Source organism: Pseudomonas sp. FP2254, assembly GCF_030687695.1.
Lineage (GTDB): Bacteria > Pseudomonadota > Gammaproteobacteria > Pseudomonadales > Pseudomonadaceae > Aquipseudomonas > Aquipseudomonas quebecensis.
In genome coordinates, this window is sequence record NZ_CP117444.1 from 1700798 (window position 1) to 1757656 (window position 56859).

Sequence of the window (56859 nt, forward strand, 5' to 3'; positions counted from 1 at the left end):
ATTGTTGGCGGTGATCAGCTCCCCTGCCACAGGATGGGGAACGTGTGGAATCGACCCTCCATAAAAAATGCCCGCATAGTCCAATGCGGGCACTTATCTTGGCGCTTCAGCGGGTGACTGCTTCAGCGTTCACTGATCATCAAAATACCGCTCATGCCAATCCACCAACGGCTGCGGCGAGTTGAGCTTCTGCCCGTATATCACCGAATAAGACAGCACGTTCTGCACGTATTGGCGGGTTTCGTCAAACGGGATGCTCTCCACCCATACGTCGAAACTCAGGTGATCGGCCCCGCGCAGCCACTGGCGTACTCGGCCGGGGCCGGCGTTGTAGGCGGCGGAGGCGAGCACGCGGTTGCCATTGAACTGGCTGTGCACTTGGCTCAAGTAAGCGGCGCCCAGTTGGATGTTTTTATCCGGGTCCAGCACTTGGGCCGGTGAGGCCAGCGGGATGCTGAACTTACGCGCGGTGTCCTTGGCGGTGCCGGGCATCAGCTGCATCAGGCCGCTGGCGCCGACGCCGGAGCGGGCGTCGTCCATGAAGGCGCTTTCCTGGCGGGTAATGGCGAACACCCAGCTTGAATGCAGCCCCCGTACCTTGGCCTCACGCACCAGGGTGTCGCGGTGAGCCATCGGGAAACGAATGTCCAGGTCGTCCCAGTACTGCGCCTGGCTGATGGTGCGGATGGCCGGGAAGTACCACTTCATGTCGTAGGCCAGCTTGGCCTGGGCGACCATTTCGTCGCGGTTGAAATGACGGCTGACGTGGTACCACTCGCGGCGCCCGTCGACCACCTGGCCTCGCGCATAGAATTCCAGGGCGCGGCGTACGCCGGGGGTGTTACGTACCTTGTTGACCAGCGCCTGGCTCATCAACAGTGGCTTGTTTTTCAACTGGTAGGGGGCCTTGGAGCGATCGGCGGCAAGGAAGCCGTAGAAATCCCGTTCCTGAGCCAGATTTTTATACAGCACCAGCGCTTGCGGGTTTTTCGGCTCGGCCAGCTCCAGGCTGCGGGCCTGCCAGTAGCGCCAGCGGTTGCTGGTGGCCAGGTCCTGCGGGAGTTTGCGGGTCAGCTGGTAGGCATCTTCCCAGCGAGCCAGGCGCAGCAGCAGGCGCAGGCGCCATTCGGAGACGGTGTTGTCGCGCAGCTCCGGGTCGTATTGGGTCATTACTTCAAGCGCGCGAGGGTCGAAGCGTTTGGCCAGGGTCAGCCCGATTTCGCGGGCGATCGCCACTTTTTCGTCACGTGAGAAGTGCATGCTGCTGGCATAGCCATCCAGCAGCGCCATGGCCTTGTCCGGGTCTTGACGGGCCAGGCGACGCAGGCCCAGGCCCACGGCGTCGGACATCGCCTCGGTGGCCGGCAGGAAGCGCGACGGGTCGCTGAGCATGTCCGGCTTTTGGGCCACGTCCACCATCAGACGCCCTTGGGCGCCGAGGGTCGGCAGGGTTTTCACCAGGCTGTTGGCCAGGGCGTAGTTGCGTGCTTCGGCGGCCAGCTTGGCGCGGTCCCAGATTTTCTGTTCGGTAAGTTGGCCGTCGGCGGCCCATTGACCAAAGGTGACATCGCAGGCGGCCGGCTGGGATTTGCCGGTCATCCACAGTTTTTCGGCGGTTTTGTAACCTTCCGCCTTCAAGTTGTGTGTGAGCTGGTACTGGCCGTGCAGGCAGTCCAGTTCAACGAAATTGAGTTTGGGGTCGTAGTACTTTTCAAACGTCTGCCAGTCGCCCCGATCGGCCAGCCAGCGCAACCAACGCAACTTCATCCAGTTGGCCTGGGGCAGGTCGCCGTTCTTGGCCAGGAACTGTTCGATTTCCTCGTTACTGGCGGTCTTCAGGCGTGCGGTCAGCTCGTCGTAGGCCAGATATGGCGTCAACGGGTAATCGGCCAGGGCCTGGCTGTATTGCATGTAGGGGCCGGTATCGCCTTTGGCCAGGGCGCGTTTGGCTTCATCGTAATATTGACGTTGGGTGGTGAGGTCCACGGCCTGGGCGGATTGAACGGCGGTGGTGGAAAGAAGCAGACAAGATAAAAAGTTGAAAAGGCGACTGCGCATGAGACGTCCGTGCAAAGAAATCACGACTAGCACCGGCACCGCCGACACTGATTGCCCCTAGCTTAGCCTTTTGCCAGCGGCCGGTGAAAGCTTTGCCGGGCGCTTCCTGCAAGTTCGCCGGAAATGTCCTACAGAACGTGTCGACAGCGAAAATGCCGGCCGCATCCCACCCTCAACTCAGGTAGAATGCGCGCCCAGTTTTTGGAGAAGCGTATGACCCTGCTCAAATTCAGCGATGTGTCCCTTGCTTTCGGCGCTATGCCGTTGTTGGACAAGGTGTCCTGGCAGATCGCCCGTGGTGAGCGGGTGTGCATCATCGGCCGCAACGGCACCGGCAAATCCAGCATGATGAAGCTGGTCAAGGGCGATCAGAAGCCCGATGACGGCTCCGTTTGGCGCGCGCCGGGCCTCAAGATCGGCGAATTGCCCCAGGAGCTGCCGGTGGCCGACGGACGGACTGTGTTCGACGTGGTTGCCGAAGGCCTGGACGGTGTCGGTGAGTTGCTTGCGCAATACCATCACCTGGCGCAGAACTGCGTCACCGAGGAAGACCTGGACAAGCTGATGCACGTCCAGCAGGACCTTGAAGCCCGTGACGGCTGGCGCCTGCAGCAGTTGGTGGACAGCACCTTGAGCCGCCTGCAACTGCCGGCCGACAAGACCCTCGCCGAATTGTCCGGCGGCTGGCGTCGCCGCGTGCTGCTGGCCCAGGCGCTGGTGTCCGAACCCGATCTGCTGCTGCTCGACGAACCGACCAACCACCTGGACATCGGCGCCATCGCCTGGCTGGAAGAAGCCCTCAAGGATTTCCAGGGTGCGGTGCTGTTCATCACCCACGACCGTTCCTTCCTGCAGAACCTGGCGACGCGCATCCTGGAACTGGATCGCGGCGGCCTGATCGATTGGAACGGCGACTACGCCAGCTTCCTGGTGCACAAGGAAGCCGCGCTGGCCGCTGAAGAAACTGCTAATGCGTTGTTCGACAAGAAGCTGGCCCAGGAAGAAGTCTGGATTCGCCAGGGCATCAAGGCGCGCCGCACCCGTAACGAAGGTCGCGTGCGTGCGCTCAAAGCCTTGCGCGTTGAGCGCAGCGAACGTCGCGAGCGTACCGGCAAGGCCAATATCCAGTTGGATACCGCCGACAAGTCCGGCAAGCAGGTGATGGTGCTGGAGAACGTCAGCTTCCATCACCCGGACGGCCCGTTCCTGATCAAAGACTTCTCCATGGTCCTGCAGCGCGGCGACCGTATTGGCCTGCTCGGCGCCAACGGTACCGGCAAGACCACCTTGCTCAAGCTGATGCTCAATGGTCTTAAACCGACCAGCGGCACGGTGGAAGAGGGCACGCGCATTGACGTGGCCTACTTCGACCAACTGCGCCATCAATTGGACCTGGAAAAAACCGTGATCGATAACGTGGCCGAAGGCCGTGACTTTATCGACATCGACGGTCAGAGCCGCCACGTGCTGAGCTACCTGGGCGACTTCCTGTTCAGCCCGCAGCGCGCACGTACCCCGGTAAAAGCGCTGTCCGGTGGTGAGCGTGCGCGTCTGCTGCTGGCCAAGCTGTTCAGCAAGCCGGCCAACCTGCTGGTGCTCGACGAACCGACCAACGACCTGGACGTGGAAACCCTTGAACTGCTGGAAGAGGTGCTGTTGACCTTCAACGGCACTGTGCTGATGGTCAGCCACGACCGGGCATTCCTCGACAACGTGGTGACCAGCACGCTGGTGTTCGAAGGCGAAGGTAAGGTGCGCGAGTACGTCGGGGGTTACCAGGACTGGCTGCGCCAGGGCGGCTCTGCGCGTCTGCTGGGCGTGACCGAAAGCAAATCCGGCAAAGCCGACCTGACCTCCGCTGTGGTGGCTCCCGTGGAAGCTGCTGCCCCGGTGCAGGAAGCCGCACCGGCCGCCAAGAAGAAACTCAGCTACAAGCTGCAGCGTGAGCTGGAAGCCTTGCCCGGTGATATCGATGCCAAGGAACAGCAGATCGCCGCAGTAGAAGCGCAAATGGCTGACGCGGGTTTTTATCTGCGGCCTGCGGCGGAAACCGCCAAGGTCATCGCTTCGCTGGAGACGTTGAATCAGGAGTTGGAGGCGTTGGTCGAGCGTTGGGCTGAATTGGATGCCTGATTGATCTACAGGCCATAAAAAGCCTGGTGTTCATCTGATGAGCACCGGGCTTTTTCATGTGAAATACGGTTTAAATGGGGGAGGGGGCACGTCGCACCGCCCCGCCCACATTTCGTCTTCAGCGTCCTTAAGTATTTTTAACCAGCTTCACCGCCAACACATCGCACGGCGCGCCGTGCAACACATCATTGGCAGTAGAGCCGAGCAGCAACGCCAGGCCGTGGCGGCCATGGCTGCCGACCACGATCAGGTCACAGCCGTGTTCCTTGGCCAGGTGGTGGATCTCCTGACGCGGTTGGCCGTAAGTGAGGTGGGAGTTTTCCTTGGTCACTTCGGGATATTTGACGATCAGGCGATCGAGACGCTCCTTGGCCTGGTCGAATTGTTGCTGCTGCAGTTGGGAAAGGTCCATGGGAACGTCGCCGCCGAAGGCCATGGCCATGGGTTCGACGATATGCACGAGGGACAGTTTGGCGCCGCTGGCGACTGCGAAAGCTCGTGCGCGCTTGATCACTGGATCGCACTCTTCGGTCAGATCTACAGCGACCAGAATATGTTCGTACGACATGAGGCGTTCCTCCAGGGGGACTGCAATAAATTAAGTATGGCTGGTTTCAAGCGGATGGGGTTGCGTCAGGTCAAATCCGCTCATCAGAAAAATCGGGAGTACAGATATGACGGTCTGGATAGTGGTGTCAATCCTTGTAGTGGTATTGAGCCCCCTGGCATGGCTGCGCCCGTCGCGTCATCAGAGTGGGCGCATGGCCTTGCGCATGGAGGCTCGCCGCATGGGGTTGGCCATGCAATTGGCGCCCCAGGAATGGCCGCACTGGCTCAAGCAGGAGCCGCCGAGCCCTTGCGCCCAGTACTGCCGGCCACGACGCGGCGCTACGCCGGCCATTTGGAGTTACTGGCAACTGGAGCCGGGCGTGTGGGTTAATCAATGGCGAGAAAACTGCGTGGATGAGAAGTTGTTGCCGCATTTTTCAACGCTGCCGGCCAATGTCTACAAAGTCCAAGCCGACAAGCAAATGATCGCCTTGTATTGGGGCGAGAAGGGCGACGCGAAGGTTTTGCAGGACATTGATGCGCTGCTTAAAGCGTTGGCCTGATGCTCAAGTTGGCATTTTAAGCGGGGAGCTTACTGCGCGCCCCTTCGCGCCCTTGCCGACTATTGATTTCGTGAATAATTGAATATTGACGAGGCGCAGGCCTAAGGTTGGGGTTCTGAAATGACTGGAAAGTCGCGTTTTTCCTAGCCTTTGGAGCGATTGACAATTGCCCGGAATTGGATGAAGGTGGCGTACCCAAATCAAACGGGCGTATGAATTGAGCGTTTGTCTGTCAGACCGCTCGTACAGAATCCCGACTATCGCATTGGCGGGTGTGCCTGGCGGATTGGCATGAGCATTGACCTCACCGTCAGTGTCCAACCAGAGGCCAGCGTCCGATGTGTACTGTTCAGCTTCCATATCGTGGAGATCAGTTGATGATTTACGAAGGTAAAGCCATCACGGTTAAGGCTCTTGAAAGTGGCATCGTCGAATTGAAATTCGACCTCAAGGGTGAGTCCGTCAACAAGTTCAACCGTCTAACCCTGAACGAACTGCGTCAGGCCGTAGACACCATCAAAGCAGATGCTTCGGTCAAGGGCGTGATCGTCTCCAGCGGCAAGGACGTGTTCATCGTCGGCGCTGACATCACCGAATTCGTCGACAACTTCAAGCTGCCCGATGCCGAGCTGGTGGCTGGCAACCTCGAAGCCAACAAGATTTTCAGCGATTTCGAAGACCTCAACGTCCCGACGGTTGCCGCGATCAATGGCATCGCGCTGGGCGGCGGCCTGGAAATGTGCCTGGCGGCGGACTTCCGCGTCATGTCGGCCACCGCCAAGATCGGTCTGCCTGAAGTTAAGCTGGGCATCTACCCAGGTTTCGGCGGCACCGTGCGTCTGCCGCGCCTGATCGGTGCGGACAATGCCATCGAGTGGATTGCCGCCGGCAAGGAAAACCGTGCCGAAGACGCACTGAAAGTCGGTGCCGTGGACGCTGTGGTTGCCCCGGACAAACTGGCCGAGGCCGCGCTGAACCTGATCAAAGGCGCCATCAGTGGCGAATTCGACTACAAGGCCAAGCGTCAGCCCAAGCTGGAAAAACTCAAGCTCAACGCCATCGAACAAATGATGTCGTTCGAAACCGCCAAAGGTTTCGTCGCTGGCCAGGCGGGCCCGAACTACCCGGCGCCGGTTGAAGCCATCAAGACCATCCAGAAAGCCGCGAACTTCGGTCGCGACAAAGCCCTGGAAGTGGAAGCGGCGGGCTTCGTCAAACTGGCGAAGACCTCGGCTGCCCAGAGCCTGATCGGCCTGTTCCTGAACGATCAGGAGCTGAAGAAAAAGGCCAAGGCCTACGACGAAATCGCCAGCGACGTGAAGCAGGCTGCCGTACTCGGCGCCGGTATCATGGGCGGCGGTATCGCCTATCAATCGGCGTCCAAAGGCACGCCGATCCTGATGAAAGACATCAACGAACACGGTATCGAGCAGGGCCTGGCGGAAGCCGCCAAACTGCTGGTGGGCCGTGTGGATAAAGGTCGTATGACCGCAGCGAAAATGGCTGAAGTGCTTAATGGCATTCGTCCTACGCTGTCCTACGGTGATTTCGGCCACGTCGACCTGGTGGTCGAGGCGGTCGTCGAAAACCCGAAAGTCAAACAGGCCGTATTGGCTGAAGTGGAAGCGCAGGTCAAGGAAAACACCATCCTGGCCTCCAACACCTCGACCATTTCCATCTCGCTGCTGGCCAAGGCCCTCAAGCGTCCGGAAAACTTCGTCGGCATGCACTTCTTCAACCCGGTACATATGATGCCGTTGGTGGAAGTGATCCGTGGCGAGAAGTCCAGCGAGCATGCGGTGGCCACCACCGTTGCCTACGCCAAGAAAATGGGCAAGAACCCGATCGTGGTCAACGATTGCCCGGGCTTCCTGGTCAACCGCGTGCTGTTCCCCTACTTCGGCGGTTTCGCCAAGCTGGTCAGCGCCGGCGTGGACTTCGTGCGCATCGATAAAGTCATGGAAAAATTCGGCTGGCCCATGGGCCCGGCGTACCTGATGGACGTGGTTGGCATTGACACCGGCCACCACGGTCGCGACGTGATGGCCGAAGGCTTCCCGGACCGTATGAAAGATGACCGCCGCTCGGCTGTTGACGCGCTGTACGACGCCAAGCGCCTGGGCCAGAAGAACGGCAAGGGCTTCTACGCCTACGAGGCGGACAAGAAGGGCAAGCAGAAGAAAGTCGCCGACCCTTCGGTGCACGAAGTACTCGCCCCGATCGTCTACGAGCAGCGTGAAGTGTCCGACGAGGACATCATCAACTGGATGATGATCGCCCTGTGCCTGGAAACCGTGCGTTGCCTGGAAGATGGCATCGTCGAGACTGCCGCCGAAGCCGATATGGGCCTGGTGTACGGTATTGGTTTCCCTCCATTCCGTGGTGGTGCGCTGCGTTACATCGACTCGATCGGTGTGGCCGAGTTCGTTGCCCTGGCTGATCAATACGCTGAGCTGGGCCCGCTGTACCACCCGACCGCGAAGCTGCGTGAAATGGCCAAGAACGGCCAGAGCTTCTTCGGTTAAGCGCCCAGACGACTAGAGCGAGAATATTTATGAGCTTGAATCCAAGAGACGTCGTGATTGTCGACTTCGGTCGCACGCCGATGGGCCGCTCCAAGGGCGGCATGCACCGCAATACCCGCGCCGAAGACATGTCGGCGCACCTGATCAGCAAAGTGCTGGAACGTAACACCAAGGTCGACCCGAACGAAGTCGAGGATGTGATCTGGGGCTGCGTCAACCAGACCCTGGAGCAGGGCTGGAACATCGCGCGCATGGCGTCCCTGATGACTCAGATCCCCCACACTGCGGCCGGCCAGACCGTCAGCCGCCTGTGCGGCTCGTCGATGAGCGCGCTGCACACCGCCGCCCAGGCGATCATGACCGGTAACGGCGATGTATTCGTGGTCGGTGGCGTGGAGCACATGGGCCACGTCAGCATGATGCACGGCGTCGATCCGAACCCGCATATGTCGCTGTACGCGGCCAAAGCCTCGGGCATGATGGGCCTGACGGCGGAGATGCTCGGCAAAATGCACGGCATTACCCGTGAAGCCCAGGATGCCTTCGGCCTGCGTTCCCATCAACTCGCTCACAAGGCGACCGTGGAAGGCAAGTTCAAGGATGAAATCATCCCGATGAACGGCTACGACGAGAACGGTTTCCTGAAACTGTTCGACTACGACGAGACCATTCGTCCGGATACCACCCTGGAAAGCCTGGCGGCCCTCAAGCCTGCCTTTAATCCGAAGGGCGGTACCGTCACGGCGGGCACGTCGTCGCAAATCACCGATGGTGCCTCGTGCATGATCGTGATGTCGGCGCAGCGTGCCCAGGACCTCGGGATCCAACCGCTGGCGGTGATTCGTTCGATGGCGGTGGCGGGTGTGGACCCGGCGATCATGGGCTATGGTCCAGTACCGGCGACGCAGAAAGCCTTGAAGCGCGCGGGTCTTTCCATCAGCGATATCGACTTCTTCGAGCTCAACGAAGCATTCGCCGCACAGGCTCTGCCGGTGCTGAAAGATTTGAAAGTGCTCGACAAGATGAATGAGAAGGTTAACCTGCACGGCGGTGCGATTGCCCTGGGCCACCCATTCGGTTGCTCCGGTGCGCGAATCTCTGGCACGTTGCTCAATGTAATGAAGCAAAATGGCGGCAATCTCGGGGTAGCCACCATGTGCATTGGTCTTGGCCAAGGCATTTCCACCGTCTTCGAACGCGTCTAAGCGTTGGGTTGACGGAAGCCGGGGCCCAGTGCCCCGGTTTTTGTTTTTTGGAATTTTTAAATTTTTTTTATAAATTTTGTAAGGGGGCCAGAGCATGAAAGTCGAACCAGGGCTCTACCAGCATTATAAAGGTCCGCAGTACCGGGTTTTCAGCGTGGCGCGCCACTCCGAGACCGAAGAGCAAGTCGTGTTTTACCAAGCACTGTATGGCGATTACGGCTTTTGGGTGCGCCCCTTGAGCATGTTCCTGGAAAGCGTCGAGGTTGACGGCGAGCAGGTCCCACGCTTTGCTTTGGTCCAGGCCGAACCCAGTCTTTTTAAAGGGCAATAACCGTAGGCCGCGCAGAATGCTGCGCTTGACCTCACCCGGTTGCCACTATATATAGCGTTGCCGCGTCAGGCGCCAACTGCCTTTCACTTCTCGAATTCAGGAATTTTCCGATCCATGGGCAAATCGCTGGTCATTGTGGAATCCCCGGCTAAGGCCAAGACCATCAACAAGTACTTGGGCAACGAGTACGTGGTGAAGTCGAGTATCGGCCATATCCGAGACCTGCCCACCAGCGGTTCGGCTAGCGCCAGCAAGGAGCCTGCCGCCAAGCGCGGCAAGGCCGCCGCAGGCGAAGGTCCGGTACTCAGCCCCAAGGAGAAAGCGCGCAAGCAGCTGGTCTCGCGCATGGGCGTCGATCCGGATCATGGCTGGAAGGCCAAGTACGAAATCCTTCCGGGCAAGGAAAAGGTGATCGAAGAGCTGCGTCGGCTCGCCAAGGATGCTGACACCATCTATCTCGCGACAGACTTGGACCGCGAAGGGGAAGCCATTGCCTGGCACCTGCGGGAAGCCATCGGCGGTGACGACAGCCGCTACAAGCGCGTGGTGTTCAACGAGATCACCAAGAAAGCCATCCAGGAAGCTTTCTCCAAGCCCGGCGAGCTGGATATCGACCGCGTCAATGCCCAGCAGGCTCGGCGTTTCCTTGACCGCGTAGTGGGTTACATGGTTTCGCCGCTGCTGTGGGCCAAGATCGCCCGAGGCCTGTCCGCCGGCCGTGTGCAGTCTGTAGCCGTGAAGCTGGTGGTGGAACGTGAGCGCGAGATCCGTGCATTCATCCCTGAAGAGTACTGGGAAGTCCACGCCGACCTGGGCACCGCCAAGGGCGCCAATGTGCGCTTCGAAGTGGCTCGTGAGAAAGGCGAAGCCTTCAAGCCGCTGAACGAAGCCCAGGCCATGGCCGCGCTGGAAAAGCTCAAGGCATCCAGCTACAGCATCGTCAAGCGTGAAGACAAACCTACCAGCAGCAAGCCGTCGGCACCGTTCATCACCTCCACCCTGCAACAGGCCGCGAGCAACCGCCTGGGCTTCGGTGTGAAGAAAACCATGATGATGGCCCAGCGTCTGTACGAAGCCGGTTACATCACTTATATGCGTACCGACTCCACCAACCTGTCGCAGGATGCGGTGGCGATGGCGCGTACCTATATCGAAAGCGAGTTCGGCAAGAAGTACCTGCCGGAAAAGCCTAACGTCTATAGCAGCAAGGAAGGCGCCCAGGAGGCTCACGAAGCGATTCGTCCTTCCGACGCCAACACCGAGCCAAGCAAGCTCAGTGGCATGGAACGCGACGCTGAGCGCCTCTACGAGCTGATCTGGCGCCAGTTCCTGGCTTGCCAGATGCTGCCGGCGCAATACCTGTCCACCACCGTCAGCGTGGGCGCCGGGGATTTCGAGTTGCGCGCCAAGGGCCGTATCCTCAAGTTCGACGGTTACACCCGCGTGATGCCGCAGATCGCCAAGCCTGGCGACGACGATGTGCTGCCGGACATGGCCCAGGGCGACACGTTGAAGCTGATCAAGCTTGACCCGTCCCAGCACTTCACCAAGCCGCCGGCGCGTTATTCGGAAGCCAGCCTGGTCAAAGAGATGGAAAAACGCGGCATCGGTCGTCCGTCGACCTACGCGGCGATCATTTCCACCATCCAGGACCGTGGCTACGTGGCGCTGCATAACCGTCGTTTCTATTCGGAAAAGATGGGTGACATCGTTACCGAGCGTCTCTCCGAGAGCTTCTCCAACCTGATGGACTACGGCTTCACCGCCGGCATGGAAGAGAACCTGGACGATGTGGCGCAGGGCGAGCGCGACTGGAAAAACGTGCTGGACGAGTTCTACGGCGACTTCAAGAAGAAACTCGAAGTGGCCGAGAGCCCTGAAAACGGCATGCGTGCCAACCAGCCGGTGATGACGGACATTCCATGCCAGACATGCGGTCGTCCGATGCAGATTCGCACGGCGTCCACGGGTGTGTTCCTCGGCTGCTCGGGCTATAGCCTGCCGCCGAAAGAACGCTGCAAGGCCACGGTCAACCTGGTGCCGGGCGATGAAATCGCCGCCGACGACGAAGGTGAATCCGAATCGCTGGTCCTGCGCGGCAAGCATCGCTGCCCAATCTGCAGCACGGCGATGGATGCTTACCTGTTGGATGAGAAGCACAAGCTGCATATCTGCGGTAACAACCCGGATTGCAACGGCTACGAGATCGAAGAGGGCACTTACCGCATCAAGGGCTACGAAGGTCCGAGCCTGGAATGCGACAAGTGCGGCAGTGAGATGCAGCTCAAGACCGGCCGTTTCGGCAAGTTCTTCGGCTGTACCAACCCGACGTGCAAAAACACCCGCAAACTGCTGAAAAGCGGCGACGCGGCGCCGCCGAAGATGGACCCGGTGAAAATGCCGGAGCTCAAGTGCGAGAAGGTCAACGACACTTACATCCTGCGTGATGGTGCCTCGGGCTTGTTCCTGGCGGCCAGTCAGTTCCCGAAAAACCGCGAGACCCGCGCGCCGTTGGTGATGGAGATCGTGCCGCACAAGGACGAGATCGATCCTAAGTACCACTTCCTGTGTGAAGCACCGAAGAAGGACCCGGACGGTCGCCCAGCGGTGATTCGCTACAGCCGCAAGACCAAGGAGCAGTACGTGCAATCCGAAGTGGATGGCAAGCCGACCGGCTGGAAAGCCTTCTACGAAGGTGGCAAGTGGAAGGTCGAGGACAAGCGCCAGGGCGCTTGATCTTTCGCATGCACTGAAGATCCAGTGTGGGAGGGGCAAGCCCCTGCCACATTTGGATTTTTTTGGTTTCTGAAAGTAGAGTTCCGACCTGCACAAGCAGCGGTTATTGCACTTGCGGTCGATTCGGCTGATCCGTGACACTGTTCAGCCAGCATCACGCCTAATTCGTTGTGGAGATTGCCGTTATGGCCCACGAACTCTATACCCGTACCAATCAGAAAATTTACTTCGCGGGTTTGTCCCTGGAAGCCCTCGGTCGTGCCGAGGAAGGGAAGGAGATGAACGCCATCGCGCTGGTCCAGGCGGGGCGAGAAGCGGCGTTGTTCCACTTGTACGGCGCCTTGCTGGGGCTGTGCCATGAAATCGCCGGGTTCTACCGCTTACCCCAGGCGGGTTCGCCGCGTGCCGAAATGATCATGAACAGTGAAGTGCTGGCGTCCATGGCCATTCCCGAATTAGCCGAGCTGGTAGAAATGGCTCAGAGTCCCGACAGCTGGGTGGCGCGTTTGCTCAAGGCCCATGCTGATATGTTCCAGCCGCCCCGCGTCCCCCATGTACCTAAAGGCGACGTCACTCAACCGCTGATCGTAGCGGTCGCGCTGGAAGAGGAGGAGCCCAAGCCCCTGAGTCGGGAAGAGCTGGAAGGCTGGCGGCAAGCGCTGAAAAAGATGGCACTGCGCTTTCGTGAAGGGCTCAACGAGTGTTAATAGCGGCTTTTACTTAAAAAGCACCGTTCATCAAGCCGTAAAGAAACCTGTTCAGATCCGCAGCGAGGCCGGGCGGATGACTGATATAATCCCGGCCTTTCGTGGAGAACAGATTTTATGCCGACGTCCTTTCTGGAAATTGTTGAACTGCCTGACGGCCGAATCGAACTGCGCCGGGCTGAGGACGAGGGCTCTCTGGTTATTCTGGATTTTTCCGAGGACGCCAAGGTGTTTCTGCAAGGTCAGCATGTGGAAGTGGCAAAAGCCATGTTGAGCGTCGGTGTGCAGATGGCGGGGCGACTGGCCGAAGGCGAGCCGGAGAAAGAAGACGGACCGCGAGTACTTCACTGATTGTTCAAGCCGTATGGTGTTGTGGTGGGGTATTAAGCAGGCTCACCACTCACGTCGTTTCACGCCTACCTTCACCCTCCACCACAACGAGCCTCCTCCTGAGGATGGCCCGCGTGGGGGAATCTTCATCCCAATCGAATATTCAGGCTCTGCGCATCGCCGACGCGCGCGGCGTTGACCAGTTGTTGCCTGGAAGCGGCACTCAATGGGTTCAGCCAGCTGACCACGGTGTGGCTGCGGCCCAGGCGCAGTGCCTCGCACGTCAGCTGTTGAGCGCTTTGTGTGCCGCGCGGTTGCAGCAACAGGATACGTTCGCGGTTGAGGCCGGCCTCCCGCAGCCAGGCCTGGGTAAGGCTGGCGGGCGGGGCGATCAGGGTCAGCCAGCGGGCGTCCTGCTCTTCGCTCAAGTTGCGCAGGATAGGCGCCAACAGGTTCAGGCAGCTCTCGGCAGCACCGCGCAACGACAGCTCACTGAACGCCTCGGGTTCGACGTTCCAGGGCGCCTCGACCGTTTCCTTGAGGATCGGCGCAAGGGGATGGGCCATGAAGGCCTCGAACAGCGACAGTTGGGTGTGTTGTGGGGTGTGTACGAGCTGCATGGTGCCTCCTCTAGCGGCGAATGACGCCGACGCTCAAGCCTTCGATCACCAGGTCCTGATCTTTCAGGTTCACTTCAATCGGGGCGAACTCAGGGTTCTCGGCCAGGAGCCAGACCTTGCTGCCTTCGCGCTTGAAGCGTTTGACGGTGACTTCATCGCCGATACGGGCCACGACGATCTGGCCATTGCGGGCCTCACGGGTGGTGTGCACGGCCAGTAGATCGCCGTCGAAGATGCCGACGTCCTTCATGCTCATGCCATGTACTCGCAACAAATAGTCGGCGCGAGGATGGAAGAAGGTCGGGTTGATATTGCAGGACTCTTCGACGTGTTGCTGCGCCAGGATCGGCGCACCGGCGGCGACGCGCCCGATGATCGGCAATGTCGACTCGTCGGCCTTGGCCTCGAAGCCTGGGATGCGAATGCCTCGCGAAGCACCTGGGGTCATCTCGATCGCGCCTTTGCGTGCGAGGGCCTTGAGGTGTTCTTCGGCGGCGTTGGGGGACTTGAACCCCAGTTCCAGCGCAATTTCCGCTCGCGTCGGCGGGTAGCCGTTGTCATCGAGGCAGCGCTTGATAAAAGCCAGAATCTCAGCTTGGCGTGGCGTCAGTTTTAGCATGTTGATCGCTCTGTCTTTTTATACAGTGACTGGGATTATATACAGTGAACTGCGCTTGGCAATCATCCTTTTTCAGCACTCCGCTGGACGGTCGTGATGCATCCTTCCTACAAGTGCTGGATAGCGCTACCTACAGACCCGTTCGGATGTGATTAAATGGCGCTTGGAGCGATGACTGCCCGGCCGGAAAACGGCCTGCCAGGCTTGACAAGACACAACCTGAAACGTATGTTTCAAACAAGTGTTTGTCAGGCGGAGTAGCCATGGCCCAGTCGGAAACCGTTGAACGCATTCTCGATGCCGCCGAGCAATTGTTCGCGGAAAAAGGATTTGCTGAAACTTCATTGCGGCTGATTACCAGCAAGGCCGGGGTCAACCTCGCGGCAGTGAATTACCATTTCGGCTCGAAAAAGGCCCTGATCCAGGCGGTGTTCTCGCGCTTCCTGGGGCCTTTCTGCGCCAGCCTCGACCGTGAGCTCGAGCGCCGCCAGGCCAAGGCCGATCACAAGCCTAGCCTGGAAGAACTGCTGGAAATTCTTGTCGAGCAAGCGCTCGTGGTGCAACCGCGCAGCGGCAATGACTTGTCGATCTTCATGCGCTTGCTCGGCCTGGCGTTCAGCCAGAGCCAGGGCCACCTGCGGCGGTACCTGGAAGATATGTACGGTAAGGTTTTTCGCCGCTATATGTTGCTGGTCAACGAAGCCGCGCCGCGTATTCCGCCGATCGAATTGTTCTGGCGCGTGCATTTCATGCTCGGGGCCGCGGCGTTCAGCATGTCCGGCATCAAGGCGTTGCGTGCAATTGCCGAGACTGATTTCGGCGTCAATACCTCCATCGAGCAAGTCATGCGCCTGATGGTGCCGTTCCTTGCCGCCGGCATGCGCGCTGAAACCGGCGTGACCGACCCGACCATGGCCGCCGCGCAACTGCGCCCACGCAGCAAAACCGTGCCCACCCCCGCCAAGGTTTGATCTCCCTGGGTGTGCGCGGCCACTGGCATCCGCTAAGCTAGCCGCCATGTTCATGTCTGCTGATTATTCGCAACCCGTTGTGCTCACCGCGTGCCTTGCACCGAGTGAGCGCAACGGGTTGTGTGCGTTATTTAAGGAAGGTTTATGACAGTTGCCCTGCAAGGTTCTTTGATGGTCGACGTGGCCGGTACTTGGCTCACGGCTGAGGATCGCCACCTGTTGCGCCAGCCGGAGGTGGGCGGCTTGATCATTTTTGCGCGCAATATCGAGCATCCACGCCAGGTCCGTGAGTTGAGCGCGGCCATTCGGGCGGTGCGCCCGGACCTGCTGCTGGCGGTCGACCAGGAAGGCGGGCGCGTGCAGCGCCTGCGCCAAGGCTTCGTGCGCCTGCCGGCCATGCGCGCGTTGGCGGACAACCCCAACGCCGAGTACCTGGCCGAGCAGTGCGGCTGGATCATGGCCACTGAAGTGCTGGCGGTCGGTCTCGACCTGAGCTTCGCCCCGGTACTGGACCTGGACTACCAGCGCAGCGCCGTGGTCGGCACCCGTTCCTTCGAGGGCAACCCCGAGCGCGCCGCCGTGCTCGCCGGTGCCTTTATCCGTGGCATGAACAGCGCCGGCATGGCCGCCACCGGTAAACACTTTCCCGGTCACGGCTGGGCTGAGGCTGATTCCCACGTCGCAATTCCCAATGACGAACGCAGCCTGGAGCAGATTCGCGCGAATGACCTGGTGCCTTTCGCACGCCTGAGCAAGCAGTTGGCGGCAGTGATGCCGGCGCATGTTATCTACCCGCAGGTGGACGCCCAGCCCGCCGGTTTCTCACGCCGCTGGTTGCAGGACATCCTGCGCGGCGAGTTGCAGTTCGATGGGGTGATTTTCAGCGATGACCTGTCGATGGCCGGTGCCCATGTGGTCGGCGATGCGGCCAGCCGGATCGAGGCGGCGCTGACCGCCGGTTGTGACATGGGGCTGGTGTGCAACGATCGTGCGGCGGCTGAGTTGGCGCTGAGTGCGGCGCAGCGGATGAAGGTCACGCCATCGGCCCGCATCGCGCGTATGCGTGGGCAGGCGATTGCTTCGACTGACTACAAACAGGATCCGCGCTGGCTCACCGCACTTGGCGCTTTGCGGGATGCACAGCTGATCTAGCGCTTTTCCTGCTTATTGGGCAACGGCGCAAACAACGCCTCGATATCCTCGTTGCCCAACTGCCAATCTCCCGTGGTCCGTCCATCCAGCACCCCCGCCGCCAGGTCGGATTTTTCCTTCTGCAGGTGCTGGATTTTCTCTTCCACGGTGCCGCGCGCGATCATTTTGTACACGAAGACCGGTTTTTCCTGGCCGATGCGATAAGCACGGTCGGTCGCCTGGTTTTCCGTGGCCGGGTTCCACCACGGGTCATAGTGAATCACTGTATCGGCCTCGGTCAGGTTCAGACCCACACCGCCGGCCTTCAGGCTGATCAGAAAAATCTGCAACTTGCCGCTCTGGAAATCCTTCACGGGTGTGCGTCGGTCGCGAGTCTGGCCCGTCAACAGCGCGTAAGCGACACCGCGTTTTTTCAGCTCCACTTCGATCAGGCTCAGCATCGAGGTGAACTGGGAAAACAACAGGATCCGGCGGCCTTCCTCAAACAGTTCTTCGAGCATTTCCATCAGGCTGTCGAGCTTGCCCGAGCTGCTGCCGCGAGTGGGCAGGGTCGCATCGTTGATCAGGCGCAGGTCACAGCACACCTGGCGTAGCTTCAACAGTGCTTCAAGGATGATGATCTGGCTGCGCGCCACGCCTTTGCGGGTGATTTCATCGCGGACTTTCTTATCCATGGCCAGGCGCATGGTTTCGTACACGTCGCGCTGGGCCTCGTTGAGGTCGACCCAGTGAATGATCTCGGTCTTGGGCGGCAGCTCAGTGGCCACCTGCTCCTTGGTGCGGCGCAGCAGGAAGGGTTTGATCCGACCGTTAAGGTGCTGCAGTCGTACCTCGCTGGCGCGTTTTTCGATGGGAACGCGGTAGTCGCGGTTGAAGCTTTTGACGTCGCCCAGCCAACCCGGCAGCAGAAAGTGGAACAGTGACCATAGTTCGCCCAGGTGGTTTTCCAGCGGTGTGCCGCTCAGGCACAGACGCTGCCGGGCATTCAGCTCCCGCGCGGCCTGGGCAGCCTTGCTGGAAGGGTTTTTGATGTACTGGGCTTCATCGAGGATCAGCACATGCAAGGGCAGGGCGGCCAGGTGCTCGATGTCCTTGGGCAGCAGCGCATAAGTGGTCAGCAGCAGATCGTAGTCCTGCAGGCTGGCGAAGTGTTTTTTACGCGTGGCGCCGTACAGCGCCAGCACCTTGAGTTGCGGGGTGAAGTGCGCCGCTTCGTCCAACCAGTTGGGGATCAGGCTGGTGGGCATGACCACCATGCAAGGCCGGTCCAGGCGTCCGGCGGCTTTTTCACTGAGGATATGCGCCAGGGTCTGCAGGGTTTTACCCAGGCCCATGTCGTCCGCAAGAATGCCGCCCACCTCCAACTGGCGCAGCGACTGCATCCAGCTCAAACCTTCCAGCTGATAAGGCCGCAAGGTCGCGTTCAGGCCTTCGGGCGCCACACAGGTGAAGTCCTTGATGTCCCGCAGGCGCTGGGCAAAGTTGCGAATCTTCTCGCCGCCTTCCCATTGCAAAGGCAGGTCTTCCAGCGGGTTGAGGCGAATCGCATCGGCCTTGGCCAGGCGCAGCGCGGTGGTGCCGGGCTCCTGCAGGTAAAACTCACCGAGGGTAGCCAGTACCGGTTTCAGGCGGCCGTAGGGCAGTGCCACTTGCAGCGGGCCATGCCCGCCATTGGGCAGGCCGGGGATATTCACCAGGACCAGCTCGTCATCACGGCGCCGAGCGATTTTCTCCGGGTTGAGGAGCTCGGTGTGGGAGCGCATCAGGTTCAGCAGGATCGGCAGCAGGCTCAGCCTCTCGCCATTGACGATAATCCCCAGCTCAAGGTCGAACCAATCCCGTTCGGGACCTTCATCGACGGTGGCATACCAGTCGTCCACCGCGCTGAGGTCGAAACCGAAGTCGTCGTCAATCTGCAGTTCCCAGCCGTCGGCGCGCAGGGTCGGCGCGGCGTTGAGGGTGAAGTTCAGCCAGGCGCTGTCATTGACCATCTCGAACAGTTCGCCGGCGCTTTCCGGCAAGGCTTTGCTCTGGCGTGTGGCGATCTTGAAACCCAGCAGGCGCAGCTGTTCGCGGTAGGCCTGTTCCACCTCGGGGTGGCGCTTGATCCGCAGGCTCTGGGTGTCCTGGCGCACAATGATGTCGGCGTTTTTCTGTCCGCTGACATAGTTGCCCAGGTAGTTGAAGGATAACGCCGCGCGGTGCTGGATATAACGCTGCATCTTGCCGTTGCGCGGTTCGAACGCGCTGAACTCGGCGCTGGCCAGCCACAGGCGCGGCACCGGTTGGACGTCGTCCATCGGCACTTGCGGCAGTACGACGCGGTTATCCAGTACGGCCTGGAGTTTTTCCAGCAGTTCGGCGTCCTGGGCGGCGGCGGGGTAGGCCAGGGTTTCCTGTACCTTGAGCAGTACCGCCGCGATGTGTTTGCAGTTGCTGTGCACCGGGCAGGTGCAGCGGCTGTCCACCAAAAGCAGCGCGCCTTTGGCCGACTCGCGCAGCGAAATGGTCTGACGGTACACGTTGCCGCCCGAGCCTTCGCAACTGGCAATAATGGTGCTGTCGCCGGCCTCGACGATGCGTACGCGGTTTTCCAGCGCGTAACGCCGGCCACGCTCCAGGCTTTGCTCTTTAAAGCGATTGGCCCACGAAGGGGCCAGGGGTTTGGTAAGCGACGACGTCGGGGGCATGGCGCTGGATCAGTCCTGCAGCTCGGGCGGCGGCGCGCTGGGTGGTTTGGCGGTCAGTGAAGTGATCTTGATCAGCAGTGCCAGATGGCCGCCGTCAAGGTAGTTGAGCTGGTTGTTCTTGGTGCGCACGTCCTTCTGCGACAAGTGCTCGCTGGCGACGACGCTGCCGTTGCTGTCGAACTGGTTGATCCAGAAATCCGCATCGATATCGGTGAAGCGCCCCAGTTGCAGGTTCAGCACGCCCTGGATGGGGAATTGACCGAACTGCTCCTGGCCATCGGTGACGGCGATTTTTACCGGCTGTTCGCCGAGGTTCTGCTCCCAGGCCTTGTGCGCCAGCACGGTGAAGCTGTTATCGGCGTTCAGTTTGTCGACAATGTTGTTCAGGCGCGGCGGGCTCATGGTGTCAGTGCCCAAGCGCGAGGCGCCGGCATCCCAGTTTTCCGGCGCGGCGCGGCTGTGGATTACCGGCTCCGCATTCTGGCGCACCAGGATCATTTCTACCTGGTACGGGCTGTCGGCGAACGCCGCGGGCGCGAATACCACTAACAACAGGCTCAGAATGCGGAACAGGCGCATTGGGGCGTCCTTCAAACAGGTGTCGGAATGAGGCGCTCAAACAGCGCCTCCAGGGTATTGAAGCGTTCTTCGGCGCGTTCCATCGGCACCATGAACTTGAACAGCGTAGCCCCTTCGAATTTATAGCGGTTGGGCTGGCCCTGGATCAGCTTGATCAGCACCAGTGGGTCTACCGGCGTCTGCGCTTCGAACTCGATCCGCCCGCCCTGCGGCCCGGCGTCGACCTTCTTGATGCCCAGCTGCTCGGCCTGCAGTTTGAGCAGGGTCAGGCGCACCAGGTTCTTGGTCGGTTCCGGCAGCAGGCCGAAGCGGTCGATCATCTCCACTTGCAGGTCCTTGAGGCCCTCTTCGTCGGTGGCCGAGGCGATGCGCTTGTACAGGATCAACCGCGCGTGCACGTCCGGCAGGTAGTCTTCGGGAATCAACGCCGGCAAGCGCAGGTTGATTTCCGGACCGCCGCCCAAAGGCTGGTCAAGGTTCGGCTGCTCGCCCTTGCGAATGGCTTTCACCGCGCGCTCAAGCATTTCCATATACAACGTGAAGCCTACAGCCTGGATTTGCCCGCTCTGGCCGTCGCCCAGCAGTTCGCCGGCACCGCGGATTTCCAGGTCGTTGGTGGCCAGCACAAAGCCGGCGCCCAGGTCCTGGGTGTTGGCGATGGCTTCCAGGCGTTTTTCCGCGTCGCCGGTAATCTGCTGGCGCGGCGGCGTGAGCAGGTAGGCGTAAGCCTGGTGATGGCTGCGTCCGACCCGGCCGCGCAACTGATGCAGTTGCGCCAGGCCGAATTTGTCGGCGCGCTCGATGATGATGGTGTTGGCGCTCGGCACGTCGATGCCGGTCTCGATGATGGTCGAGGCGATCAGCACATTGAAGCGCTTGTGATAGAAGTCGCTCATCACCTGTTCGAGCTCGCGCTCGCGCATCTGCCCGTGGCCGATGGCGATCCGCGCCTCGGGCACCAGTTCGGCGAGATCGGCGGCGCATTTCTCGATGGTCTTGACGTCGTTGTGCAGGTAATACACCTGCCCGCCGCGCAGCAATTCCCGCAGCAGCGCTTCCTTGACCGTGCTTTTATTCTGTTCCATCACGAAAGTGCGCACCGACAGGCGCCGCGCCGGTGGGGTGGCGATGATGGACAGGTCGCGCATGCCCGACACCGCCATGTTCAACGTGCGCGGAATCGGCGTGGCAGTCAGGGTGAGGATGTCGACTTCGCTGCGCAAAGCCTTGAGTTGTTCCTTTTGCCGAACACCAAAGCGGTGTTCTTCGTCGATGATCACCAGCCCCAGGTTCTTGATCTTCACATCGTCCGACAGCAGCTTGTGGGTGCCGATCACGATATCGATCTTGCCTTCGGCCAGGTCGGCAACGGCCGCGTTCACTTCCTTGGCGGACTTGAAACGGCTCATCACTTCCACGGTCACCGGCCAATCGGCAAAGCGGTCGCGGAAACTGTTGTAGTGCTGCTGAGCGAGCAGGGTGGTGGGCACCAGGATTGCCACCTGTTTGCCGCCGTGCACTGCGATGAAGGCGGCGCGCATGGCCACTTCGGTCTTGCCGAAGCCGACGTCGCCGCAGACCAGGCGATCCATCGGTTTGGGCGCGAGCATATCGGCGCGCACCGCTTCGATGGTGGTTTGCTGGTCCGGGGTTTCTTCAAAGGCGAAACCGGCGCTGAAGGTCGCGTAGTCGGCCTTCGGATCGGCGAAGGCATAACCTTCACGCGCGGCGCGGCGGGCGTAGATGTCCAGCAGCTCGGCCGCGACATCGCGCACTTGTTCGGCGGCCTTGCGCTTGGCTTTCTGCCAGGTCTCGGAGCCCAACCGGTGCAACGGCGCCAAGGCGTCGTCGCTGCCGGTATAGCGCGCGATCAGGTGCAGGTTGGCCACCGGCACGTAAAGCTTGGCACCTTCGGCATATTCCATCGTGAGGAATTCGGCGGCCTGGTTGTCGATCTCCAGGGTCTGCAGGCCCAGATAGCGGCCCACACCGTGGTCGATATGCACCACCGGCGCGCCTTCGCGCAGTTCGGTGAGGTTCTTGATCACCGCGTCATTGTTGGCGTCGGCGCGTTTTTCACGACGCCGACGCTGCATCACGCGCTGGCCGAACAGCGGGCTCTCGGCAATCAGTGCCAGGGCCGGGTCATTCAACAGCAGGCCTTCGTCGAGCGGTGCGATGGTGATCGCCAGGCGATCCTTGCCCGCGACAAAGTCTGGCCAACTGTCGACGGTTTTAGGTCGCAGTTTCAGGCGTTCGAGCAGCTCCAGCAGCACTTCGCGGCGCCCGGCGGATTCGGCGGTAAACAGCACGCGGCCCGGGAAGTCGCCAAGGAATGTGGACAGCGCTTCCAGCGGCTGAGTGGCCTTGGCCTGGATCGCGAGGTCGGGCAGTGCTTGCGCGGGGAAGCGTTCGCGACCGCCACCGGCGTCCACATCCTGCTGACTGGCCACCACACGCGGCCAGTTTTTCAGGCGCGCGAAGCAGTCTTCCACCGGCAGGAATAATTCGGCGGGCGGCAATAAAGGACGCGAGGGATCGACGCGGCGCTCCTCATAACGGTTGCGCACGTCGTTCCAGAAGTTTTCCGCCGCCTGTTCGATGCCCGGCAGCGAGAACACTTGCGTGTCCTGGGGCAGGTAATCGAACAGGGTGGAGGTTTCGTCGAAAAACAGCGGCAGGTAGTACTCGATACCGGCGGGTGTAATCCCGCTGCTCAGGTCCTGGAAGATCGGGCAGCGGCGGAAGTCGACGTCGAAGCGCTCACGAAAACGCGCCTTGAAGCGGGTCACTGCGTCTTTTTGCAACGGGAATTCCCGCGCCGGCAGCAGCTTGATCGATTCGACCTTGTCGATGGAGCGCTGGTTTTCCGGGTCGAAGGTGCGCAGGGTTTCGATTTCGTCGTCGAACAGATCGATGCGATAAGGCAACTTGCTGCCCATCGGAAACAGGTCGATCAGCGCGCCGCGTACCGCGAACTCGCCGTGCTCGTACACCGTGTCCACACAGCGATAGCCGCTGGCTTCCAGGCGCGTGCGCATCTGCTCCACGTCAAGCTTCTGGCCCACATCCAGCACCAGGCTGCTGCCCAACAGGAACCTGGTCGGTGCCAGGCGGTGCAACGCCGTGGTGATCGGCACCACCAGCACGCCGTGGGCCAGTTCCGGCAGGCGGTACAGGCTGGCGATGCGTTGGGAGATGATGTCCTGGTGCGGCGAGAACAGATCGTAGGGCAGGGTTTCCCAGTCGGGAAAATGCAGCACCGGCAAATCGGGGGCGAAGAAGCTCAGCTCCTGCTCCAGCCGTTCGGCGCTTTGGCTGTCGGCGGTAAGCAGCAGGGTAAAGCGCTTGGCTGCGCTGGCAGCCTCGGCGATGGCCAGGCTCAGGGCGGCACCGGGCAGGTTGCCCCAGTGCTGTTTACCTGCCGCGGCAGGGAGTTGCGGTAGACGCAGAACGGGCACGGAAGGTTGAGCTCCAAGCGTTGCGACAAAGTCGGTAATTGTAACGGCCCCAGGTGCCGCCTGTCAGTTGCTGACTGTGCCTATTACGGTTTGTAGGAAATGTAGTGGCTAAGACAAACAATGCAGGGTTTTGACTCAATATGTAGTGCCGAAAAGCACGTATGTTTCGGAGGGTTACGGACAAGTCGGCGCAACCGTCTCAATGGTGGCCTTCTGGAACCCGCGTGTTTCCTGGCCTGTAGCGTGGTGGTAGTTTTTTGCAAGGGCTTTTTGTTGGTGTCGGCGCATTGCTCAACGGGCAGTCGGGCGACATAATGTAGCCCCTTTTTTCAGCCCCTACATGTGGAAGGTTCCCGTGACTCAGAAGCCCGACCAGTGTCTTGGTGAATGGATCGACCGTGAAGCACTCGCAGAAGCGATGATCCCGCTCATCGGTCAGCTGTACCGCAATAACAATGTGGTCAGCTCGATCTATGGCCGCAGCCTGATCAACCAGTCAGTCATCGCGATTCTCAAGGCGCACCGCTTTGCTCGCCATCGCTCCGCCGACGACAGCGAACTCTCCGTCCACGAAACATTCCCCCTGCTCAAGGCCATGAGCGAGCTCAAGCTCGGCGCGGCATCGGTAGACCTGGGCAAACTGGCCTACAAATTCCGCAATGAAGCCAACGGCCGCAGCGCCGAGCAGTTCGTGCGTGAAGAAATGGCCGATGTGGTCGGCCAGCAGAGCGCCGCGGCCCGCAAGGGCACCGACGTGGTGCTGTACGGCTTTGGTCGTATCGGCCGCCTGCTGGCACGCATCCTGATCGAAAAAACCGGTGGCGGCGACGGCCTGCGCCTGCGTGCCATCGTCGTGCGCAAAGGCGCCGAGAATGACCTGACCAAGCGCGCCAGCCTGCTGCGTCGCGATTCGGTACATGGTTCGTTCAACGGCACCATCACCATCGACGAAGAAAACAACACCATCACGGCCAACGGTAACCTGATCCAGGTGATCTACGCCAAGAACCCGACCGAGGTGGACTACACCCAGTACGGCATCCAGGACGCCCTGCTGGTGGACAACACCGGCGTATGGCGTGATGCCGAGGGCCTGGGCCAGCACTTGCAGTGCCCGGGCATCGCCCGCGTTGTCCTGACCGCGCCTGGCAAGGGCAAGCTCAAGAACATCGTGCATGGCATCAACCACGCTGACATCACCGCTGACGACAAAATCGTGTCGGCCGCGTCCTGCACCACCAACGCCATCGTGCCGGTGCTCAAGGCCGTGAACGACAAGTTCGGCATCGTCAATGGCCACGTCGAAACCGTTCACTCGTACACCAACGACCAGAACCTGATCGACAACTTCCACAAAGGCGACCGCCGTGGCCGCAGCGCCGCGCTGAACATGGTGATCACCGAGACCGGTGCCGCCACTGCCGCTGCCAAAGCCCTGCCTGAATTGGCCGGCAAGCTGACCGGCAACGCGATCCGTGTTCCGACGCCTAACGTGTCGATGGCAATTCTCAACCTGAACCTTGAGAAAGCCGCTACCCGCGAAGAGATGAACGAGTACCTGCGCTACATGGCGCTGCACTCCGACCTGCACAAGCAGATCGACTTCGTCAATTCGCAGGAAGTGGTGTCCACCGACTTCGTCGGCTCGCGCCACGCCGGTGTGGTGGATGCGGAAGCGACCATTACCCAGGACAACCGCGTTGTGCTGTACGTGTGGTACGACAACGAGTTCGGCTACAGCTGCCAGGTGGTTCGCGTGATGGAAGACATGGCCGGGGTCAACCCGCCGGCGTTTCCGCGCTAAGCCTCTGCGCTGAATGAAAAAGCCCCGACTGGTTCGGGGCTTTTTTGCGGCTGGGATTTTGTGTTGTCTGGGATACCTCATCGGGGGCAAGCCCCCTCCCACGGTTTGATGTGGGAATAGATTCAAATATGGGAGGGGGCTTGCCCCCGAAGGCGATCGTTCAGCCGTCGCATCACTTCAGCAACCGGCCGCGCAACTCATCCGATAACCCCGCAGGCGCGAGCCAGATGCCCAGGTAGGCCCGTGCCAGTTCGTCATCGCGACTGATGAACACCACTTGCCCATTGATCTCCAGCTCCAAACCGCGATCGGGATGAAAGTCCAGGGCATAACGGTCACCGCTGCGGATGTCGCGAAAGCTGGCGTGCAACTTATCCAGCTCAGGCTTTAATCGAGCATTGGCTTGTTGGCGCTCAAGGGTGGCCGTGGCGGCCTTGATCACGTCGTTGCGGTCGATGTCGCGAAAGTAATACAGCGTCAGGCGCAGTGCAGCCTGCTGGTCCCAGGCGTGCCTGGCGCTGAGCGCTGCCGGGGCATACAGCGCTGCGGCATACACGTCCGCCCACAGATAGGTGAGCACCGCTTGGTTTTTCAGGATCAGTTCCCCAGCCTGCGCCGGGAAGGCCGCTTGCTTGAGCCGCTGAGCATCACTGGCGTGCGCGGTGATCGACACCATCAGCATCAAACAAAAAAATAGTTGTCGCATAATGCTCATCCTGAAATCGACGCTGATTTGCGTCCTGTAGTATGGCAAGGTTGGCCTACGACGCGACCAAGGGTTAATGTGCGCGGCGTTGAGCCTTCTATAGACTGTGCCCCGGTTCACACACTTGAGCCAAATTGTCCTTCATGACCGCTGGCCGCGGCATGATTTAGCCCGGCGTCCAACCGTACGCCTGGCCTGTTCTGAGGAGTACGCATGGCTGTCTACAACTACGACGTGGTGGTACTGGGTTCCGGCCCGGCTGGAGAAGGTGCGGCGATGAACGCCGCGAAGGCAGGGCGCAAGGTGGCGATGGTCGATAGCCGTCGCCAGGTCGGCGGTAACTGCACCCACCTGGGTACCATCCCGTCCAAGGCCTTGCGTCACTCGGTGCGCCAGATCATGCAGTTCAACACCAACCCGATGTTCCGGGCCATTGGCGAGCCGCGCTGGTTTTCGTTCCCGGACGTGTTGAAAAGCGCCGAGAAAGTCATCTCCAAGCAAGTGGCGTCGCGCACCGGTTACTACGCACGCAACCGTGTCGACCTGTTCTTCGGTACCGGCAGCTTCGCCGACGAGCAAACCATCGAAGTGGTGTGTTCCAACGGCGTGGTCGAAAAACTGGTGGCCAAGCACATCATCATCGCCACCGGCTCGCGCCCGTATCGCCCGGCCGATATCGACTTCAACCACGCGCGTATCTACGACAGCGACACCATCCTGAGCCTGGGCCACACCCCGCGCAAACTGATCATCTACGGCGCCGGCGTGATCGGCTGTGAATACGCCTCGATTTTCAGCGGCCTGGGCGTACTGGTGGAGCTGGTGGACAACCGCGACCAGTTGCTGAGCTTTCTGGACTCGGAAATTTCCCAGGCGTTGAGTTACCACTTCAGCAACAACAACATCACCGTGCGCCACAACGAAGAGTACGAGCGCGTCGAAGGCCTGGACAACGGGGTGATCCTGCACCTCAAGTCCGGCAAGAAGATCAAGGCCGACGCCTTGCTGTGGTGCAACGGGCGTACCGGCAACACCGACAAGCTGGGCATGGAAAACATCGGGGTCAAGGTCAACAACCGTGGCCAGATCGAAGTGGACGAGAATTACCGCACCTGTGTGGCGAACGTCTATGGCGCCGGCGATGTGATCGGTTGGCCGAGCCTGGCCAGCGCCGCCCATGACCAGGGGCGTTCGGCCGCCGGCAGTATTGTCGACAACGGCAGCTGGCGCTATGTGAACGACGTGCCCACCGGTATCTACACGATTCCCGAGATCAGCTCGATCGGCAAGAACGAGCACGAACTGACCAAGGCCAAGGTGCCTTATGAAGTGGGCAAGGCGTTTTTCAAGAGCATGGCGCGTGCGCAGATCGCCGGTGAGCCGCAAGGCATGCTGAAGATTCTGTTTCACCGTGAAACCCTGGAAGTCCTCGGCGTGCATTGCTTCGGTTACCAGGCGTCGGAGATCGTGCACATCGGCCAGGCCATCATGAACCAGCCGGGCGAGCAAAATACCCTCAAGTATTTTGTAAACACCACGTTCAACTACCCGACCATGGCCGAAGCCTATCGGGTAGCCGCCTACGACGGCCTCAACCGGCTTTTTTGAGCGGCTCCGGCCGGTGGCCTGAGCCGGCCGGGGAGACCGATTTCAGCCATTCCCGAGGGTGGCAGTGGCCAAACCGGGAAAGTCTGTAATCAGGCTATCGACGCCGAAGTCGGCGAGCCTGCGCATCAGCGCGGGTTCGTTGACCGTCCACACGGACACGTGCAACCCCTGGCGCTGGGCTTTCTGCAAGCGTTCAGGGGTGCACAGCGTCCAATTCAATGCCAGGTACTCACAGCCGTAGTTCTGCGCGACTTTCAATGGGTCGAGCCAGGCGTATTCGGCCACCAGCCCGCGTGACAGGTCCGGCGTGAGCTCCACGGCGGCCTTGAGCACTTCCCGCGAGCTGGAGGTCACAGTGACCTTGTCCATCAGGCCAAAGCGCACGGCCATTTCACGGATTGCCAATACGGTGGTCGCCGCGCGAGTGCGCGAGGCGCTTTTGACTTCCAGTTGCCAGTGATCGAAGTCGCACTGTTCGAACAACGCCTCCAGGCGTGGAATGGGGCAGGGCGTGAGCCAGCCGGGACCGCCCTTGCGCGCGTCCATTTTCACCAGGTCGGCTGCCGAATAGTCGACCACCTTGCCGCGACGGTCAGCCGTGCGTTTGAGGGTCGGGTCGTGGATAACCATCAGCTCGCCGTCCATGGACAGGTGCAAGTCCAGTTCGCAGCGGCGTACACCGTGCTTGAGGCATTGTTGAAAGCTGGTCAGGGTGTTTTCCGGTGCTTCGCCTTTGGCACCGCGGTGGCCGTAAATCAGGGTCACAGTTGCTCCTTTTCGCCGGATCGTCCGGCGGGGTGTATACGAATTCAGGTGGCCTGGGCGTCGCTTTTTTCCCGCGCCAGGCGCCGTTCCTGGGCTTGCTTCTGCAGGATGTAGCGCGCCAGCAACTGGCGTTGGGCATCGGTCATGGATTCGAATTCCGTGCCCACATCGAAGCCCTCGCCCTTGGCGTCGCAATGGGTAACCTTGGCGCGCAGCAGCAGGCCCAGGGCCTGGGGCATCAGCACCAGCTTGACCGCCAGGTGCGCGCCGACAGGCAACGATGAGGGGTGCTGGAAGTCGATACCGCCTTCGGAGATGATCACCGGCTGCGGGGCGCCGACTTCGTCCAACAGGCCACGGGCCATGATTTGGCTGAGCAGATCCAGGCGTTTGTTCTGGACTTTGAGGAACGCCGCCAGGCTGCGATCTTTCTCGCTGATCTGGCGCAACAGGTGCTGGGCTTCGAATTCGCTCAGGTGCAATTCACTGAGCAGGTTGAACAGCGGTGAATCATCCAGCAATACTTCCTTGCTGGCTGCTTCAGGGGCAGACAGGCTTTTGATTTGAAGTGCGATCATGTCATCGATACGGTAGTATTCGCGGCGCTCTTCTTCATCTAATGTCGTCATGGCGAACCCCAGCTGGCGGTAATGGTCTGAGTGTAAAGCTGCTTACCAGACCCCGCCACCGGGACGTCTTCTTTTCCTCCGAACAAGCCCCGACATGTTCAGACCTCTCTTCGTATTTATCGGCACGCGTTATACCCGTGCAAAGCGCCGCAATCATTTTGTGTCGTTCATTTCCTTGACCTCGATGATCGGGCTCGCCTTGGGCGTGGTTGTGATGATCGTGGTGCTGTCGGTGATGAACGGCTTCGATCATGAGATGCGCACCCGCGTGCTGGGCATGGTGCCCCATGCGACCATCGAAGCCAGCGAGCCCATCGGCGACTGGCAAAGCCTGGCCGACAAGGTCAAGCAGAACCCCAAGGTGGTGGCCGTTGCGCCGTTCACCCAGATGCAGGGGTTGCTGACCAATGATGGCAAGGTGCAGAAAATCCTGCTCAACGCCATCGACCCGGCTCAGGAGCGCAAGGTCTCGATCATCGACCGGTTCATGCTGCAGGGCAGGCTTGACGACCTGGCGCCCGGCAGTTTTGGCATCGTCATCGGTGACAAGGCCGCAGCCAAGCTCGGCGTGGGCATCGGCGACAAGCTCACCTTCGTCGCCCCGGAAGTCACGGTGACCCCGGCCGGTATGTTCCCACGCATGAAGCGCTTTACCGTGGTCGGCACGTTCCACGTCGGCGCCGGTGAAATCGACGGCTACCTCGGCCTGACCAATCTCACCGACCTGGCCCGCCTGCATCGCTGGCAGCCGGATCAGGTGCAGGGCCTGCGCCTGAAATTCAGCGATCTGTTCGACGCGCCGCGCGGTGCCTGGGAAATCGCCCAGCACTTGGGTGAAACCGAGTATTACGCCCGCGACTGGACACGCACCCACGGCAACCTGTACCAGGCCATCCGCATGGAAAAAGCCATGATCGGCCTGTTGCTGCTGCTGATCGTCGCCGTTGCAGCGTTCAACATCATTTCCACCCTGGTGATGGTGGTCAACGACAAGAAAGGCGATATCGCCATCCTGCGCACCCTGGGCGCCACGCCGGGGCAGATCATGGCGATCTTCATGGTGCAGGGCACCGTGATCGGCGTGGTCGGCACCTTGATCGGCACCGCCGTCGGCATCCTCGCCGCGCTCAACGTCAGCGCGGCCATCGCCGGCCTGGAAACTCTGATCGGCCACAAATTTCTCAACGCCGACGTGTATTTCATCGACTACTTACCGTCCCAGGTTCAGGCCCAGGATGTGTTGATGGTGGGCGGGGCGGCGTTGGTCCTGAGTTTCCTTGCCACCCTGTATCCAGCCTGGCGCGCGGCACGCACCCAGCCAGCACAGGCCTTACGTTATGAGTGAATCGGGCATGAGTGAAAAAGCAATTTTGAGCTGCCGTAACCTGGGCAAATCCTATGAGGAAGGCCCGGAATCCGTGGTGGTGCTCTCCAACCTGCAGCTTGAACTGCACCCGGGCGAGCGCGTGGCGATTGTCGGCAGTTCGGGTTCCGGTAAAAGTACGTTGCTCAACCTGTTGGGCGGCCTTGATACGCCGTCCCAGGGCAGTGTGTGGCTGGCCGGTGAAGAGCTGTCGGCTCTCGGTGAGAAGGCCCGTGGCCAGCTGCGCAATCGGTCGCTGGGTTTTGTCTACCAGTTTCACCACCTGTTGCCGGAATTCACCGCCCTGGAGAACGTGTGCATGCCGTTGCTGATCGGCAAGACCGCGATCCCCGAGGCCCGCCAACGCGCCACGGCGCTGCTGGAGCGTGTCGGCCTCGGTCACCGTCTGGAGCATAAACCGGCGGAGTTGTCCGGGGGCGAGCGCCAGCGCGTAGCGATTGCCCGCGCCCTGGTGAACAACCCCGGCCTGGTGATGCTCGATGAGCCCACCGGCAACCTCGACTCCCACACCGCCCAAGGCATCAAGGACTTGATGCTGGAGTTGAGCACCCAGATGCGCACCGCGTTCCTGGTGGTGACCCATGACATGAGCATGGCCCGGCAGATGGACCGCGTGCTGCATCTGCAGGAAGGTCATCTGGTCGCCATCTGACCCGTTTTCCAGCCCGGCGCCTGGCGTCGGGCTTTTTCATTTTTTCAGGCGGTGCACGCGAATGTTCAGACCGTTATCGATTTTCATCGGCACGCGCTATACCCGCGCCAAGCGCCGCAATCGCTTTGTGTCGTTCATCTCCATGACGTCCATGATCGGGCTCGCCCTGGGCGTGCTGGCGATGATCGTGGTGCTGTCGGTGATGAACGGCTTCCAGCGCGAAATGAGTTCGCGCATCCTCGGCATGGTGCCCCATGCGACCGTCGTCGGCGTAAAACCGATCGACGATTGGCAGCCGGTGGCGGCCGCTGCGATGAAGAACCCGCAGGTCACGGCTGCGGTGCCTTTCACGCAAATGGACGGCATGTTCTCCTACAAGGGCGCCATGCAGCCCATCGAGATCAGCGGCGTCGATCCGGCCCAGGAAGGCAAGGTGTCGATCGTGGCCCAGCATATCGTGCGCGGCAAACTGGAAGACCTGAGGCCCGGCGAGTTCGGCGTGGTGGTCGGTGAGATCACCGCGCGGCGTTTCCGCCTCAATGTGGGCGACAAGCTGACCCTGATCGTGCCGGAACTCAGCAGCGCGCCTGGCGGCATCACCCCGCGCATGCAGCGGTTGAATGTAGTGGGGATCTTCAAGGTCGGCGCCGAGCTGGATGGCTCCATGGCCCTGATCAACATGGCCGACGCCGCCGAGATTCAACATTGGCAGCCGAACCAGGTGCAGAGCGTACGCCTGGCGGTGAAAGACCTGTACGCCGCGCCCAAAGTGTCGGCGGACATTGCCGCCAGCCTGGGCGCGGGCTACAAGGCCGATGACTGGACCCACACTCAGGGCAGTCTGTTCAGCGCGATGAAAATGGAAAAGACCATGATCGGCCTGTTGCTGCTGATGATCGTCGCCGTGGCCGCGTTCAATATCATCGCTACGTTGATCATGGTGGTGAACGACAAGGGCGCGGACATCGCGATCCTGCGCACCATCGGCGCCACGCCGCGCCAGATCATGGCGATCTTTATGGTGCAGGGCACGGTAATCGGGATCGTCGGCACCTTGATCGGCGGCGTGCTCGGCGTGATCGCGGCGTTGAACGTGAGTGAACTGGTGGGGTGGCTGGAGCGCGTGACCGGGCAGCATATCTTCAGTTCGGATGTGTACTTTGTCAGCAACTTGCCGTCCGAGCTGCAAGGCGGGGATGTGCTGTTGATCTGCTCGGCCGGCTTTGTACTGAGCTTTCTGGCGACCATTTACCCAGCGTACCGGGCGGCGAAGATCGAGCCGGCGCATGCGCTGAGATATTCGTAGTCATTGAGATCGCTATCGGGGGCTTGCCCCCGATAGGGCCGGCCCATCTTGCATCAGTTCACCCTGGGCAACTCAATCACAAACCTTGTTACTCCAGCTGCGGATTCACAAAAAATCCGCCCCCCATGGGCCCGCACGATCGACTGGGTAATCGCCAAGCCCAGTCCGGCATGCTCGCTGCTGCCTTCGCGTCGCGCCGGGTCTGCTCGGTAGAAGCGGTCGAATAATTTCGATAACTGCTGCGCCGGGATGCCTTCGCCGGTGTTCTGCACTGCCGTCGTCACTGCGCGCCCATCCTCGGTCAGCGTCACTCGCACTTCGCCGCCGGGCGGGGTAAAACGCAGCGCGTTATCCAGCAGATTCGACAGCGCCCGGCGCAACATGCCGCGATCACCGCGTGTATCGGCCGTGCCCTCGCGAACCAGATGCACCGTCGCGTCTTCGGCCAGCAGGGCGAAGAATTCGAGCACGGCGTCGACTTCATCCGCCAGCGCCAGGGGCTCGCGCTTGGGCATCAACAAGCCATGGTCGGCCTTGGCCAGGTACAACATGTCGTTGACCAGCTGCGCCATCCATTGCAGCTCTTCAAGGTTGCTGTGCAGCGCCTCGCGGTAATCCTCCAGCGGGCGCGGCTGGGTAAGGATGACCTGGGTGTGGGTCAGCAGGTTCGACAGCGGTGTGCGCAATTCGTGGGCGATATCGGCGGAGAACGCCGAGAGGCGCTGGAACGCGTCGTCCAGGCGGCCGAGCATGGCGTTGAAGGCCTGGGCCAGTTCCGCCAGTTCGGCCGGCATCTGTTGCTGGGGCAGGCGCTGGGTGAGGGAGTTGGCCGACACGCTGGCCGCGACTTCCCCCATGCGCCGCAGAGGCCGTAGACCGCTGCGCGCGGCCCAGGCGCCGAGCAGGGCGGTGGCCAGCGCCGACAGGCCGACGGTGAGCCAGATCAGGTGCTGCATGCGCTGCAGGAAATGCTGGTGATGGGTGATGTCGAGCACCAGGCTCAATTGCGGCGAATCGGGCTGCTCTGCAATTAACGGCGCGTTGTAAACCCGGTAATCCGTACCGGCGTGTTGCAGGCTATGCAGCCCGGATGATTGCGGCAAACTAATACTCGTCGCGCTGTCGAACCAATCCTGCCCGGCAGCCGTGATGCGCAGGGCCAGATCGGGTTGGCGGCTGAGTTCGGCCTGCAGTTGGGGTGCGCGTTGAGCCAATGCCTGCTGGGTGTCGACGCCTTGCAGGGCGGCGCGCAGCGCAATCAGCTTGCTGTCGAGCAACTGCTGGTCAAGTTCAAGAAAATGCGCCTCGCTGGCCTGATTGAACAGCACCCCGGCCAGCAGTGAAACCACCGCGGTGCAGGCGGCAAACAACAGCGCCAGGCGGCTGGCCAGGGACAGGCGACGGATCAATTGCACCGCTCCTCCAGCACATAGCCCATGCCGCGTACGGTGTGGATCAGTTTAGTGGGAAAGTGGTCATCGACTTTCAGGCGCAGGCGGCGGATCGCGACTTCGATGATGTTGGTGTCGCTGTCGAAGTTCATGTCCCACACCTGGGAGGCGATCAGCGACTTGGGCAGCACTTCGCCCTGGCGTCGCAGCAGCAGTTCGAGCAAAGAAAATTCCTTGGCGGTGAGGTCGATGCGTTGGCCGTCACGCTCGACGCGGCGGCGGATCAGGTCCAGGCGCAGGTCGGCCAGTTGCAGCGCGGTGTCCTGCGGCAAACTGCTGCCACGTCGCAACAGGCTGCGCACGCGGGCCAGCAGTTCGGAAAAGGCGAACGGCTTGACCAGATAGTCGTCGGCACCCAGCTCCAGGCCATGCACGCGGTCTTCCACGGCGTCGCGCGCGGTGAGAAACAGCACCGGCACATCCAGACCGGCTGCACGCACCGCCTGCAGGATTTGCCAGCCGTCGCGGTCCGGCAGCATCACGTCGAGGATCAGCAGGTCGTAATCACCGGTCAATGCCAGGTGCTGCCCGGTGAGCCCATCGGCCACCCACTCGGTGATGAAACCTGCCTCTGCCAGGCCCTGGCGCAGGTATTGGCCAGTCTTGGGTTGGTCTTCGACGATCAGCAGTTTCATGGGCGGCTCTGGGTAACAGGTGACGACGGGCTTTATACCGCGGGTATCAGGCAAAGGGCGCAACCTGACAAAGTTGTAATCCAGCAGTCAGCTGGCTGGCAGCCGCTTCATCTTAGAGTGCCGCTCAAAGCAGTGACACATTTTTGGAGAAGAGCGATGACGTTACGTACACCCCTGTTGCTGGCGGGCTGCCTGTTAGCGTTGAGCGTCAATGCACTGGCCGAAGGGGCGCACACCTACGCCTTCGGACAGCCGGCACCGGCCGACAAGGCCACACGCACGGTGGAAATCACGTTGCAGGACATTGCCTTCTCGCCCACATCGCTGGACGTCAAAGCCGGTGAGACCGTGCGCTTCGTGTTGGTCAACAAAGGCCGGCTGCTGCACGAATTCAACCTGGGCGACGCGGCGATGCATGCACAGCACCAGCAGGAAATGTTGCAGATGCAGGCCAGCGGCATGCTTACCCCCACGGGAATGGGGGAAATGGACCACAGTGCCATGGGCCACGGTGAGGTCATGAAGCACGACGACCCCAACAGTGTGCTGGTGGCGCCGGGCACGACCGCTGAACTGACGTGGACTTTCAAGCAGGCGACGGGGTTGGAGTTTGCCTGCAACCTGCCGGGCCATTACCAGGCGGGCATGGTGGGCAAGCTCAACGTCAGCCAGTAAGCGGCGGGTGCGCAAACGCGGGGCCAAAGGCTGTTAGACTGGCGCGGTTTATTCAGTCAGGTTTCCGCCATGCATCCCGCAGCCGAACATTCGCCGCTGGGCAAGTCCAGTGAATACATTTCTACCTACACCCCGTCGTTGCTGTTCCCGATTCCCCGTGCCGCCAAGTGGGCCGAGCTGGGATTGAGCGCCGAGACACTGCCCTATAAGGGCGTGGATTTCTGGAACTGCTTCGAACTGTCGTGGCTGCTGCCGTCGGGCAAGCCGGTGGTGGCCATTGGTGAGTTCAGCATTGCGGCCGATTCGCCGAATATTATCGAATCCAAGTCCTTCAAGCTGTACCTCAACTCGCTGAACCAGACGGCGTTTGCCGATACGGCCAGCCTTGAAGCCACCCTGCGCACCGACCTCAGTTTTGCTGCCGGCAAGCCAGTGAGCGTGCGCATTCGTAGCCTGGCCGATATCGAAGCCGAAGGCGTGATGGCGTTGCCGGGCGTGTGCATTGACGACCTGGATATCAACGTCAGCAGTTACGAACACCCGCGCCCGGAACTGCTGCGTTGCGATGACTCGCGTGTGGTAGAGGAGAGCGTGCACAGCCACCTGCTCAAGTCCAACTGCCCGGTGACCAGCCAGCCGGACTGGGGCAGTGTGGTGGTGGAATATCGTGGTGCGGCGCTGGATCATGCCAGCCTGTTGGAATATATCGTCAGCTTTCGCCAGCACTCGGACTTCCATGAACAGTGCGTGGAGCGGATCTTCCTGGACCTGCAGCGCTTGCTCAAGCCCGAGAAGTTGACCGTGTACGCGCGGTATGTGCGCCGGGGTGGATTGGACATCAACCCCTACCGCAGTACCGAAAACACTCAGTTCCTGAACGTGCGGCTGGCGCGCCAGTAAGCCTTTACCCAACAATACTGTGGGAGCTGGCTCCCACATTTGGTTGGTGTTCGGCTTGGGCTCGGTTTAGATGCCGATATTGCCCAGGGTAGTGACTATATTGCGAAACGCTCCAGCCAACCCGGGATGACTGGACTCAAACTCGATCGCCGCTTTGTTGAAATCGTCGGCAATGCTGGGTGACTGGGCACCCGGTTCCATTTGAAGTTGAAAATTCAAATCGGCAACCAGTTTTTCCAGGGCTTGGCGCTTTTCAACGGGCAAATCCGGATGCTCTTCCAGTTGTTTGCTCACAATATCGGCCTGCTGTTTTAACTTTTCGCGATCAGGCATGACGTTCTTTCCTTTTATCGATAGGCACTGGCATAGACCGCGGCACGCCGTGAAAGGTCTACGGGCTGACCTGTAGATTAATTCACTGCGGCCAACTGTGCATGATCTCGATCAGGGCTTCTCGCCCTTGAGCCGGCGCAGGCTGATGTCGGCCAGGCAAGTGCCGAGTTCGCCCAGGTGATCGATCACCGAGTGCACCCCCAGCCCGTACAGCGCCACTGTTGCCTTGGCGCGCTTGTGCTCGCGTTCCTTTTCGCTCAGCGCTTGCCAGGGTTCGGGCGCCAGGCCGCACAGCGAACCACAGGAGGCCAAACCGATGGTCCACAATCCGGCGTTGAGCCCGGATTGCAGGAGGCGCGGCTCGCCGCTGACCAACACGCAGCCTTCCAGACGCTCGATGTTCAACTCCATCAAGGCTTGCCAACAGGCGTGGGGCGCGGGCCAGCGGATCGGGGAGGGCGATATGGCCTTGACCCAACGCGGCAGCACGGCGGCCAGCGCAGTGGTCACGGTGGGTGGGAGTTCATCCAGCCAGGCGCAGGGCACGCCTTGTTCTTTGAGGTGGCGCAGGATGTTCAGGGCGCCTGGAGTGGCCTGAGAGTCGGGCGCCGAGGAATCGGTACGCGCCTGGGAACCAAAGTCCACCAGGCAACCACTCAGGCCGAACAGCACCGCAGTCAAGGTGGGGGCGGTGGCGATGGCGATCTCGGCGTGTGGCATGTCGACGTCCCTGAAATAGCTCCGACGCTATCGGCGCGGGATGACAAGGCGATGACAGCTGTATGCAATTGTAGGAATTTTGTGCATTTTCCGTATGTCGTTTCCTAGGAGCTGCCTAAAAGGACACTTCCGTCATATACTCACCGCCTTATTCAGGGCATAGCGCCCATGACAGACCATTCAAGGAGCAAAAGCTATGCGCTGGAGCCACTACTTCGCTCAGCTGTCGGTGTGTGCCACTGTGATGTTGGCGCCGTTCGCCGTACAGGCTGCAACCGAAGACGATCCATGGGAAAGCGTTAACCGCCCGATCTTCGCGTTCAACGATACCATTGATACCTACGCCCTCAAGCCTCTGGCCCAGGGTTATGAGTGGATCACCCCGCAATTTGTCGAAGACGGCATCCACAACTTCTTCCGCAACATCGGCGATGTCGGCAACCTGGCCAACAACGTGCTGCAGCTCAAGCCACACAATGCGGGTGTCGATACCGCGCGCCTGCTGGTCAACACCACGTTCGGCGTGCTGGGCTTCGTCGATGTCGGCACCAAAATGGGGCTGCAACGCAGTGATGAAGACTTCGGCCAGACCCTGGGCTACTGGGGCGTGGGCAGCGGTCCGTACGTGATGATTCCGTTGCTGGGCCCAAGCACGCTGCGGGATGCGCCTTCCAAGTACGTGGACAGTTACACCCAGCCGTACCGCTATATGAATGATATCGACTGGCGCAACAGCACGATGGGCCTCAACATCATCGACACCCGCGCCAGCCTGCTGGATAGCGAGAAGCTGATCACCGGCGACAAATACACCTTTATCCGCAATGCTTACCTGCAGAACCGTGAGTTCAAGGTCAAGGATGGCAAGGTCGTCGACGACTTTTAAGCCGTGATGTTTTGAAACGAAAAAGGCGACCCGTGCAGGTCGCCTTTTTTGTGCGCGTCTTTCAGCGCATTTTCAGGATCTTAAGGCCCAGCCGCTGGTTCTCGTGCTGCTCGCCGTCAGCTTTGACCCAAACCACCTCGGTCTCTGCTTCCAGGCCCTTGAGGGCCGCGTGCTCGGAATCAATGCGCACGCTCAGCAGGTCGCCCACGCTGAACTGGCGGGGTACCTGCACTTGCATGCCGGAACTGGACAGGTCCAGGCACACGCCTTCAATCTCCTGGCCGGCGTGGATCAGGGACACATTGGCATCCACCCGCATGCGGATGAAATCGCGTTTTTCGGCGTAATCGCGCTCGTGTTCGCTCACAGCATCCGTCCTTACTTTGTGTTGGGGTAGTGACCGTTCTTATAACTCCCGGTGATTTGCGGTGTAAAGACGCCCGGCGACCATCGGCATGAGCTTGAAACACCTGACGGATGGGAGTACCGTCTGCGCCTTAGAAGGGCACCTCTGCATTACAGTTGTGCGTGGGCAAAAAGCCCATGCTTTGTAGGACAGAGAGGCTAGAAAGCGAATCCAGTAGTATGAGCCCGGCCATTGCCGCGCCGCCTACGCCAACCTAATTCTGGCGCCGTTTGCCCACATGCAAAAAACCAGTGCCACGCTGCTGATAATCGATGACGACGAAGTAGTGCGCGCGAGTCTCGCGGCCTATTTGGAAGACAGTGGCTTCAGCGTCCTGCAGGCCGGCAACGGCCAACAGGGTCTCCAGGTGTTCGAGCGCGACCAGCCCGACCTCGTGATCTGCGACCTGCGCATGCCCCAGATGGGCGGCCTGGAGCTGATTCGCCAGGTCACTGAGCGTGCGCCGCAGACGCCGGTGATCGTTGTGTCCGGCGCCGGTGTGATGAACGACGCCGTCGAGGCGCTGCGCCTGGGCGCCGCCGATTATCTGATCAAGCCCCTGGAAGACCTGGCGGTGCTGGAGCACTCGGTGCGTCGTGCCCTGGATCGGGCACGCCTGCTGCTGGAAAACCAGCGCTACCGTGAGAAACTCGAAGCCGCCAATCGCGAGCTCGAAGCCAGCCTGAACCTGCTGCAGGAAGACCAGAACGCCGGTCGCCAGGTGCAGATGAACATGCTGCCGGTGAGCCCCTGGACCATCGATGAGTTCCAGTTCGCGCACCAGATCATCCCGTCGTTGTACCTGTCGGGGGATTTTGTCGACTATTTCCGCGTTGATGAGCGGCGCGTTGCGTTTTATTTGGCCGACGTATCCGGCCACGGTGCGTCTTCGGCCTTTGTGACCGTGTTGTTGAAATTCATGACCACACGGCTGTTGTTCGAATCCAAGCGCAATGGCACCTTGCCGGAGTTTACCCCGTCGCAAGTGCTGGGCCACATCAACCGAGGCCTGATCAGTTGCAAACTGGGCAAGCACGTGACGATGGTCGGCGGCGTGATTGACGAAGAAACCGGTCTTTTGACCTACAGTATTGGCGGTCACCTGCCGATGCCTGTTTTATACACTCCTGACAGTGTGCGTTACCTGGAAGGCCGGGGCCTGCCCGTAGGCTTGTTTAATGAAGCGACCTACGAGGACCACATTCTGGAACTGCCGCCGACGTTCAGCCTGACGCTGATGTCCGATGGCATTCTGGACCTTCTTCCAGAACCTACACTCAAAGAGAAAGAAGCCGCCTTGCCCCAAAAGGTCAAGTCGGCGGGCGGCAGCCTGGATGGCTTGCGGCAGGTTTTTGGATTGGCCACGCTGGGGGAGATGCCGGATGATATCGCCCTACTGGTGTTGAGCAGGAATCTTTGATGAGTACCGGAAGAATCCAATTCGCCGAGCAAGACGGGACCTTTGTCCTGAAGTTTGTCGGTGAAGTGCGCCTGACCTTGTGTTCGGCGCTGGATGCGACGATTGAGCGCATCTTTACTGCGCTGAACTTCTCGGCGATCGTGATCGATCTGACCGAAACCCGCAGCATCGATAGCACCACGCTGGGCCTCTTGGCCAAGCTGTCCATTCTGTCTCGGCAGAAGGTTGGCCTGTTGCCGACCGTGGTCACTACCCACGACGACATCACCCGGCTGCTGCAGTCCATGGGCTTCGATCAGGTGTTCAATATCGTTGGTCGCCCGATTCCATGCCCGGAGTGCCTTACCGATTTGCCCTCCCAGGACCAGTCCGAGGAAGTCGTGCGGGTCAAGGTGCTGGAAGCGCACAAAATTCTGATGGGCCTCAACGAGTCCAACCGCGAAGCCTTCCACGACCTGGTCAACGCCCTCGAGCGTCACTGAGCCTCTGGCTAACATTCGCCCCATTGTGGGAGGGGGCTTGCCCCCGATAACGCAGTGTCGGTCAATGTATCTTCCACTGTTGAAATGACATTGGCTTGAGACATCGACACAAAAAAGGGCGGTACCCTCACAGGTACCGCCCTTTTTGTCGCCTCCGCCGTTTACAGCTTAGCGGACAGCAGCGCCTCCAGCTTCTCCTGGTCCCGCGCAAACTGGCGAATACCCTCGGCTAGTTTCTCGGTTGCCATCGCATCCTCGTTGGACTCCCAACGGAACTGCGCTTCAGTCATGTGCACGCGCGCCTCGCCGGCATGCCCTGGCGACAACTTGCGCTCCAGCGTGCCCTCATCCGCCGCCAACTTCTCCAGCAGGTCCGGGCTGATGGTCAGGCGGTCGCAGCCGGCCAACTCTTCGATCTGGCTGAGGTTGCGGAAGCTCGCACCCATGACCACGGTTTTGTAACCGTTGGCTTTGTAGTAGTTGTAGATGCGCGTCACCGACTGCACGCCCGGATCATCGGCGCCGGTGTAGTCGTTGCCATTGGCTTTCTTGTACCAGTCGTAGATGCGGCCCACGAACGGCGAGATCAGGAACACGCCTGCTTCGGCACACGCCACGGCCTGGGCAAAGGAGAACAGCAGCGTCAGGTTGGTCTGGATGCCTTCTTTTTCCAGCTTCTCCGCCGCGCGGATGCCTTCCCAGGTGGAGGCGATCTTGATCAGCACGCGGTCACGGCCGACGCCGGCTTTGTCGTACAGCTCGATCAGACGGTGCGCACGCTTGAGGATCGCGCCTTCGTCGAACGACAAGCGGGCATCCACTTCGGTGGAAATGCGGCCCGGTACCACTTTGAGAATTTCTTGACCGACCGCCACCGCAAAACGGTCGCTGGCCAGGCCCACGTCACCGTTGCAGTCCTTCACGCACTCATCCAACAGATTGGCATAGCCCGCAATCGAAGCGGCCTTGAGCAGCAGCGAAGGGTTGGTGGTAGCGTCTTGCGGCTTGAGCTTGGCGAGGGTGGAAAAGTCGCCGGTGTCGGCTACGACGGTGGTGAATTGCTTGAGTTGTTCCAGCTTGGAAGTCATGAGCGTGCTCTGTCCTATGGGTCTGTTGACATTACCCGAGCGCCGACAGGCGCTCAAGGGCGCAAATGCGTTCGATCGTTTGCGGGGGCAACAACCTGAAAACAGCCGTTTGAATCACCGACTGTGGTGCTTATAGGAGGGCAAAACTGACCGCAGGTTCAACCCAACTGGCATGTGGGCAACGCTCGCTCCGATAGCAGCAGCTCGATCGTCCCCACGCAGAGCATGGGAACAATCAGCGACCCTCCAGCAACTCCGCGGCCTGATCCAGCAATGCCAGCGGATCACTCGCCTTATGAATATCCACCGACAACAACTTGCGAAACTTCCTCGCCCCCGGAAACCCCGTGCCCAAGCCCAGCACATGCCGCGTTATATGGTGCATCGTCCCACCCGTGGCCAAATGCTCGGCAATATAAGGTCGCAACTGCGCCAGCGCCTGCGCCCGACTGATCACCGGCGCTTCACTGCCAAATAGCTGCTGATCCACTTCCGCCAGCAGATAGGGATTGTGATATGCCTCACGTCCGAGCATCACACCATCAAACGTCTGCAAATGCTCGTGGCACTGTTCCAACGTCTTGATCCCGCCATTGAGCACAATCTCCAGCTCAGGGAAATCCTGCTTCAACTGCGCCGCCACGTCATAGCGCAACGGCGGAATGTCGCGGTTCTCCTTAGGCGACAACCCCTCCAGAATCGCAATCCGCGCATGCACGGTAAAACTGGTGCAGCCGGCGTCCTTCACCGTGCCGACGAAATCACACAACTGGCCATAACTGTCCCGACCGTTGATCCCGATACGATGCTTCACCGTCACCGGAATCGACACCGCATCGCGCATCGCCTTCACGCAATCGACCACCAGGGCGGGGTGTGCCATCAGGATCGCGCCGATCATATTGTTCTGCACACGGTCGCTGGGGCAGCCGACGTTCAGGTTCACTTCGTCGTAACCCGCGGCCTCGGCCATGCGCGCGCAGCCAGCCAGGTCAGCGGGGACGCTGCCGCCCAACTGCAGCGCCAGCGGGTGCTCGGCTTCGTTGTGGCGCAGGAAGCGCTCGTGATCGCCATGCAGGATCGCACCGGTGGTGACCATCTCGGTGTAGAGCAGGGCGTGCTTGGAGAGCAGGCGCAGGAAGAACCGGCAGTGGCGGTCGGTCCAATCCATCATCGGGGCGACGGAAAAGCGGCGGGAGAGGGCTTGTGTTGGAGGTATGTTTGAGGACATTGGGATCTGGGATGGAGGATGCGTAGGGCGGGCAGTTTATCAGGAACGGGTGAGAGTGGCTGGTGTTGACGGTGCGACACGAGACTCAGCGTTAAATAATCCTCCTTTTTTGGTCTGCCTCCTACAGACTTGTAAGTTCAACTCCAAGTTACCTTCACGCGCGCTTATCTACGTCGTAGTAGATGCTAGTCTTGATACAGAGTGTCAGAGTTGAAGCAAGACCCATACACAGCGGACCTAGTCTGGCGAGGGTTCTATTAGGGTGTGGGGCAAAAATTTTTGCGAGATTTAAGGTGCTCATAAACTATTATTAAAACTTTTATAAGTGTGTCGTGAAAGTTTAAATTTAATCTTTACTTGTCGCGTGCTCAATTGGGGCAGATTGAACACGCGGGACATCAAGCTATTGATACAGCTATCTACGTCCTCAGGCCATCAATCGCTGCGCTTCAGCTACTAATAGATCAGCCCTTGCGGCTAGAAAGTCTTCATAAGAAAGTTCGGCAGAATCTAATGGGCAAAACGCGCTTTCCAAATATTGCTCAATGTTATCGTGCCCGGTCTGTTTTAGATAATTCTCAGGAGCTTTTGCACGTATATGGTTATTGTCGGCGCGCGTCAGGAAGCAAATGTTTGCAAGAACATTAATTTCATTGGGCGTTTTGCCTCGGTTTAGTAAATATTTTTGGGGAAAAATATGATGAAACTCATGCTTGCTAGCTTTCTTCAGGACTTTAGAAGGATCGATCTTAGCTCCGCTGATAAATGAATAAGCATTAACTCCGCTGAGCAAAAGTATGTGGACTCTGGAGTTGGCATTAGCAGTTGAAAAAAGGTTTTTCGTGAAGTCGAGTTTGATTTCGGCTTTAGGGTGCTTAAAGGGATGTTGGGGATCCGCTGCAAGCCTTTGCATCTCTACGATGTCGATTGCTTGCCTCTCATTGACATCTGAAGAAAATCTCCTGCTGAATAATGATCGCCAAAACCAGCGTAGCAACTGCTCCTTTTGGGTTGCATTGTAATTTCTGCCTTCCGGATTATCGGTAGCAAAATAAGCGCTCAGCGGTACAAGAACTCCTGGAAATGGCAGCATTTTGTAATGCTTAACGTTGGCTTCTCTGCTAAGAAAGTCAAGGGCTCCAATGATTCCGTTTTCAATCTCTGAAAATCTTGCTCTTATTTCTTCACCTTTTAGTTCCAAAATTCGCTTCGGAGTAGTTTCGCCACAAATTATTCCTGCGCATATTCTCAGTTGAAGATCACGATCCTCGCCTAAATCTTCGAAGCCATGATCAGTAATAGCGTCTTGTAATAGTCCGAATTTTTCGACAAGGTCGAATTCTTCTGACCAGCTCCATGCCGAAAGAAGTTCAAATACATTTAAGTCTGTGCCAGCTCTGTTGATTCGTTCAAAAACAATGGCGACTTTATTCTGGTCATCGGATTCAAATACTTCATTTGGAATTAAGTATTCTTTGAAGCGAGATTGAAGGTCGTCAATGCGTTGAAGCGTAGCATCATCCGTAAATGCGCTTGTAGCTTTACGGTAAGCAACAGTGTCGAAAAGCGTCTTCGCGGGGAAGTGGCGCTCTGGATCAACCTCGCTTTCTTCTAGTGCTAAAAATAAAGACTCTTGAACATTGTCTACAGCATGCATGTCGAAATATACGTCGACCCACTCCCTGCTTGAAGGCTCTAGGTCTGTTTGAAATACACTAAATAAGCTGGTAAGTCTCTGCTGTCCATCTAATACATAATTTACTGGATAGTTTTTTTGGGGCTCAGGCAGAACAAAGTGGCCCATCTTTTTTTCCGCTTTCAATCGGGTATCTGTTTTCCAAAGAATCACAGTTCCTATTGGAAAGCCTTTAAAAATGCTATCGAGTAGAAAAGCAACCTGATCCGGTTCCCAAACGAAATTCCTTTGAAAGGCAGGGATACGTATGTCTCCCGAAGATATCCGGTCTATTAGTTTTCTGATGGTCAGTGCTTCGCTCATAATTTCCTCCATGGATGGGAACATAATCTGAATGAATGGCATCATGCCACTGCGGTGCGTTTTTTGGGAAGCATCCAAAAAAGGTGGAGACTGTCGGTCGATTCAATGAGGACGAATATTGGGATCAACGCCCGAGATTTCTTGGGAAATTTCCCACATCGTTCTCAGCTTGCCCCTCATACTTCCCATAGCTAACCTCCACAAGCCGCTACAAACCCAGTGGCCGGAGGTGGAAGTCCGTATCGCTAAGGCGTTTTAACTCCCGAAAATATTTGGAGCTCCGCCCATGCCTAACAAATCACGTAATGCTTATGTTGACTGCAACACCGCGCCCATCGATGACAAGCTTCACGCAGCAGGCCAACGCGCTATTCATCATTATCTGCCCTCATCTGACGCCGCCGCTAACCAACCTTCCGGCAACCTCTTCACCGTTACCCCCAACATCGACACCGAAACCCTCCTGGCCAACGCCGCCGAAAACCTGGCGTCCGCCAGCCAAATGGCCGCAACTCTGGCCTTCGACCTCGAAGAACCTCACCGCGCCATCGTGTTGGGCATCCAGCAACTGACCGAGCTAAGCGCGCTTCTCGTCGACCGCGCCCAGGACCAGGTCGCACCTGCGCTCGGTACGCCAGTCGCCTGATCGACTGTCTGCCGCCTTGCGCCAGGGCGGCAACCTGAACCCATCCTGTCCCCCGTCAAAGTTTCATCATCGCCCGCGGCCGGGAGGTCTACGATCCCTCCAGCGAGGACCGCCGTGCCTCCCGCCCACAGGGAATCGAAAAATGACTTCAAACCTCTTCAAAGTTGCGTTGATCGCGGGTGCGTTGCTGTTGAGCGCGTGTTCATCTTCACCCACCGTCAACAGCGACCCATGCTTTTCAGGCGGATGCCAAGCCTTCGGCGACCACAGCCCGAGCAAAGCCGCCAAGATGAATTTTGGCGGCAGTGGGCTGGGTAGCAGTTATGGGGAGTATGGTTCGGGGTTGTTGCATGATGATTGATGGGGTGGTGGGTCAGTCAGTGGTGTGTTGACTGGCCCATCGCTATCGGGGGCAAGCCCCCTCCCTCAGTTTGATCTCCAGTGGAGCGGGTGGCGTCAGTGGCCGCCTGGCATGCGCCGGGCGATCAAGTAGATGCCCAGGCCGACCAGCGCGGTAGCGGCGCCGATGTAGCCGGTGCTGGTCCAGCCGTACCCGGCGCTGATTGCCATGCCGCCGAACCACGGCCCCAGCGCGTTCGCCAGGTTGAACGCGGCGTGGTTGGACGCCGCCGCCAGGCTTGGGGCTTCGTGGGCGATGTCCATCAGGCGGATCTGCAGCGGCGCGGCCATGGCGATCATGGTGCCGACCAGGCCGATGCCCAGCAGTACGCTCCACAGCGAGCTGGCGGCGAAGGTGAAGAAAATCAGTACGGCCATCGACCACACCATGATCCCGCCCACCGCGCGAAACTGCAGGCGGTCAAACAGCTTGCCGCCGGCGATGTTGCCGATGATCCCGCCCACGCCGAATGCGGCCAGGCCGAAGGGGATCCACTGTGGCGACACTTTGGTCACTTCCAGCATGGTCGGCGCCAGGTAGCTGAACACGCAGAACATCCCGGCAAACCCGATCGCGCCGATAGCCAGAGCCATCCAAACCTGGGGCTTGGTGAAGGCGCGCAGTTCCTTGCGCGGGTCGCTGCGTTGTTCGTCGTGGCGGTGGGGCACGAATTGCCAGACCAGGGCAATGGTGCACAGGGCGATGGCGCTGACCAGTACGAACGCCGAGCGCCAGCCCAGGTGTTGGCCGAGGAAGGTGGCGATGGGGTTGCCCAGCAGCATGGCCAGCGTAAGGCCCAGCATCACCCGCGCCACGGCGCCGGCGCGTTTATCGCTGGGCACCATGCTGGAGGCCACCACGGCGGCGATGCCGAAGTAGGCGCCGTGGGGCAGGCCGCTGATAAAGCGAAAGGCCACCAGCGAGCCGAACGTCGGGGTAAAGGCGGTGGCCAGGTTGCCCAGGGCGTACAGTCCCATCAGCAGCAGCAACATGTGTTTGCGCAGCAGCTTGGCGCCAAGGATGGCCAGCAGCGGCGCGCCGACCATCACGCCCAACGCGTAGGCGCTGATGGCGTGGCCAACCTGGGGTTCGCTCAGGCCCAGGTTCTGGGCGATATCAGGCATCAGGCCCATGATGGCGAATTCGCCGGTGCCGATCGCGAAGGCGCCCACGGCCATGGCCGCTTCCATTTTGGCGGCGCTGCGCGCGGGCAGTACGTGCCCGGGTGTTGGGTGGATTGACATGGATCGCTCTTAGTAAAGGGGGTACGTGGAGGCGCCGCCGATGCTACGCAAGCAACGGCGAAGGTGTCTAGAACAGTCGTTTTGGTCAGAGTTCCATCACAGTGGCCAGCCTGTGACCCCACGTCGCGCCCGCCAGGCTTGACACTGAGGCCGATCAGGCGCGTGAAAACCCTCGTTTTGGAGCTGTCAATTGGCCAAACAGCGCATAAAGGCCTTTTGCCGTGATATTCTGCGCGCCGTCCTGGTCTGGCCTGCTCCCCAAACGTACACCTGTATACGTTGCGGTGGGCGGCTGTCGCCAGGCAGCTGAAGCCAATAATGATAAGAAGTCAGCGCAGAAGGGACATAACAGTGAGGTCGATCCATCGGCCTTGTGTGCCCACCCTGCGGCCCTGAAGTGACTGTGCACACCCCGCGGTGCGTTGCCTGGCGCAGCGTGATGGAGGGGTGCCCAGGCTTGGGAGCAGTGGGGCGGATGGCGTTTTATCATAGGTGCTACGGATGTTTAAGAAAGTAAACACTGCCCTGCTGGGGCTGGCGTTGTCGATGGGGATCACGACCGCGCAAGCGCAAGAGGCAAAGAAAGTCGATGTGCTGCTGATCGGCGGCGGCATCATGAGTGCGACCCTCGGCGTATGGCTCAACGAGCTGGAACCGGATTGGTCGATGGAAATGGTCGAGCGTCTCGACGGCGTCGCCGAAGAAAGCTCCAACGGCTGGAACAATGCCGGTACCGGTCACTCGGCCCTGGCTGAGCTGAACTACACCCCGGAAGACAAGAACGGTAACGTTGAAATCCCCAAAGCGGTCGAGATCAACGAAGCGTTCCAGATCTCCCGTCAGTTCTGGTCCTGGCAGGTCCAGCAGGGTGTGCTGAAGAACCCGCGTTCGTTCATCAACTCCACACCGCACATGAGCTTCGTGTGGGGCGATGACAACATCAAGTTCCTGAAAAAGCGCTACGAAGCCCTGCAGGCGAGCCCGCTGTTCGCCGGCATGCAGTACTCCGAAGACCCGGCGCAGATCGCCAAGTGGGTGCCGCTGATGATGGAAGGGCGTGACCCCAACCAGAAAATCGCGGCCACCTGGAGCCCGATCGGCACCGACGTGAACTTCGGCGAGATCACGCGCCAGTTCGTCGCGCACCTGCAAACCACACCGAAGTTCGACCTGAAACTGTCGAGCGAAGTGCAGGACATCACCAAGAACGACGACGGTTCGTGGCGCGTCAGCTACAAAAACCTGAAGGACGGCACCCAGACTGAAACCGACGCCAAGTTCGTGTTCATCGGCGCTGGTGGCGGTGCACTGCACCTGCTGCAAAAGTCGGGCATTCCTGAAGCCAAGGAATATGCAGGCTTCCCGGTGGGCGGCTCGTTCCTGGTGACGGATAACCCGACCATCGCCGAGCAGCACCTGGCCAAGGCCTACGGTAAGGCTTCGGTCGGCGCGCCGCCGATGTCGGTGCCGCACCTGGACACCCGCGTGCTCGATGGCAAGCGCGTGATCCTGTTTGGCCCATTCGCGACCTTCTCCACCAAGTTCCTCAAGGAAGGCTCGTACCTGGACCTGCTGACCAGCACCACCACCCACAACATCTGGCCCATGACCAAAGTCGGTATTCGTGAATACCCGCTGGTCGAGTACCTTGCTGGCCAACTGATGCTGTCGGATGACGACCGTTACAACGCCCTGAAAGAGTATTTCCCGAACGCCAAGAAAGAAGATTGGCGCCTGTGGCAGGCCGGTCAGCGCGTGCAGATCATCAAGCGTGACGAAGAGCAGGGCGGCGTCCTCAAACTCGGCACCGAAGTGGTCAGCTCCGCCGACAACACCATCGCCGGCCTGTTGGGTGCATCGCCGGGCGCGTCCACCGCGGCTCCGATCATGCTGACCGTGCTGCAGAAGGTCTTCAAGGACAAGGTCGCCACCCCGGCCTGGCAGGAAAAACTGCACCAGATCGTGCCGAGCTACGGCACCAAGCTGAATGACAGCCCGGAAGCGGTTGCCAAGGAATGGGCCTACACCGCCGGTATCCTGCAACTGACTCCACCGCCTGCGATTCCACAGCGGACGGCACCAACGGCTACCGAGGCTGCCAAGCCTGCGGCCCAGCCAGGCAAGCCGGCGTCTGACCTGGCGCTGTAAAAAATGCTGTAAGACACAACAAAGCCCGCTGAACCGGTAACGGTCAGCGGGCTTTTTTGTGGGCATCTGTCAGAGGGTGAAGCCCTGCTTTAACTGTTCATGCAGATCGAGCGCCAAGTAGTTCGCGCTATCGGACAGCAAGTAGAGATGGTGGCGTGGCAGTTCGGGCAGTTGCACCCCTGGAATGTTTTTAGTCAGCCCGGCGGTGATGCGACTTTCTTCGATCATGCCCACGGCCAGGCCACAGCTGATGGCCGCCTCCACTGCCGTGGAGCTCGCGCTTTCCAGTAGCACCCGGTAGTAGGTTCCGTTGTCCTTGAGCACCCGCATGGCGGAGGCGCGGTACGGGCAACCGTTCAATTGCACGGCGATCGGCAGCGGCGCCTGTTCGGGTGTCTTGAAATTTTCGGACGCCACCCACACCGGCTGTATCGACCCTAACAATTCCCCTTGTTCCAGCGGCTGGGCGCTGACAATCAACGCCAGATCGATCTGTTCACGGCTGAACATGGTGAACAATTCGCCACTGGAGCGGGCTTCCACTTCCAGTTCGAGCAGCGGGTTATCGGCGATCAGTCGAGGCAGGAAGTCGCGCATAAAGGCGGGCGCGTAAGAGTCCGGCAAACCCAGGCGAATCTTCCCTTGCATGCGCTGCGGAGTCAGCGAGGCCAGCAGTCGGTCATGGCTCTTGAGGAAGTCCGTGGTTTCGCTGAGCAGCTTCTTGCCATACATCGTCAGTTCCACGCCTTGATTGCTGCGAATGAACAAGCGCTGGCCGACCAACGCTTCGAGCTTCTGGATCTGCGTGGTGACTGTCGAGGCGCTGCGGTGCACATGTTGGGCGGCTTCATTGAAGCGTCGGAAACGCGCCACCGCATGAAAAGTGCGCAGCAGGTCGACATTCAGTTGTTTACTCATGATTCTTCTTTTAAGGATCAGTTGTGCAGATTATTCAAATATACAAAATCATGCTCGCTCCCTAGGCTTTGGGTCAAGCAGGTACGCCGGTCGTGCCTGAGAACAATAAGAAAGGGAGCGCTTATGGATATCAATGAGCTGGTGGTGTCGTCGTTGAAGAACAACCACGGCTTCGAAAGCCCGATATGGACGGTTGAAAATGCCGCTAAATACGCGGCCACAGGCGCTGATTTATCGGAATGGGACCGGTTGGTCAGCGAAGAAATCCTGCACCTGATGACCTCGCTGAATCAGGAGGGCGTCGACCGCGTGGATCTGTGCGCCGCACCCTGTGGCCAGGGCGCATTGGGTCAACTGTTGCGCGCGGTGGCGGATGATCTTGTGGAGCTGGTCGGTCAAGACCGCTTGCACTATGTGGAGTTGGGCCCTGAGCCGATCAAAACCTGCGCGCTGATGCGACACCTGCTGGAGAACGGCGCTGAGCCCTTGCATTACACCGCCGTTGATATCAACCAGGCATCACACGGGGTCATGCGCCGATCGGTCGAGCCATTGCTCGCAGCGCCGCAAGGGTTTCGCTACTTGTCGACGGATTTTCGCTCCCTGTACAGGCGCCACATCGACTGCGGGCAGGATGTGACGCTGATCACCATGCTGGGGTTTCAGGAAGGTAATGAACTGCCCGACACCATCGGACAGATCCTACGGCGTATTGGTGGCGCGCGAACCTACGTGCTTTCGGAGATGCAACTGTCCACTGCCCAGGGGGACGAACACATCCAGCGCTTTTACCGGCACGACTGTATGTATCGATTCTCCGACCTGATCGGCATCAAGCTCGGCTTCCAGAAAACCGGCGAGCACGAAGTGGTTGTTTCAGAAATCGAGCACGGGGTGGATCGCTATCGCGTTGCCGCCACCTTGTTGCCCGTCAGCAAAGGTTCGGCACAGGGCTACCTGTTGACCAATGTCTGTTTGAAGTACACCCGCGAACAATTTACCCGCGTACGCCAAGAATACGGCGGTTGCCGCGTCATCGGCGAGTACTGCAGCGGTGACGGCAGCGTGCTGTTTCAGCTGTCGGAATATTGCGCGGATCACGCGGCCGTCAATTGAGTGAGGCAATCACCATGAAAAGACAAAGTGAGCTACCGGTATTCGCCCAAGGCTTCGCGCGCGTCAGATCAGCCTTGCAGGCGTCATTGGCCCCCACATCCCGTTGTAAACATCCGGGCGCATTGCTTGATACGTTGCAACCTTGGCGCGACAGTTATTTGCGAACGGATGGGCCCAGTCTCATCGGGAGCCGCACCCTTGCGGACTTGGGTTATGTGGACTCGCCCTTAGCGGTTTCCACGCCTCAACAGTTGACGGCCTTGGCCCAGGTATCCGGGCTGTTCAGCGAGCAGGGCCTCCTCCAACTGCGACGTGCCTGTTATCAGTTGGAGGCGGGTTCCAGCACCAGTGACTGGATCATTTCGAACCGCACCCGCGGCGTCACCGAGTCGTCCACACTGATACGCGAGATGATGAACAGTCGCGCCTTTCTGCTGGCGGTATCGCGCATTGCCGGGGTTCCGTTGGTGCCCCATCCGTTCCCGCGGGCACGTTCCCAGGTCAATTATTTCTATCCGCCTCAGGCACACCACGACAAAGCGCAGATCGGCATGTGGCACACCGACGGCACCAGTTTCGTGTTGAATATTCTGCTGTCTGAGGCCGATGAATATGACGGTGGAGAGTTCGTCTACTTCGATGGCACCGCTGAACGGTTCGATGTCGAGGAGCTGGATCAGCGTGTGCGCAGTTGTTCGGTCAAATCCAGTGGTGATGCGGTGTATATCTACGGCAGCCGTGTGTTCCATGGAGTGCGTCCGCTTACGCGCGGTCGTCGTATGTCGTTGGTGCTGTCGTTTCATTGCCCTTATAGCCAGGAGGATGTGAACAAGTTCTGGCACCTGGCTTCGGACGACGGGGTGTTGAGGACGATATGCCCGTGGTTCCGGCTTCAACGCGACCTGGCGCGGTCGGCCCACGAGCAGTATCAGCGACTGGGCATCGAGCCGATTACCTTCGCCGATCTCGATCCGTTGAGCGTATCGCCGTGAGCGCGCCGCGCATGGGTTGTGTGAAGCTGGTACTCCTGCAGGCGGTGTTTGTCCTGTCCTGGAGTTCGGGCTTTATTGGCGCCAAATTGGGCGCGCAGAGTGCCGGTGCATTCAACCTGCTGTTCTGGCGGTTTCTATTGGTCTCGCTGTGCCTGGGCGTGTTTTTGAATGTACGGTTACTCAAGGTTTCCTGGGCGCAGATACGCCATCACGCGGTAATCGGGTTTCTCTCGCAATTCCTCTACTTGAGTTGCGTTTACGTGGCGATCCAGAACGGGTTGCCGCCGGGGATCGCGGCCATTATCGCGGCCTTGCAGCCGTTGATGACGGCGGCGCTGTCAACGGGGAACGCTGGGGAGCGCAGTGGTGGATGGCAGTGGCTGGGGTTGCTGATCGGGTTTGTCGGCGTGTCGATCGTCATCTCGGGGCAATACGGCAGCAGCGGGCAAAGTGTCGGCCTGGTCATGTATCTGTTGCCGCTGGTGTCGGCGTTGGGGCTGACCCTGGCAACCCTGTATGAGCGCCGTTCGGCGCAACAACACAGCACGGGCCTGGTCTTGCCGCTGTTTATCCAATCGCTATTGACGCTGATCGGGTTTACCGCTGCGGTGTTGTATACCGACACCCTGAGCATTCCCCATGAGCCTGAGGTACTGATCTCGATTGTCTGGCTGACGGTGTTCTCGACCTTCATTGCCTACTTGAGTCTTTGGATGCTGCTGCGGTTCATGACCGCGACCCATGTGGCAGTGCTGGTTTACCTGGAGCCGCCAGTGACCTTGGTGTGGGCGGCGTTGATGTTTGGCGATGCGATTCTCGCCTCCACCTATGCCGGCATTGCGGTGGTTGTCGCCGGTCTGATTCTGGTTCGACTCAAGCGACCGACCGTCGCCTGCACATCGTGATGCCCTCAGCTTCAGCAAGCTGACAGATACCGCCTGTTACAAATTGTCCATGGCCACGCAGGAGCATGGTTGCGGCAACGGGGGGATTTTTGACAGCGGCAGGTGTTGGGCGCTAACGCCCGAGGGGTTTGTATGTTGCTACGTTATGCGGCATTGGCGGCGGTGGTCGTGGCTGCGTCCGGGTGTGTGCAAGAGCGTGTGGTGCATGAGCGCCGACCGGTGCAACGGGAATATGTCGAGGTGGTGGCGCCGCAGCCGCCGCCGGTGCAAGTGGTCGAAGTCGAACCGCCGGCACGTTATGGCTATATCTGGTCTCGCGGTTATTGGCGTTGGGAGGGCGGTCGCTACGTGGCGGTCCATGGCCACTGGGAGCCAGTGCGCGAAGGCTATCGCTATGTGCATCCGCATTGGGTGCAGCGCAGTGATGGCTTTCACTGGCAGATTGGTGGCTGGGTGCGTTGAGCCCGGCTCAGCCCAGGCGCTTCATGCCGGCTGCCTTGGCGGCATCAGCGTCAAAGGTCGCAGTGTATTCACAGCCGGCTCCATGGGCGCACCGCTCAATCAGGCAGTCGGCGAAATCGGCCTTGCCGGCGCTGAACTTGCGTAGCGCCTGCCAGATGACTTCGGCATGTTCCAGGGTCAACTCGCGGGTGCGCAGCAGGGTTTCCAGCACGCTGACCACGTCACGCTTGGCGCAGGCGTAGCAGCTCTGCAGGACCCACACCAGTTCCACTACCGACACCAGGCTGACAAACCCTGGAGACACCGTAGTGAGGGATTCGATCAATTCGGATGCCTGGGCGGATTGAACTGGGTCGTCCTGGGTGATGTAGCGCACCAGGACGTTGGTATCCAACCCGATCATCGAGCGCTCGCTCCCTGCGCGGCAATGGCCTGGTTCATCTCGTCGAGCGAGACCGCGTTGGCTGGCGTCGGGATCAACCCCTTGAGGTCGCGGACGCTCTTGCTTGACGCAACAATGGAAAACCTGCCGTCTTCCATTTCGACGAATTCCACGCGGTCGCCGGTTTCCAGGCCTAGGGCGGTGCGGACCTGCACGGGGATGGTGATTTGTCCTTTAGAGGTGAGGGTGGCGGTGGCCATAGCAAATATCTCCATCGGGGTGTTCCTTACCCTAAGGTAAGGAGCGATGGAGGACAAGGTCCGTTGGTCCATAGGTCGTTCTGCTCATGTAAAAGTGGGTAAGTAAAAAACCTAGCCCGAACTTCTATTTCTCGCACACCTGGCCTGGCGCCAAAGCAATACAAACTATGAACGCATGCCGGCTGCCTACCGCACCACGCGGTAGCACGGCACATACGCCGCGCCGCCCGGCAATTTCATGCGGTGCTGCGCGACGAACGCCTTCAACAGTTCATCCAGCGGTTTCATGATCGCTGGATCGCCATGGATCTCATATGGGCCATTTTCTTCGATCAGGCGGATGCCCTTGTCCTTCACGTTACCCGCCACGATCCCCGAGAACGCCCGGCGCAGGTTGGCCGCCAGTTCGTGGGGCGGCAGGGTGTGGCTCAGTTGCAGGCTGGCCATGTTCTCGTGCGTCGGATCGAACGGGCGCTGGAAGCCTTCGTCGATCTTGAGCAACCAGTTGAAGTGGAAGGCGTCGTTGCGCTCGCGGCGGAACTGCTTCACCGCCTTGAGGCCGGCGGTCATCTGGCGGGCCACTTCGGCCGGATCGTCGATGATGATCTGATAATGCGCCTGCGCCGCTTCGCCCAAAGTGGCGCCGACAAAGGCGTGCAGTTGCTGCAGGTACGGTGCGGCCTGCTGCGGTCCGGTAAGGATCACCGGGAACGGTACGTCGCGGTTATCCGGGTGCATCAGGATGCCCAGCAGGTACAGGAACTCTTCGGCCGTGCCGGCGCCGCCGGGGAAGATGATGATGCCGTGGCCCACGCGAACAAAGGCTTCCAGGCGCTTTTCGATGTCCGGCAGGATCACCAGCTCGTTGACAATCGGGTTCGGCGCTTCGGCGGCGATGATGCCCGGCTCGGTCAGGCCCAGGTAGCGCCCGCCGGTGATACGTTGCTTGGCGTGGGAAATGGTCGCGCCTTTCATCGGACCTTTCATCACCCCCGGGCCGCAGCCGGTGCATACATCCAGACTGCGCAGGCCCAGTTCATGCCCGACTTTCTTGGTGTATTTGTATTCTTCGGTATTGATCGAGTGTCCGCCCCAGCACACCACGATCTTCGGTTCCACACCAGGGCGCAGCGTGCGCGCGTTGCGCAGCAGGTGGAACACGTAGTCGGTGATGCCTTGGGAGTTGCTCAGGTCGATGCGCTGGCTGTCCAGCTCGTTCTCGGTGTAGACGATGTCGCGCAGGGCACTGAACAGCATTTCGCGGGTGCTGGCGATCATCTCGCCATCGACGAAGGCGTCGGCCGGCGCGTTGAGCAATTCCAGGCGCACACCGCGGTCCTGTTGGTGGATGCGCACTTCAAAGTCTTTGTAGGCGTCGAGGATGGTCTTGGCGTTGTCGATGTGCGCGCCGGTGTTGAGGATCGCCAGGGCGCATTGGCGGAACAGGGTATAGATGCTGCCGGTGCCGGCTTCGCTCAGTTGCTGCACTTCGCGTTGGGAGAGGGTTTCGAGGCTGCCCTTGGGGCTGACGGAGGCGTTGATGACTTGACGTTGGGGCATTCTGATTCCTTGAAAGCACAGCCACCGCAGCCGCTGAGGCGCGATGGCTTGGGAAAGGTGGGCGCCGATGAGGGGCGCACGAGACGGTTTTTTAACTCAGGCACACGGCCCAGCGCAAACACCGCTCAACACCATCATGCCGCAGAACTCACTCGATCAGCTTCCAGTTTTTGTAGAAAACCCGACGCAGGGTAAAGACCAGCGCGGCAAACCCGGCGATCACGGCATTGAGCACCGCCGGCAGCGGGGTCGGCCGCACGATATCGATGAACAGGCAGTAGCGCTTGGCATCGTTCTTATTGAAAGACGCGTGCATCAGCGTGTCATCGAAGATAAATAACGGGTCGTCATGCCAGTAGTGTTTGTGCTCGCCCACCTGGATATACACGCCGTCGTGATGGGGCGCCGGCGCCATGTTGTAAAGCACGCGGAACATCATGCGCAGTGGGCCGAAGTGAAAGGACGTGGAGCGGTTTTCGTTGAACACCGACACCCCGATGGTTTTTACGAACGGCAGTTTTTTGCGCAGGGCCGGGATGTCCAGGTGGGTCTCGATCGGCCGCCCGTACCATTGGAAAAACAACATGCCTCGCTTTTTTTCGGCCATGCGTTCGTCGAGGTAACCGATGATTTCGTCCTTGTGGGCCATGGCCTCATCAATGACCCGTTGCAACTCTTCACGCCAGGCGGGTGGCAGGTCACGCATCGTATAGATGTGGCGATTGCGCGAGCTCAGCAGGTCGAACAGGGTATTGAACGGCGCCAACAGCCAGGTGTTGCGGCCGCTGCCGATAAAGTACTTTTTGATGGTGGACGCATCGTACAGGCCGTTGCGCAAAAAATCGTAAAGGCCGCACAGCAGCACCAGGCACAGAAACACCAGCGTGGTCTCGGGGAATACATCGATAAACAGCAGGCCCGCGAGCACCCAGGCCAGCGAGATGGCTTTTTTACGCACAGCAGGCTTGTTCATGAACTCAGCTCCACAAGGACGCCATTCGACAGGTCCGGACCGGTGGCTGCGAGTGGTGGGTTTGAAACATGTTGAAACAACTACGTCATAATAAGGCGTTTGACCCCGTGTCTGCAGTTTAAATAGTGCGAAAAAGTGTGCAGGCCACTCACAGTTTTTAACGGTTGCCGGGGTGTGTGCAGCGAATTTTGTAAACACGAGATTTACGACTATCGTGACGCTTCGGTTTTTCGGACGTCATAGACCGGTACGATTGAAGCTGAATGGCCACCACTGGCCCTCGGCACCTTGGAAGAGGCAGAAACTTTATGATCATCAAACCGCGGGTTCGTGGCTTTATCTGTGTGACCGCTCACCCTGTTGGCTGTGAAGCGAACGTCAAGGAACAGATCGATTACGTGACCCAGCATGGCGCCATCGAAGGCGGCCCGAAGAAGGTGCTGGTACTCGGCGCTTCCACCGGTTACGGCCTGGCCGCGCGCATCAGCGCTGCGTTTGGCTGCGGCGCCGACACCCTGGGCGTGTTTTTTGAGAAAGAAGGCGA

The 56859-nt window shown here is 59.8% G+C and carries 52 protein-coding genes (1 of these 52 running past the window's edge); 28 read left to right on the forward strand and 24 right to left on the reverse strand.

Annotated elements, in window-relative coordinates:
• Positions 1-129 precede the first annotated feature (129 nt).
• Positions 130-2058, reverse strand: a complete 1929-nt coding sequence (locus tag PSH94_RS07895; RefSeq protein ID WP_305437035.1) for a transglycosylase SLT domain-containing protein — start codon at positions 2056-2058, stop codon at positions 130-132.
• 213 nt (positions 2059-2271) lie between these two features.
• Here PSH94_RS07895 and PSH94_RS07900 point away from each other — a divergent pair, with 213 nt between their 5' ends.
• Positions 2272-4191 carry an ATP-binding cassette domain-containing protein gene (locus PSH94_RS07900; protein WP_253511287.1) on the forward strand — a complete coding sequence of 640 codons (1920 nt, stop codon included), beginning with the start codon at positions 2272-2274 and terminating at the stop codon, positions 4189-4191.
• A 127-nt stretch (positions 4192-4318) separates the two neighbouring features.
• Here the strand turns inward: PSH94_RS07900 and PSH94_RS07905 are convergent, their stop codons facing one another.
• Positions 4319-4759: a universal stress protein gene (locus PSH94_RS07905; protein WP_181078051.1), complete on the reverse strand. Its 441-nt coding sequence runs from the start codon at positions 4757-4759 to the stop codon at positions 4319-4321.
• A 106-nt stretch (positions 4760-4865) separates the two neighbouring features.
• Between PSH94_RS07905 and PSH94_RS07910 the strand changes: the two genes are divergently transcribed.
• The 7 genes from PSH94_RS07910 (at position 4866) to PSH94_RS07940 (ending at position 13158) form a co-directional block, all read left to right on the forward strand.
• Positions 4866-5303: a hypothetical protein gene (locus PSH94_RS07910; RefSeq protein WP_305437038.1), complete on the forward strand. Its 438-nt coding sequence runs from the start codon at positions 4866-4868 to the stop codon at positions 5301-5303.
• 377 nt (positions 5304-5680) lie between these two features.
• Complete coding sequence (gene fadB / locus PSH94_RS07915; RefSeq protein ID WP_266248482.1) at positions 5681-7828, forward strand: fatty acid oxidation complex subunit alpha FadB; 2148 nt, start codon at positions 5681-5683, stop codon at positions 7826-7828.
• 29 nt (positions 7829-7857) lie between these two features.
• Positions 7858-9033, forward strand: a complete 1176-nt coding sequence (fadA, locus tag PSH94_RS07920; protein ID WP_003189650.1) for an acetyl-CoA C-acyltransferase FadA — start codon at positions 7858-7860, stop codon at positions 9031-9033.
• Positions 9034-9127: 94 nt separating this feature from the next.
• On the forward strand, positions 9128-9364 hold the full coding sequence (locus tag PSH94_RS07925; RefSeq protein ID WP_181078057.1) for a DUF1653 domain-containing protein: 237 nt from the start codon (positions 9128-9130) through the stop codon (positions 9362-9364).
• 114 nt (positions 9365-9478) lie between these two features.
• Positions 9479-12100 carry a type I DNA topoisomerase gene (topA, locus tag PSH94_RS07930; RefSeq protein ID WP_253511294.1) on the forward strand — a complete coding sequence of 874 codons (2622 nt, stop codon included), beginning with the start codon at positions 9479-9481 and terminating at the stop codon, positions 12098-12100.
• A 185-nt stretch (positions 12101-12285) separates the two neighbouring features.
• On the forward strand, positions 12286-12807 hold the full coding sequence (locus tag PSH94_RS07935; RefSeq protein WP_181078061.1) for a DUF6586 family protein: 522 nt from the start codon (positions 12286-12288) through the stop codon (positions 12805-12807).
• Positions 12808-12924: 117 nt separating this feature from the next.
• Positions 12925-13158 (forward strand): hypothetical protein, encoded by a 234-nt coding sequence (locus tag PSH94_RS07940; protein ID WP_010212068.1) that lies wholly within the window; start codon positions 12925-12927, stop codon positions 13156-13158.
• A 125-nt stretch (positions 13159-13283) separates the two neighbouring features.
• Here PSH94_RS07940 and sulA read toward each other — a convergent pair whose 3' ends face one another.
• Positions 13284-13757 (reverse strand): SOS-induced cell division inhibitor SulA, encoded by a 474-nt coding sequence (gene sulA, locus PSH94_RS07945; protein ID WP_181078063.1) that lies wholly within the window; start codon positions 13755-13757, stop codon positions 13284-13286.
• Between the two features lie 10 nt (positions 13758-13767).
• A complete protein-coding gene (gene lexA, locus PSH94_RS07950; protein ID WP_003172575.1) occupies positions 13768-14376 on the reverse strand; it encodes a transcriptional repressor LexA in 609 nt (202 codons plus the stop codon).
• A gap of 263 nt (positions 14377-14639) precedes the next feature.
• On the opposite strand from lexA, the gene PSH94_RS07955 reads away from it, so the two are divergent.
• Both PSH94_RS07955 and nagZ read left to right on the forward strand, forming a co-directional pair.
• Positions 14640-15347 carry a TetR/AcrR family transcriptional regulator gene (locus tag PSH94_RS07955; RefSeq protein WP_181078064.1) on the forward strand — a complete coding sequence of 236 codons (708 nt, stop codon included), beginning with the start codon at positions 14640-14642 and terminating at the stop codon, positions 15345-15347.
• Between the two features lie 144 nt (positions 15348-15491).
• Positions 15492-16499 (forward strand): beta-N-acetylhexosaminidase, encoded by a 1008-nt coding sequence (gene nagZ, locus PSH94_RS07960; RefSeq protein ID WP_305437042.1) that lies wholly within the window; start codon positions 15492-15494, stop codon positions 16497-16499.
• Here the strand turns inward: nagZ and PSH94_RS07965 are convergent.
• Genes PSH94_RS07965 through mfd form a run of 3 tightly spaced genes read right to left on the reverse strand, consistent with a single transcriptional unit; the run spans position 16496 to position 23229 of the window.
• Entirely contained in the window at positions 16496-19189 is a 2694-nt protein-coding gene (locus tag PSH94_RS07965) for a DEAD/DEAH box helicase (RefSeq protein WP_181078068.1), read from the reverse strand. The genes nagZ and PSH94_RS07965 overlap by 4 nt on opposite strands.
• Before the next feature lie 9 nt (positions 19190-19198).
• The gene (locus PSH94_RS07970) at positions 19199-19768 is read right to left on the reverse strand and encodes a CsiV family protein (RefSeq protein ID WP_305437043.1); all 570 of its coding nucleotides are present in this window, start codon (positions 19766-19768) and stop codon (positions 19199-19201) included.
• An 11-nt stretch (positions 19769-19779) separates the two neighbouring features.
• Positions 19780-23229, reverse strand: coding sequence for a transcription-repair coupling factor (gene mfd / locus PSH94_RS07975; protein WP_181078071.1), 3450 nt, complete (start codon positions 23227-23229; stop codon positions 19780-19782).
• A gap of 340 nt (positions 23230-23569) precedes the next feature.
• On the opposite strand from mfd, the gene PSH94_RS07980 reads away from it, so the two are divergent.
• Complete coding sequence (locus PSH94_RS07980) at positions 23570-25033, forward strand: glyceraldehyde-3-phosphate dehydrogenase (protein ID WP_181078073.1); 1464 nt, start codon at positions 23570-23572, stop codon at positions 25031-25033.
• A gap of 172 nt (positions 25034-25205) precedes the next feature.
• Here PSH94_RS07980 and PSH94_RS07985 read toward each other — a convergent pair whose 3' ends face one another.
• Positions 25206-25739 carry a chalcone isomerase family protein gene (locus PSH94_RS07985; protein ID WP_305437046.1) on the reverse strand — a complete coding sequence of 178 codons (534 nt, stop codon included), beginning with the start codon at positions 25737-25739 and terminating at the stop codon, positions 25206-25208.
• 213 nt (positions 25740-25952) lie between these two features.
• Between PSH94_RS07985 and sthA the strand changes: the two genes are divergently transcribed.
• Positions 25953-27347: a Si-specific NAD(P)(+) transhydrogenase gene (gene sthA / locus PSH94_RS07990; protein WP_181078076.1), complete on the forward strand. Its 1395-nt coding sequence runs from the start codon at positions 25953-25955 to the stop codon at positions 27345-27347.
• Positions 27348-27389: 42 nt separating this feature from the next.
• Here sthA and PSH94_RS07995 read toward each other — a convergent pair whose 3' ends face one another.
• Positions 27390-28112, reverse strand: a complete 723-nt coding sequence (locus PSH94_RS07995; RefSeq protein ID WP_181078077.1) for a glycerophosphodiester phosphodiesterase — start codon at positions 28110-28112, stop codon at positions 27390-27392.
• A gap of 44 nt (positions 28113-28156) precedes the next feature.
• Entirely contained in the window at positions 28157-28741 is a 585-nt protein-coding gene (locus PSH94_RS08000) for a PilZ domain-containing protein (protein WP_181078079.1), read from the reverse strand.
• A gap of 94 nt (positions 28742-28835) precedes the next feature.
• On the opposite strand from PSH94_RS08000, the gene PSH94_RS08005 reads away from it, so the two are divergent.
• From PSH94_RS08005 to PSH94_RS08015, 3 genes are all read left to right on the forward strand, one after another.
• The gene (locus PSH94_RS08005) at positions 28836-30086 is read left to right on the forward strand and encodes a lipoprotein-releasing ABC transporter permease subunit (protein WP_181078081.1); all 1251 of its coding nucleotides are present in this window, start codon (positions 28836-28838) and stop codon (positions 30084-30086) included.
• Positions 30087-30093: 7 nt separating this feature from the next.
• Positions 30094-30777 (forward strand): lipoprotein-releasing ABC transporter ATP-binding protein LolD, encoded by a 684-nt coding sequence (gene lolD, locus PSH94_RS08010; protein ID WP_162830773.1) that lies wholly within the window; start codon positions 30094-30096, stop codon positions 30775-30777.
• Positions 30778-30838: 61 nt separating this feature from the next.
• Entirely contained in the window at positions 30839-32083 is a 1245-nt protein-coding gene (locus tag PSH94_RS08015; RefSeq protein ID WP_083377897.1) for a lipoprotein-releasing ABC transporter permease subunit, read from the forward strand.
• Between the two features lie 53 nt (positions 32084-32136).
• Here the strand turns inward: PSH94_RS08015 and PSH94_RS08020 are convergent, their stop codons facing one another.
• Together PSH94_RS08020 and PSH94_RS08025 are read right to left on the reverse strand one after the other, a co-directional pair.
• Complete coding sequence (locus PSH94_RS08020) at positions 32137-33492, reverse strand: heavy metal sensor histidine kinase (protein ID WP_305437723.1); 1356 nt, start codon at positions 33490-33492, stop codon at positions 32137-32139.
• On the reverse strand, positions 33489-34169 hold the full coding sequence (locus tag PSH94_RS08025) for a heavy metal response regulator transcription factor (RefSeq protein WP_181078083.1): 681 nt from the start codon (positions 34167-34169) through the stop codon (positions 33489-33491). Before PSH94_RS08025 ends, PSH94_RS08020 begins: the two co-directional genes overlap by 4 nt.
• 156 nt (positions 34170-34325) lie before the next feature.
• Between PSH94_RS08025 and PSH94_RS08030 the strand changes: the two genes are divergently transcribed.
• A complete protein-coding gene (locus PSH94_RS08030; protein ID WP_305437049.1) occupies positions 34326-34844 on the forward strand; it encodes a cupredoxin family protein in 519 nt (172 codons plus the stop codon).
• A 69-nt stretch (positions 34845-34913) separates the two neighbouring features.
• Positions 34914-35744 (forward strand): NADPH-dependent 7-cyano-7-deazaguanine reductase QueF, encoded by an 831-nt coding sequence (gene queF, locus PSH94_RS08035; protein ID WP_181078087.1) that lies wholly within the window; start codon positions 34914-34916, stop codon positions 35742-35744.
• Between the two features lie 66 nt (positions 35745-35810).
• Here the strand turns inward: queF and PSH94_RS08040 are convergent, their stop codons facing one another.
• Positions 35811-36077 (reverse strand): DUF4404 family protein, encoded by a 267-nt coding sequence (locus PSH94_RS08040; protein WP_181078088.1) that lies wholly within the window; start codon positions 36075-36077, stop codon positions 35811-35813.
• Between the two features lie 111 nt (positions 36078-36188).
• Positions 36189-36797 carry an HAD family phosphatase gene (locus tag PSH94_RS08045; protein WP_181078090.1) on the reverse strand — a complete coding sequence of 203 codons (609 nt, stop codon included), beginning with the start codon at positions 36795-36797 and terminating at the stop codon, positions 36189-36191.
• 196 nt (positions 36798-36993) lie between these two features.
• On the opposite strand from PSH94_RS08045, the gene PSH94_RS08050 reads away from it, so the two are divergent.
• Positions 36994-37683, forward strand: coding sequence for a VacJ family lipoprotein (locus tag PSH94_RS08050; protein ID WP_181078092.1), 690 nt, complete (start codon positions 36994-36996; stop codon positions 37681-37683).
• A gap of 61 nt (positions 37684-37744) precedes the next feature.
• Here the strand turns inward: PSH94_RS08050 and PSH94_RS08055 are convergent, their stop codons facing one another.
• On the reverse strand, positions 37745-38050 hold the full coding sequence (locus tag PSH94_RS08055; RefSeq protein ID WP_305437051.1) for a PilZ domain-containing protein: 306 nt from the start codon (positions 38048-38050) through the stop codon (positions 37745-37747).
• Positions 38051-38327: 277 nt separating this feature from the next.
• Between PSH94_RS08055 and rssB the strand changes: the two genes are divergently transcribed.
• Both rssB and rssC read left to right on the forward strand, forming a co-directional pair.
• Positions 38328-39509 (forward strand): two-component system response regulator RssB, encoded by a 1182-nt coding sequence (gene rssB, locus PSH94_RS08060; RefSeq protein ID WP_253511314.1) that lies wholly within the window; start codon positions 38328-38330, stop codon positions 39507-39509.
• Positions 39509-39991, forward strand: coding sequence for an anti-sigma factor antagonist RssC (gene rssC, locus PSH94_RS08065; protein ID WP_181078097.1), 483 nt, complete (start codon positions 39509-39511; stop codon positions 39989-39991). The genes rssB and rssC overlap by 1 nt, the downstream gene beginning before the upstream one ends.
• 161 nt (positions 39992-40152) lie before the next feature.
• Here rssC and tal read toward each other — a convergent pair whose 3' ends face one another.
• The 3 genes from tal to PSH94_RS08080 all read right to left on the reverse strand — a co-directional run bounded on the left by tal (position 40153) and on the right by PSH94_RS08080 (position 44309).
• A complete protein-coding gene (gene tal / locus PSH94_RS08070) occupies positions 40153-41079 on the reverse strand; it encodes a transaldolase (RefSeq protein WP_181078098.1) in 927 nt (308 codons plus the stop codon).
• Between the two features lie 235 nt (positions 41080-41314).
• Positions 41315-42310 carry a tRNA dihydrouridine(20/20a) synthase DusA gene (gene dusA / locus PSH94_RS08075; RefSeq protein WP_305437053.1) on the reverse strand — a complete coding sequence of 332 codons (996 nt, stop codon included), beginning with the start codon at positions 42308-42310 and terminating at the stop codon, positions 41315-41317.
• 427 nt (positions 42311-42737) lie between these two features.
• On the reverse strand, positions 42738-44309 hold the full coding sequence (locus tag PSH94_RS08080) for a DUF262 domain-containing protein (protein WP_305437054.1): 1572 nt from the start codon (positions 44307-44309) through the stop codon (positions 42738-42740).
• Positions 44310-44595: 286 nt separating this feature from the next.
• Here PSH94_RS08080 and PSH94_RS08085 point away from each other — a divergent pair, with 286 nt between their 5' ends.
• Positions 44596-44955: a DUF6124 family protein gene (locus tag PSH94_RS08085; RefSeq protein ID WP_305437056.1), complete on the forward strand. Its 360-nt coding sequence runs from the start codon at positions 44596-44598 to the stop codon at positions 44953-44955.
• Between the two features lie 142 nt (positions 44956-45097).
• Entirely contained in the window at positions 45098-45316 is a 219-nt protein-coding gene (locus PSH94_RS08090) for a hypothetical protein (RefSeq protein WP_305437057.1), read from the forward strand.
• A 95-nt stretch (positions 45317-45411) separates the two neighbouring features.
• On the opposite strand, the gene PSH94_RS08095 is transcribed toward PSH94_RS08090, so the two are convergent.
• Positions 45412-46599: an MFS transporter gene (locus PSH94_RS08095; RefSeq protein ID WP_305437059.1), complete on the reverse strand. Its 1188-nt coding sequence runs from the start codon at positions 46597-46599 to the stop codon at positions 45412-45414.
• A gap of 501 nt (positions 46600-47100) precedes the next feature.
• Between PSH94_RS08095 and mqo the strand changes: the two genes are divergently transcribed.
• On the forward strand, positions 47101-48747 hold the full coding sequence (mqo, locus tag PSH94_RS08100; protein ID WP_285429149.1) for a malate dehydrogenase (quinone): 1647 nt from the start codon (positions 47101-47103) through the stop codon (positions 48745-48747).
• Positions 48748-48816: 69 nt separating this feature from the next.
• Here mqo and PSH94_RS08105 read toward each other — a convergent pair whose 3' ends face one another.
• A complete protein-coding gene (locus PSH94_RS08105; protein WP_305437061.1) occupies positions 48817-49665 on the reverse strand; it encodes a LysR family transcriptional regulator in 849 nt (282 codons plus the stop codon).
• A 123-nt stretch (positions 49666-49788) separates the two neighbouring features.
• On the opposite strand from PSH94_RS08105, the gene PSH94_RS08110 reads away from it, so the two are divergent.
• The 4 genes from PSH94_RS08110 (at position 49789) to PSH94_RS08125 (ending at position 53140) form a co-directional block, all read left to right on the forward strand.
• Complete coding sequence (locus tag PSH94_RS08110) at positions 49789-50781, forward strand: hypothetical protein (RefSeq protein ID WP_305437063.1); 993 nt, start codon at positions 49789-49791, stop codon at positions 50779-50781.
• 215 nt (positions 50782-50996) lie between these two features.
• Positions 50997-51773, forward strand: coding sequence for a 2OG-Fe(II) oxygenase family protein (locus PSH94_RS08115; protein ID WP_305437064.1), 777 nt, complete (start codon positions 50997-50999; stop codon positions 51771-51773).
• Positions 51774-51784: 11 nt separating this feature from the next.
• Positions 51785-52678, forward strand: coding sequence for a DMT family transporter (locus PSH94_RS08120; protein WP_305437724.1), 894 nt, complete (start codon positions 51785-51787; stop codon positions 52676-52678).
• 132 nt (positions 52679-52810) lie between these two features.
• Positions 52811-53140, forward strand: a complete 330-nt coding sequence (locus tag PSH94_RS08125) for a YXWGXW repeat-containing protein (RefSeq protein ID WP_034096507.1) — start codon at positions 52811-52813, stop codon at positions 53138-53140.
• Positions 53141-53147: 7 nt separating this feature from the next.
• Here the strand turns inward: PSH94_RS08125 and PSH94_RS08130 are convergent, their stop codons facing one another.
• The 4 genes from PSH94_RS08130 to PSH94_RS08145 all read right to left on the reverse strand — a co-directional run bounded on the left by PSH94_RS08130 (position 53148) and on the right by PSH94_RS08145 (position 56315).
• A complete protein-coding gene (locus tag PSH94_RS08130; protein WP_181078185.1) occupies positions 53148-53543 on the reverse strand; it encodes a PIN domain-containing protein in 396 nt (131 codons plus the stop codon).
• Positions 53540-53797: an AbrB/MazE/SpoVT family DNA-binding domain-containing protein gene (locus tag PSH94_RS08135; RefSeq protein ID WP_181078187.1), complete on the reverse strand. Its 258-nt coding sequence runs from the start codon at positions 53795-53797 to the stop codon at positions 53540-53542. Before PSH94_RS08135 ends, PSH94_RS08130 begins: the two co-directional genes overlap by 4 nt.
• Before the next feature lie 171 nt (positions 53798-53968).
• Entirely contained in the window at positions 53969-55342 is a 1374-nt protein-coding gene (gene ppnN, locus PSH94_RS08140; protein WP_181078189.1) for a nucleotide 5'-monophosphate nucleosidase PpnN, read from the reverse strand.
• Between the two features lie 148 nt (positions 55343-55490).
• A complete protein-coding gene (locus PSH94_RS08145; protein WP_253511373.1) occupies positions 55491-56315 on the reverse strand; it encodes an aspartyl/asparaginyl beta-hydroxylase domain-containing protein in 825 nt (274 codons plus the stop codon).
• 308 nt (positions 56316-56623) lie between these two features.
• On the opposite strand from PSH94_RS08145, the gene fabV reads away from it, so the two are divergent.
• Positions 56624-56859: the beginning of an enoyl-ACP reductase FabV gene (gene fabV / locus PSH94_RS08150; protein ID WP_181078192.1), read on the forward strand. It continues 961 nt past the right edge of the window; only the first 236 of its 1197 coding nucleotides appear in the window; it begins with the start codon at positions 56624-56626; its stop codon lies off the right edge, out of view.

Excerpts from the sequence above, each read along its gene's own strand:
- PSH94_RS07895 (WP_305437035.1), bottom strand. The coding sequence starts at position 2,058 with ATGCGCAGTCGCCTTTTCAACTTTTTATCTTGTCTGCTTCTTTCCACC.
- PSH94_RS07900 (WP_253511287.1), top strand. The coding sequence starts at position 2,272 with ATGACCCTGCTCAAATTCAGCGATGTGTCCCTTGCTTTCGGCGCTATG.
- PSH94_RS07905 (WP_181078051.1), bottom strand. The coding sequence starts at position 4,759 with ATGTCGTACGAACATATTCTGGTCGCTGTAGATCTGACCGAAGAGTGC.
- PSH94_RS07910 (WP_305437038.1), top strand. The coding sequence starts at position 4,866 with ATGACGGTCTGGATAGTGGTGTCAATCCTTGTAGTGGTATTGAGCCCC.
- fadB (WP_266248482.1), top strand. The coding sequence starts at position 5,681 with ATGATTTACGAAGGTAAAGCCATCACGGTTAAGGCTCTTGAAAGTGGC.
- fadA (WP_003189650.1), top strand. The coding sequence starts at position 7,858 with ATGAGCTTGAATCCAAGAGACGTCGTGATTGTCGACTTCGGTCGCACG.
- PSH94_RS07925 (WP_181078057.1), top strand. The coding sequence starts at position 9,128 with ATGAAAGTCGAACCAGGGCTCTACCAGCATTATAAAGGTCCGCAGTAC.
- topA (WP_253511294.1), top strand. The coding sequence starts at position 9,479 with ATGGGCAAATCGCTGGTCATTGTGGAATCCCCGGCTAAGGCCAAGACC.
- PSH94_RS07935 (WP_181078061.1), top strand. The coding sequence starts at position 12,286 with ATGGCCCACGAACTCTATACCCGTACCAATCAGAAAATTTACTTCGCG.
- PSH94_RS07940 (WP_010212068.1), top strand. The coding sequence starts at position 12,925 with ATGCCGACGTCCTTTCTGGAAATTGTTGAACTGCCTGACGGCCGAATC.
- sulA (WP_181078063.1), bottom strand. The coding sequence starts at position 13,757 with ATGCAGCTCGTACACACCCCACAACACACCCAACTGTCGCTGTTCGAG.
- lexA (WP_003172575.1), bottom strand. The coding sequence starts at position 14,376 with ATGCTAAAACTGACGCCACGCCAAGCTGAGATTCTGGCTTTTATCAAG.
- PSH94_RS07955 (WP_181078064.1), top strand. The coding sequence starts at position 14,640 with ATGGCCCAGTCGGAAACCGTTGAACGCATTCTCGATGCCGCCGAGCAA.
- nagZ (WP_305437042.1), top strand. The coding sequence starts at position 15,492 with ATGACAGTTGCCCTGCAAGGTTCTTTGATGGTCGACGTGGCCGGTACT.
- PSH94_RS07965 (WP_181078068.1), bottom strand. The coding sequence starts at position 19,189 with ATGCCCCCGACGTCGTCGCTTACCAAACCCCTGGCCCCTTCGTGGGCC.
- PSH94_RS07970 (WP_305437043.1), bottom strand. The coding sequence starts at position 19,768 with ATGCGCCTGTTCCGCATTCTGAGCCTGTTGTTAGTGGTATTCGCGCCC.
- PSH94_RS07980 (WP_181078073.1), top strand. The coding sequence starts at position 23,570 with ATGTGGAAGGTTCCCGTGACTCAGAAGCCCGACCAGTGTCTTGGTGAA.
- PSH94_RS07985 (WP_305437046.1), bottom strand. The coding sequence starts at position 25,739 with ATGCGACAACTATTTTTTTGTTTGATGCTGATGGTGTCGATCACCGCG.
- sthA (WP_181078076.1), top strand. The coding sequence starts at position 25,953 with ATGGCTGTCTACAACTACGACGTGGTGGTACTGGGTTCCGGCCCGGCT.
- PSH94_RS08000 (WP_181078079.1), bottom strand. The coding sequence starts at position 28,741 with ATGACGACATTAGATGAAGAAGAGCGCCGCGAATACTACCGTATCGAT.
- PSH94_RS08005 (WP_181078081.1), top strand. The coding sequence starts at position 28,836 with ATGTTCAGACCTCTCTTCGTATTTATCGGCACGCGTTATACCCGTGCA.
- lolD (WP_162830773.1), top strand. The coding sequence starts at position 30,094 with ATGAGTGAAAAAGCAATTTTGAGCTGCCGTAACCTGGGCAAATCCTAT.
- PSH94_RS08015 (WP_083377897.1), top strand. The coding sequence starts at position 30,839 with ATGTTCAGACCGTTATCGATTTTCATCGGCACGCGCTATACCCGCGCC.
- PSH94_RS08025 (WP_181078083.1), bottom strand. The coding sequence starts at position 34,169 with ATGAAACTGCTGATCGTCGAAGACCAACCCAAGACTGGCCAATACCTG.
- PSH94_RS08030 (WP_305437049.1), top strand. The coding sequence starts at position 34,326 with ATGACGTTACGTACACCCCTGTTGCTGGCGGGCTGCCTGTTAGCGTTG.
- queF (WP_181078087.1), top strand. The coding sequence starts at position 34,914 with ATGCATCCCGCAGCCGAACATTCGCCGCTGGGCAAGTCCAGTGAATAC.
- PSH94_RS08040 (WP_181078088.1), bottom strand. The coding sequence starts at position 36,077 with ATGCCTGATCGCGAAAAGTTAAAACAGCAGGCCGATATTGTGAGCAAA.
- PSH94_RS08045 (WP_181078090.1), bottom strand. The coding sequence starts at position 36,797 with ATGCCACACGCCGAGATCGCCATCGCCACCGCCCCCACCTTGACTGCG.
- PSH94_RS08050 (WP_181078092.1), top strand. The coding sequence starts at position 36,994 with ATGCGCTGGAGCCACTACTTCGCTCAGCTGTCGGTGTGTGCCACTGTG.
- rssB (WP_253511314.1), top strand. The coding sequence starts at position 38,328 with ATGCAAAAAACCAGTGCCACGCTGCTGATAATCGATGACGACGAAGTA.
- rssC (WP_181078097.1), top strand. The coding sequence starts at position 39,509 with ATGAGTACCGGAAGAATCCAATTCGCCGAGCAAGACGGGACCTTTGTC.
- tal (WP_181078098.1), bottom strand. The coding sequence starts at position 41,079 with ATGACTTCCAAGCTGGAACAACTCAAGCAATTCACCACCGTCGTAGCC.
- dusA (WP_305437053.1), bottom strand. The coding sequence starts at position 42,310 with ATGTCCTCAAACATACCTCCAACACAAGCCCTCTCCCGCCGCTTTTCC.
- PSH94_RS08080 (WP_305437054.1), bottom strand. The coding sequence starts at position 44,309 with ATGAGCGAAGCACTGACCATCAGAAAACTAATAGACCGGATATCTTCG.
- PSH94_RS08085 (WP_305437056.1), top strand. The coding sequence starts at position 44,596 with ATGCCTAACAAATCACGTAATGCTTATGTTGACTGCAACACCGCGCCC.
- PSH94_RS08090 (WP_305437057.1), top strand. The coding sequence starts at position 45,098 with ATGACTTCAAACCTCTTCAAAGTTGCGTTGATCGCGGGTGCGTTGCTG.
- PSH94_RS08095 (WP_305437059.1), bottom strand. The coding sequence starts at position 46,599 with ATGTCAATCCACCCAACACCCGGGCACGTACTGCCCGCGCGCAGCGCC.
- mqo (WP_285429149.1), top strand. The coding sequence starts at position 47,101 with ATGTTTAAGAAAGTAAACACTGCCCTGCTGGGGCTGGCGTTGTCGATG.
- PSH94_RS08105 (WP_305437061.1), bottom strand. The coding sequence starts at position 49,665 with ATGAGTAAACAACTGAATGTCGACCTGCTGCGCACTTTTCATGCGGTG.
- PSH94_RS08110 (WP_305437063.1), top strand. The coding sequence starts at position 49,789 with ATGGATATCAATGAGCTGGTGGTGTCGTCGTTGAAGAACAACCACGGC.
- PSH94_RS08120 (WP_305437724.1), top strand. The coding sequence starts at position 51,785 with ATGGGTTGTGTGAAGCTGGTACTCCTGCAGGCGGTGTTTGTCCTGTCC.
- PSH94_RS08125 (WP_034096507.1), top strand. The coding sequence starts at position 52,811 with ATGTTGCTACGTTATGCGGCATTGGCGGCGGTGGTCGTGGCTGCGTCC.
- PSH94_RS08130 (WP_181078185.1), bottom strand. The coding sequence starts at position 53,543 with ATGATCGGGTTGGATACCAACGTCCTGGTGCGCTACATCACCCAGGAC.
- PSH94_RS08135 (WP_181078187.1), bottom strand. The coding sequence starts at position 53,797 with ATGGAGATATTTGCTATGGCCACCGCCACCCTCACCTCTAAAGGACAA.
- ppnN (WP_181078189.1), bottom strand. The coding sequence starts at position 55,342 with ATGCCCCAACGTCAAGTCATCAACGCCTCCGTCAGCCCCAAGGGCAGC.
- PSH94_RS08145 (WP_253511373.1), bottom strand. The coding sequence starts at position 56,315 with ATGAACAAGCCTGCTGTGCGTAAAAAAGCCATCTCGCTGGCCTGGGTG.